Source organism: Clostridioides sp. ES-S-0048-02 (assembly GCF_020658495.1).
In the GTDB taxonomy this organism is placed as follows: domain Bacteria; phylum Bacillota; class Clostridia; order Peptostreptococcales; family Peptostreptococcaceae; genus Clostridioides.
The window spans coordinates 1-57,671 of sequence record NZ_JACVWH010000012.1; the positions used below are offsets into that span (position 1 = coordinate 1).

Consider the following 57,671-nt stretch of genomic DNA (forward strand, 5'->3'; position numbering starts at 1 on the left):
GCCAGGATCAAACTCTCAAATAAAAGTTTATCAGGCTCAGATACTATTGTTATCTAAATATCTGGCTTTATGGTTTGTTTCTTGTTTTTATAAATTAACCTACTGTTTAATTTTCAAAGTTCATTTTGTTCTCTTTCGAGTACAGTAATAATAATATCACCTTTCAAATAACAAGTCAATACATTTTTTTATGTTTTTTTACATTTTTTCTATTCTTTTGTATAAAACAAATTTATCTTGTTACACTTTCATGTAGAATTAATCCTTATTTTGTTTCCACTTTATTATCTATTAATTGTAAGTTATAGCTTCTAATAACCTCTATTAGTAGTTCTGCATATATACGATTCCCACTTTTATCTTCAGCTGTACTATATCCAGCATCTTCTAATGCTTGTGCCTGACTAATATAGTCTTTTGCTTCAAATAATCCATTTTTTCTATACCTTTTATTATTTACTAAAAATAAACCATGGTCTTTTACAGAGTCCTCTAATGAGCCATATGACCTAAAACTTGCTACAATTTTTTCATTATAATGTTCAGAAGTTGAAATTGCTACACTTTTTCCCTTCCACGCTTTATCTGCCTTTATACCAAATAAATTATTACTTTGCTTTGTAAGTTTAGAATTGCCCCACCCAGATTCTAATATTGCTTGTCCAATTGTTATAGATGGTAATATACCATAATCGATATACTCTCTTATAGCTGAGTCTTCTAATTTCTTTATAAACTTAATTTTTTCATCACTATCTTTTAGTTCCTTATTTCCAAGATATGTGTATTCTAAATCCTTCATGTATTTTTTTGCTCTACTTTTTTGAGAAGCGTCAAATTTCAATTCATTCAATACTTTCTTAAACTTTTTTACCTTGTATACTTTTTCTCCTTTATCATTTTTGTCTTCTACTATAAATTTTTCACCAACATTTAATGTATCTTTCTTTTTTATATTACTTAAATCTTCATCATAAATTACCATATCTATAGCAAGTAACTCCTTCCAGCTTAATTGAACTTTTCCGCCCCCTGCTTCATCAGCTACATCCATATAGTATTCAATTTTAGTAGTTTTTATATCTCTTACCTTATATAAGTCTTCAAAATATTTTGTTATATTAAAAACAGCTATTATACTTGCTATTATAAACACAGTAATAAGTATCTTCTTAAATACAAGCTTTAACCTTCTTACAGCTTTATTTTTGCCTAAATTTTTTATACATTTTCTAGCCATATTATTCCCCCTTGCTAATTGTATTCCTTATCTTATCATAATTTTTATATTAAGTCGTTATATTTTAATTCTGTCTTATATAAAATTTAAATTAAGCTAACAAAAGCTAATTTAAGTATCTTCAATTAAATTTTTTTACTATTATATCCACTATATACTTGCTTGCATTTCCATCCCCATATGGATTTGAAGCTTTACTCATTTGAATATAATTATTTCTATTTGTTAATAATTGTTTTACAGAATTATATATATTTTCTTCATTTGTACCTATTAATTTAAGTGTTTTTGCTTCAATTCCTTCTATTCTTTCTGTCTTTTTTCTTAACACAAGTACTGGTTTCCCTAGCGATGGAGCCTCTTCTTGTATTCCACCACTATCAGTCATTATCATATATGATTTGTTTAAAAAATTGTGAAAATCAACTACCTCCAAAGGCTCTATAATGTGAATTTTTTTAGTGTTTTTCCCAAATACTTCACTGGCTATACTACATATTTCAGGATTTAAATGTATAGGATATACTACCTGTACATCTTCAAATTCATCTACTATTCGCTTTACAGCTCTAAATATATTTCTCATAGGTTCTCCTAAGTTTTCCCTCCTATGAGAAGTCAATAAAATCATTCTGTCATCACCAAGCTTATCCATTATAGGGTGAGTATAATTTTCTCTTATTGTCATCTTTAATGCATCAATTGCAGTATTGCCTGTTACAAATATATTGTCTTCAGACTTTCCTTCTGAAATTAGGTTTTGTTTTGCCAAATTAGTAGGAGCAAAGTGTATATCAGCAATAATTCCTGTAAGTTGTCTATTTAGTTCTTCTGGAAATGGAGAATATTTATCATAAGTTCTAAGTCCTGCTTCTATATGACCTACTAGAACTTTACTATAAAATGCAGTTAAACTAGTAGCTAGAGTTGTCGTTGTATCTCCATGTACTAAGATTACGTCTGGCTTTTCTTTATCTATAATCATGGGAAGTTCATTTAAAACTTTACATGTTATATCATTTAAACTTTGCCCTTTTTTCATTATGTCTAAATCATAGTCTACATTTATATTGAAAGTTTCTATAACCTGGTCAAGCATTTCTCTATGTTGTGCTGTCACACACACAATACTTTTTATATGCTCTCTTTTTTCAAGTTCCTTAATTAAAGGAGCTACTTTGATAGCTTCAGGTCTAGTTCCAAATACAGTCATAACCTTGATGTCATCCATTTATATCTCTCCTAATCAACTATTTATATACTATAATTGTCTATTTATATAACAAATTTATTTATACCAAGATTTAATAATCTTTATACTCTCTTTTGATGGATAAAAGTTTTTTTCTTCATCAATTTTACCTACACAAAACACAGAAAAACCATTTATCCAATCCTCTTTTTCAAAAACTCTCCTATATGCTTCAAAGCATCTCGCTTGTTCTTCATCATTTATAATTTCTGAAGGAACATGATTCCATGGTTGAGAACTTGCATTTTCTCTATTTGAAAAGCCTAATTCTCCAAAAAATATCGGTTTATGATGAACCTTATAAAGATTATATAGTTCTTCTTTTATATTTTGTCCTCTATTATTCACAGTAGATGAATGTAAAGCAGAAACCAATTCATCAACTGTATTGACAGATTTATCACTTAACTCAAAATACGCTGCTATGGATATAAAGTCTAACTTATCAAAAAAATTATTATTTAGTTTTTGTTCATAAGATAATTTACTATTTAAATCACCTTTTCTTGTATACCACCAATTAGTTCTATATGTTACAAGACCATCAAATTTTGATTGTACAAAATCTATTATTTCACCCCAATTTTGTTGATATTCTTCTAGGTATACAAAATTAGAGCCTACATTTAAAACCTTTACATCCAATGGATTTGCTACATCTTCTATAAGTTCATTTAATACAGTATTTTGCCAGTTATAAAAAAATCTTTTTTTATTCATAGGATTCCAATCTGTCTCATACAACTCTCCATTTTTTATCCATGGATATGCTTCCAATATTGTGGAAATACCCTGCTTGTTTAATTTTTTTATTAGTTTGATTGCCTTTTTTTTGCTATTATTATCTATTGACATGATATCAGAATTAATATCATCTACAGTTATAACTATAGGTACATTTATTGTATTCAATCCTAGCTTATCTATATCCTTCATAACTTGATTTATTTCATAATCTATAGATAAATTGGCTGATTTAATCTTGCCCTCATACTGGCTATTTACTAAACTTCTATTTTTTAATTCAATATTTACAAAATAAATTATAAATACAAAAGTTAAAATAATTCCTAAGATTAAAATATTTTTCTTAAATTTAAATTTGTTTATGTTTTTATTCAAATCATATACCTCATTTTAAAATAATAAGTTTACTGTATTATCTTCTTTTATATTTCTTGATAAATAATATTGATAGAATTATAGCTACAGTTATAACAATAAAAGAAACAACAAAAAAAACTTTAGCTGTTTTACTTATATTCAATTCTCTACTTGAATCTTTTATTTCTTTATTTATTTTTGTATTGTAATTTAATTCTTTTACTTCTCCATATTCATCAATTGTTAGTGTATCTCCTTTTAAATCATTGCCTTGACTTTTATTTAATAAATAATCCATTCCTAAATATAAATTTTTTTCATCTATTGAGCTGATTACCATAATATTTCTTTGATTATTGTAAGGTGATTTTATCAATTGTATTGATGAAATATTTTTACCATAATCGTCAATAAAGCTTATCTTATCATTTGATAAAAAGTTAGAATAGTTTTTATTAAACTTTACATTTAAGTTGCTATTTATCATCTTTATAACAGAGTTGTTAAGTGGTACTCCAAAAACTATAATATTCGTATCTTTATATTTATTGATAAACTCTTTTCCTCTAATTACATTTATATTTCCTTCATGCGAACTAATATTTGCACCTAAATTAACACCTAGTCTGGACATCCATGTCATTGCTTGAGACCCAGAATAATCTGGCATTATTACAGTTAAATCATTAAACCTATCATTTTTAACAAATGGATATGGATAACTTTCAAAATTCAGTGACTGATTTTCTTTTGTCGATAATTCCAAATAAGAACTATTTGATACGTATGCCCAAGGATTATTACTTTCTCTTGTAACACAATTTAAATTTTTTATATTTAAATTAAACACCAGCTTAACTTGATAGTAGTTTTTATTATCTATATCTTTAGGTATTTTTAATTCTAGCTTGTCATTGTCTGAATATGCTCTATCTAATTTTTTACTTCCTACAACAACATCATTTATATATACTGTAACTAATGACTTGTCAAAATCCAAATTATCAGAATATCTTAAATTTAAAACAATCTTTGAACCATTATTTAACTTTCTACCTTTTGGTATTCTAACATCAAATAAAGCTTGTTGACTAAATGCACCTTCCAATAAAATATCTGCATATCCTAGTTCTTCTAAAGTCATATGTCCTAAATTTAATTCTTGTTCACCATCAGTCTTTATATTAGTATCTTTATTTACAAGTATTGATGATGATAGAATTTGATTAGAAAGTCTATTGTCTATCAATACTTTAGATGCTTTTATTAAATCTTCTTCATTACTACCTATTACCACCAGCATCTTCTTATTATTGTTATATGGAGAATTTATCTGCTTAATTATACAATTTGGAGATAATAAAGTTTGTTCCTTTGCACTTAGAATATTCAAAATTTCTTCTGCTGTATTTTCAGGTTTACCAATGTATATAATGTTATCATCTGACCAGTTCTTCATTTCTGAATATAATTTAACGTCAAACTGTAACTTATCGTTCTGTGTTATTTTTCCAAATTCTGATGCTAAATTAAACACAGCTGTAGATTCACCTCTACTCATATTATCTGGAACTACTAAAGTTGTATCTAATTTAAAATTTTCTTCAATTTCTATATATGGATATGGATACTCATTTATTGAATTGCCCAATTTTTTCTGCTTATATCTAATTGATGTATAAGATTCCTTATGAATAACCATCCAGTTTCCAGTGTTAGAATCATCCTGACATATTTTGTCAGATATTGTTTTATATGCTTTTACTTTTATTTCATTATATCCTTGTATTATATAATCTTTAGGTATTGATACTTTTAATGTATCTTTATAATCTTTTTTGGCATTTAGTTTAATCGATTTTATTGGTACATTATTTATTAAGATAGTTAAACTTGAAACATCTCCATTTAATATTTGACTCTTACTAAAATTAAGATTAAATAATACTTCCTCAACATCCCAATTTTTGTTTACTTCAAAAAAAGTACTATTGCTACCTATAACTCCATCAATAGTTACATCTCTTTCAAACTTATAATTTTTGACTTTGGTTTCATCAGCTTTTACTTCATCTACAAATGCGATATTTGAAAAAAACAATACTAAAGATACAATTAATACAACAAATTTTTTCATGTTAATACCTCCTGTACATGAATTAAAATCTTTCCGTTTTATACCATTTAACTTCTCTTTTAAAAATTATATCTTTTAAATACTCTACCATTCCTTTTATAGCAACAAATAGCCATAGTTGAGAATATGTAAAATACATAAGTGCTACTATAAATATATTCTCAATTGTAGCCTCACCTTTTTCTATAGTTAAGCTTATACTCACTTCTATGATAAATAAAATGTATGATAGTATCCATATTATAATAAAGTTGATTGGAATAGAAATCTCTATTAATTTAAATACACTTAAAACAAATAAAATATCTGAGATAATAACAGATGTTAAAAATAGAAAATATACAGAAAAAAAGTAGGCTATATCAAATACAATTTTATTTTTACCTTGTTTAAATATATTTTTTATATATTTCATTAAAACGTATATATTCCCTTTTGCCCATCTGGTCCTTTGCTTTATCCAAACTTTAATAGTTTCTGGTTCCTGTTCCCATGTTATCGACTGTGGCACAAGCTTTATTTTATATCCTAACTTATATATTCTAAAGCTAATTTCTGTATCTTCTGCAATTGCTTTGCTATCCCATCCCCCAATTTCTTCTATAATACTTTTTCTCAATATAAAGTTAGTTCCTGGTATTGTACATAAATTAAATAATTGCCATCTACCAGCTTGAGACATCCATTGAAAGCTTAAGGTTTCAATATTTATAAATTTCGTCAATAGATTTTTACTTTTATTTCTAGTTCTAAACTTTCCAATAACAGCACCTAATTCATCATCTAGAACTATTGTTTGTATTAAATACCTAAGTGCATCTCTATCTGGGGTGTTATCTGCATCATATACTGCTATAAACTCTCCTTTTGAAATTTTATATCCAATATTTAATGCATTTGATTTTCCCTTACCTCCAGTCATGCTATCTGTATTTATAATAGTAAAATTATAGTTTTTATATTTACTCTTTATGCTTTCTAAAATTTCTCTACTATTATCAGAAGAGTTGTCATTTATCACAATAAGTTCCATTTTATCTTTAGGATAATTAAGTAGTAATAAAGATTCCACAGTCCTACCTATCACCTTTGCTTCATTATGAGCAGGAACAAGTATTGATACCACTGGATATCTATCAATTTTTTTTATTTTTTTATCAAAGTTCTTAAAATAAAATAGATATCCCCCCATAGCTAAAACTATATTTATAAGTAGTAAAGACCATATACTAAATAAACTAAATATAAATAGATACTCTGATACATTTAATCCTCTCATAAAATTCACCTAAAATCTTTTTAAATATTAGCACTTCATCTAAACTTTTTTATTTTAAAAATTTCTTTTTATCTATTTTTTTAAAATATATAAATATAATTACAAAAACTAAAACACTTATAGATACTATTGATATTAAAATTTTGCTGATTTTAGATATAGATTTAAACCTAGTTTCATCTTCTTTATTTTTTTCTAAATTTCTATCATAGTTGACTTTAATTTCATTACCATTATTTCTTATTTGTATCTCATCAACCTTTACCCAATTATCAAAATCTCTTAAATCCAAAAACTCTATATTTTGTTTTTCTAGGTATTCTATTGTATCTTTCAAATATTTTATATCTAAATACGAATGAAAGAAAAAACCACCACTAAAACCTCTGACAATAGATAGTGTATCTAAATTTTCTTTTATGTTTTGAAAAGTAAGTTTATCTTCTGGGTCTATATATCCCAAATTTTCAGGAATGAATATGTTAAATTCTTCTGTATCCCTAATTACATATGGATACGTATTTGTGCTAAATTTTTTATCATTATTTTGATGTTGCCCTACATAAGTAGAAAAATATTTTTTTAATTCTTTATATCCTTCAGATTCTATTGCATAATGAGGAGCTTCAAATGCAAGAGGATAAATTCCATTTTCTATACATATTCTAAGCCCTTTTAAAACCCTATCTTTCACAAAAATTGTCATATTTTCTTTTAATGGCTCATCTTTTTCCCCATCCCAAAATTCATATCCTTCTCCAGAAACTTCTTCATTTTTATATTTATGTGTGTATCCATGTAATATCACTGTACCACCCTTATCTTGCATATATTTTACTGCTTTAACAATCTCAGGGCTTTCTGATAAAGTCGTTATCTTATGATTTTTAGGATTTACATAAGCTGGTATCAAAGCAATTGTAAATGGTATATTCTTATTGCTTAAATAATCAGCTATTTTTATTAATTCTTTTGGTTCTCTAAATGCATGTACATCTTCTATTCTTACGAATATACGACCTTTATTGAAAGTTTTAACATTAAACACATCATTTAGTGAATCACAAAATATATAAAATAAAACACCATCTAAATCCAACTTTGACACATAGAAAAGATTTTTATCATTTACAATATACGGATATTCATTTACTGTATCACTAATAGTTCCTATAATTTTATTGTTTTTATCTGTTGATTTTACAATATTAAATAAATAGTGTTCCTCCAAGTTATACTCTTTACCTTTATAGGTTACACTGTTTATATTATTTGTTTTTTTTACATATTCTAAGTTATATTTCTTATATTCCAACAGATTTTCTATACCATGCCCTAACCAGCAGATGACTCCTTTATAGGAATCTAATGAATTAATTAAGGTGTTAGTTTTTTCATCATTACTATATGAATTTTCATTTATTCCTATAATAAATATATGACTATAATAAGTTTCATTTATCTCATTATCATAGTTGCTTAATTTTAATAACTCTATATTTGAGCTAAATCTACCTAATAGAGTCCTCACAATTTTCAAGATATCTCGATTGTAAGATGTTTCTTTCTTAGAATCATAAATAACCAATACCTTATTTGTATTAGAATAAGTCTCTACCGCATATGAGCATATATTAAAATTTGACATTATCAATACTATTAAAAGCACAATTAACACTTTAGATAAATTTTTATTGTAAGTTTTAAACATCATACTGCAATTCCTCTTCAACCATATTCTTAAAATTTATACTGTCTCCAAAAGTATCTTTATACTCTAAAATTGCAATTTTCACATCTATATTTACATATCTTCCTTTATTATTTAAATCTAAGTTTAACTCTTTTATCCTCTTCTTTATTCTATCTCTAACAACTTTTGAGCCTTCTAATGCTGTGTTTGGCATCAGTATTCCTATCATATCTTTTTGTAAACTGTATATTATATCTTCATTTCTTGTACATTCCACAATATTTGAACTAATATATTTTACTATTTTGTTAGTTTTACTTTCACCAAATATAGTCTGTAGGTTTTCATAATATGGTAATTTTACTATCATAAGAGAAAAAGTAGTAGTATATCTGACTGACTTACTTATTTCCATATTTACATCATTATAAAAAATTTTTAAGTTTCTAAGCCCAGTTTCGTTATCTATAGTTACTAGTTCCTTATATTGTTCAGTTAATTTTATATTTGTAAGTTGTAATTCATTTATGTTTTTATTTATGTTCCCCATTATAATTGAAGATATTGGTATTGCTATTATCCATATATATGATATAAACTCAACATCTATATTGTGAGTAATATTGTTATATAAAATATAGGATGTATATATAAATATAGTTATTGAACTTGTTATTAAACCAACTACTGAGTTTGATAAATAAGTTAACATTATTATAAAAAAAATAACTGATAACATTATAAATACATTCAGTTTATTTTCTGTTCTAATAGATAGTATTACTATCCCAACAATTAAAAATATAAAAACAAACAAACTTAACATTAATAAATCTATCTTTTTATTTGTCCCATTCATTTTTTATAAATTTACACCTCCAATTATTTTATTAAGTTGCCCATTTTTTCTAATTATTATTAAAATCAATATGTAAATAATTTTTTAACTTAATAAAAATAAATTAAATTATATATATATAAATAATAAAAAAACAAGCAAATATTTAAGATTAATGCTATCTATTTGCTTATCTTTAAAATAATTATCATGTATGTATTTATAGTAAATAAATTATATATATCTATAACATACACATATTTATGTATAAGCAAAAAAATAAAACTGTTCAATAATTAGAAAATAATTTCTAAATAAGAACAGTTTTATTAAGTAAATATTATTAAATAAATAATACTCTATTTTGATTTTAACTCTATCCAAGCCTTATCGTATAACTTGATGTTTTCACCAATATCTTCAAAAGTTTCACATTTAGCAAGTACATCCTTAGATGGATATGCAACAGGATTGCTAGTTATTTCTGGGTCCAATAACTTTAGTGCTCCTGTATTAGGTGTTGAATATCCAATATACTCAGCATTTACTTTTGCATTTTCTGGGTCTAGCAAGAAGTTTATAAATAACTCAGCTTCTTTTTTATTTTGTGCTGTTGTAGGTACACACATAGCATCCACCCACTTGTTTGTACCTTCTTTAGGTATAGCATAATCAAGGTCAGGATTTTGATCCATCAATGTAACTGCATCTCCAGAATACAACATCCCCATTGCAACTTCTCCACCTAATAATCTATCTTTTCCTTCGTCGTTTACATATGCTAAGACCAAATCCTTTTGCTTTATTAAAAGATTTTTTGCTTCATTTATTTCTTTTGGATTTACACTATTCATACTGTATCCTAATTTTTTAAGGGTTATCCCTATAGTATCTCTAACAGAGTCAAACATCATCATGTTTCCTTTATATTTTGGATTCCAAAGTATATTCCAACTATCTATAGGCTCTTTAACTTCTTTTTTATTATATAAGATTCCAAGAGTACCCCACATATATGCAACACTATATTCATTAGTTTCATCATATACAGGATTTAAAAAACTCTTATCTAAATACTTCATATTAGGTATATTTTTAAAATCTATTTTTTCCAAAAGACCTTCATTTTTCATTTTTTCCACCATATAATCTGATGGAAAAACTAAATCATAATGAGTGCTACCACTCTTAACCTTTTGATACATCATTTCATTAGTATCATAAGTTGAATACTGAACTTCTATTCCTGTTTCTTTTTCAAACTTATCTATAAGAGATTCATCTATATAATCACCAACATTATATACATTTAGAACCTTTGTAGAATCTGTTGACTTATTACATCCTGTAAATAAAGTTGCTGTAATCATACCTACAGTTATAAGGGATATTATTTTCTTAAACTTAATCATTATTTAGTCCCCCTTACTATAGATTCTTTTTTATTAGCCAATAGAAGTAATCCTAAAACCACCGCAAACATTATCGTTGATAATGCATTTATTTCAGGCTTTATACCTCTTCGAGCCATTCCATAGATTTCTATAGAAAGATTACTTACACCATTTCCAGCATTAAAGAAACTTATTATAAAGTCGTCTATTGACATAGTAAATGCAATCAAAAATCCAGAAACTATACCTGGTTTTATTTGTGGTAAAATTACTTTTCTAAGAGCATACATAGGTGTTGCTCCTAAGTCCATAGCTGCATCTTCTATATTATCAGGTAATTGCTTCATTTTTGGTAAAACTGAAAGTATAACATATGGCAAACAAAACATTATATGTGCTAATAACATTGTTGTAATACCAAATTCCATTTTTACAAATACAAATAGACTCATAAGGGCTACTGCTGTAACTATTTCTGTATTTAAAATAGGAAGGTAGTTTACATTCAGTATTAATTTTTTACTCTTCCCTCTCATCTTATGTATTCCTATAGCACTTATAGTTCCTACTATTGTTGATATTACAGATGCTAATATAGCTATAACAACAGTGTAATATAAAGCACTCATTATACTTTCATTTTGAAGTAATTGACCATACCATTTCCACGTAAATCCATTCCATCTTGCCATTGATTTTGAATCATTAAAAGAAAATAGTACCAATGCAAATATGGGTGCATACAAAAATAAGAATACTAATGCTAAATATATATTAGAAGTTATTTTCTTTAATTTTAAAATAGTAACCCACCACCTTCTTTGTCAGATTCATCTCCAAATTTTGACATTATCGACATGGATATTAATATTACTATCATCATAAATATCGATATAGCTGAGCCAAAGTTCCAATCTCCAACAACTGTGAATTGTTGTTCAATTAAATCTCCAACTAACATTATTTTACCTCCACCTAGCAGTCTTGATATTGCAAAAGTAGTAACTGCTGGCATAAATACCATAGTTATTCCAGACATTACTCCAGGCAAACTCAAAGGAAATATAATTTTTCTAAATACTGTCATGTTATTTGCACCTAAATCATGAGCAGCATTTATTAAATCATTATCCATCTTTGAAAGTGCTGTATATATTGGAAGAACCATAAATGGTAAAAAGTTATATACCATACCTAAAAGTATAGCAACATTAGTATACAAAATTGCTAATGGCTGTATTCCAAACCATCCTAAAAACGTATTTAAAAGTCCATTTTTTCCTAATATAGCTACCCATGCATACGTTCTTAAAAGAAAATTCATCCACATAGGAAGAATAAACAACAGTATTAATGAACCTCTTCTACTTACATGAGCTTTTGAAATTATATATGCCACTGGATAACCAACTACAAGACATATCAATGTAGCTACTCCTGCTAAAAGAATAGAACGAGCAAATACTTTAATATATATAGGGTCTATTACTTCTTTATAATTCTCAAGTGTAAATGCATAACCTGTACTTGAGTCTTTTGTAAAACTGAAAAATACTACTAGTATTAAAGGAATTATTACAAATATCGCACTCCAAACTACATATGGATATGCTAAAAAAGATTTCTTCTTCATATTAGTTACTCTCTTTTCTCATTATATGGATGTCTTCTGGATATATGTCCATGCCTAGTTCTACTCCAACTTCAGCATTTTTAGTATTATGAAGTATCCACAATCTTCCATTTTCATTTAATTCTATTTCATAGTGCACTCCTTTAAATACTGTAGATGTAACTTTCCCCTTTAACATTCCTTCTTCTGGCTTTACCATTTTTATATCTTCTGGTCTTATTACTACTTCTATATTTTCATTTTTTTCAAATCCTTTATCTACGCACTCAAACTCTCTATTACAGAAATTTACTTTATAATCTTCCATCATAATTCCATCAAATATATTACTTTCACCTATAAACTTTGCTACAAATGAATTTTTAGGTTCATTGTATATATCTTGAGGTGTTCCCATTTGTTGTATTTTACCTTTATGCATTACAACAATAGTATCTGACATAGTAAGAGCCTCTTCTTGGTCATGAGTTACAAACACAAATGTTATTCCTAATTTTTTTTGAATTCTTTTTAATTCTATTTGCATTTCTTGTCTTAATTTTAAATCTAATGCTCCAAGTGGCTCGTCTAGTAACAATACTTTTGGTTCATTAACTAAAGCTCTTGCTATTGCAATCCTCTGTTGTTGTCCTCCACTTAATGAGTCAACTTGTCGTCTTTCAAAGCCTTCTAGTGCAACAAGTTTTAAAACCTCTTTCACTTTAGCATCTATTACATCTTTTGGAGTCTTTTTAATTTTTAGTCCAAAAGCTACATTTTCATATACATCCATATGTGGAAATAAAGCATATTTTTGAAACACTGTATTTACTTGTCTTTCATATGGTGGCAAATTATTTATCTCTTTACTTTCAAATAAAACTTTACCATCATCAGCATACTCAAAACCTGCTATTATTTTTAATGTAGTAGTTTTTCCACATCCACTTGGTCCAAGTAAAGTTAAAAACTCATTTTTCTTTATATCTAAATTGAAATTATCTAAAACAGTAAGTTCCTCATAATGCTTAGATATATCTCTTAATTCTATTATATTTTCTACCACTTATTAAACACCTCTATTCTAAAATGATGGTGGCGTACTTACCCAAATCACTTTTGCTGTCGTTTTACCTTCGTTTGATATATAGTGATTTGCTCTTGGTCTAAAGTAAAAGCTTTCTCCTTTTTTTACCTTATTTTTCTTTTCGCCTATATGAACATATATTGAACCTGCTAATACATATCCAAATTCTTCACCTTCATGTGGCTTTTCTTCTTTATATTGTCCACCTGGATACAATGTTATTATTATTGGCTCCATTTCATTTTTTTGTGAATTTGGAATTAACCACTTTAATTTATATTTTAAATCTTCATCTTCAGTTTCAAACATGTCTTCTTTTGTAAAACTAATTCTTTCGTCATCTATTTCATTAAAAAATTCCCTTAAATTTGTACCTAATATCTCAAGTATATCTATAAGGGTAGCTATGGATGGTGATGTTAAGTTATTTTCTAGTTGAGAAATAAATCCTTTTGACAATTCACATCTATTAGCTAACTCTTCCTGGGTCAGTTGTTTTTCTGTTCTTAATCTTTTTATCTTTTCACCTATATCCATGTTGCACCTCCTAATTTTTGTTTTATTTTACTAAACATTTTGTTTACTAAACATTGAGTTTAAAATTTGTAAACAACATAGGTAATTATATATAAAATTTAGATATAATACAAGACTTTTTTGCTAATTTTTTTATTTTTTTAGTTAGAATAAATACAAGTATTTTAAAGGCTTTGAAAATACACAATTTGAATGTGTTTATATTAATATCTATAAAGTTTAGTATCTCTAATTATAAATAAATCAATTCATATAACATATATAAAAGCTTTTAAAGTCTTAGAATATGTTAAGTAAATAAAAAATTGCTAAAAATCTATATTTTATAGTTTTTTAGCAATCCATATCTTTTAATATTTGAAATTTTATATATTTACAAGAAAATTTTTATTTATAATTACTATATACTTCTAATTAATTCTTTATAGAGCTATTTAGCCATATTTTGAGTAGCAGGTTTTTTATCTCCGCTCACATACAATTTTATAAATTTTATATCATCTATTATAAATCTATGTTTGATTTTACTACAATCTAATTTAAACAAATTGAATAATATTTGTGTAAGATATCCTAGACCAAATGCACTTATTACAGTTCCTATGCCAACTTTTCCACCTAAGAAAAATCCAACTATTAATGCACCAACTTCTATAGTTCCTCTTATTAAGTTAAGTGATTTTCCTGTTTTCTTTTGAAGAGCAACCATCAAACCATCTCTGGGTCCACTTCCTAGACCACTTCCCATGTAAAATACCATTCCAAGAGCTACAAGCCCCAAACCTAAAATTAACATAATTATTCCTATTAATACACTATCCGTCTTTGGAATTAAGTTAGTATATAGAAGTAAGTCCATAAAAAAGCCAATTAATAACATATTGAATACAGTTCCCCATCCTACATTTTCACCTAGAATAACATCAGCTATAACTACTATAGAGCCTACAATTATAGAGGCAGTCCCTATAGTTATTCCTACATGATTTGAAAGACCTTGATGAAACACATCCCAAGGAGATAAACCTAGGTTACAATTTATCGTCAATACTATACCAATTGAACATATAAATAGACCTAAAACCAGCTTTGAAAATTTCCATAATACTTTTTGTAACAAAATCTACCCCTCCTAAACATAATTTAACTACTCACCTTAAATACCAAAAGTCAGCAGTTTTCGTGCAAAAATCCTATCTTATAAATTTTATAATCTAACTCTATGATACATCATTTTATGCTAAATAACTACCATTTTATTACAATTTGGTTACAAATTTTCAGATTATTTTTTCGAAGAAATAATTTATGTTTTCTACAATTAAACACTATATTTTCAATTTTATTTATAATTAAATAATAAAAACTATTTAAACATATTTTATTATATTTAAATAGCTTTTATTTTATTATGTAATATTATTGTTAGTATGCAGTATTTAGTTTTTCTTCTATTTTCTTTTGAATAAATCCAAATACAAATAATATGAACCAATACACAAATCCTGCTACTAAGAAAGCTTCTAGATATTTATATTTACTACCGCCATTATAATTTGCTGTTGCCATTATTTCTATTACCCCTATAGTAAAAGCTAGTGATGAACCCTTAATTAAATCTACAAAGTGATTAGATAATGCAGGTATAGCTACTCTTATAGCCTGTGGCATAACTATTCTTCTAAATATTTGTACATTTGTAAGTCCTATAGAAGCCCCTGCTTCATATTGTCCCCTATCAACAGAGGAAATAGCTCCTCTTATAGTCTCTGACATATATGCTGACATATTTACTGACAAAGCAATTATTATTGCAGTAAATGGAGACATTTCTACAAGTGCTGGAATAGCTCTTGGCAATCCAAAATATAATGCATACAATTGAACTAGCAATGGTGTGCCTCTAAAAATTGATGTATACACTTTGACAATTTGATTTAATACTTTAACCTCATTATAGCTTATCAATGCCATTACAATTGCTATCGCTAGAGATAGCGCTAGAGATATTAAAGCAATTATTATTGTTTCTTTAGATGCTATAAATATTTCTGGTAAAATTTTAAACATGAATGATATATCTAAACTCATAAAAGTCACCTATCTCTCAATTGTTATATCTTCCCCAAACCATTTTTTAGAAATTTCAGTAAGAGTTCCATCTTTTCTCATAGCTGTTATTGCTTCGTCAACTTTAGCTTTTAATTCTTTTGATTTTTCATCTTTTTTAAATGGATATGCATTTATCTCTTCATAGATAGGTTCTCCAACAGCTATAAAGTTTGAGCCAGCTTTTTTATTTCTAGCTGCTGTAGCTGAAACAGAAATTATTCTTGCATCAGATCTTCCAAGTTCAAGGCCTTCATATGAATCTGCTCCATCATTAAATACTAATTCCATTGAATTGTCTTTATTTTTTTCTTCCATTATAGCTCTTTCAGATGAGTTTGCACCAACCTCAACTTTCTTACCTTTTAAATCTTCAAGACTTTTTATATTATCTTTATCTTCTGGTCTAATAGTTATCATTAAAGGATTATAAGCATATGGTACTGTGAAATCATATACTTCTTCCCTTTCTGGTGTTATACTTATTTGTTGAGCTGCTGTATCTGCTTTTCCACTATCTACCATACCAAGTAATCCACCTGTATCCCCATTGTTTACTTCATACTTAATTTCAGAATCTAATCTTTTCCCAATTTCATTCCATATATCAATTTCAAAACCTTGCATTTTCCCATCTTCTCTAAAATTAAATGGATAATACTTTGCTCCTGTAGCTACTGTAATAGTCTTCTTTTCTTCTTTTTCAGGCTCTTCTTTTGTTGAACAACCTATTGTTAATCCACAAATAACTAACCCTAATGTTAATAAGCTTAATGCTCTTTTCCAATACATTAAAATCCCTCCATACTTGATGATATTTTTATTTACATGAATTTAAACTTTATTTATATACCATAATTTAGCTTTATAATTTTTAAACTTACATATCACTCTTTACTTTAATATAAGTTAAATTTAAAACATTCATTTTTATGGATATTTCTACAAAATATAAATTTATTTTCCATTTACCTCAAAATAATCGTATTATACTTTTCATACTTTGTCTAATCGTTTTTTTCTATGTACTTTTTTAATAGAATCAAATTTTACTATATCATTGTAAAATTATAAATGTACGAAATTACAACGATTATTAATCTAACACTAATAAGAAAATACTTTTTATTAAAAACAAAGATATTAAAATAAAAAAAATACTGTTAAGTAGATATTTACTTAACAGTATCAATATTATTTGTATCTGAATCTATTTTGACTTTATAAATCTTCTTCGGTTTATCTTTGATACACCTACTAGCATAACTGACATGATTATCATTGAAACTCCACCTAAAATTAATTTAGAGTATGTTGTTGTTTTATTCATAGAGTCGCCTCCTTTATTACCAAAACCCCCAGCTTCCTTTGGATTACCTTGACTTCTATCTATATTCATATCTCCATTTTTACCATTCATATCACCCTTATCCATATTTCCCATTCCTGGTGGTGTTTTACCATCCATGCCTTCAGGTGGCTCTGGCATGCCACTCATCTTATCATCAGAATTTTCTGTGTCTTTACTTTCACTTGAACTATTATCATCAGAAGTTTCCTTAGTTGAAGAAGATTCTCCACTTAATTGAGTTTTTATAGTTTTACTCATATTTTCTGCAACTTCTAAAACTCCTGGTATTGACTTTCCACCTTTACCCATAGGCCCTCCTGACTTTTCATTAGTATCATCACCACTTTTATTGGTATTTGTATTATTCTCATTTTCACTATTATCTGTAGTGTTATTTTGAGTATCATTATCCGTATTAGTTTTGGCTTTGCTTAATGTTAATTCAGCATTAACTTCTTTTTCATTACTTTTGTTTTCAAAACTCTTATTTTCATTGTTAGAATCTTTATTATTAGATTCTTTATCACCAAATCCCTTATTATCACTAGAGTCTTCAATTGAAGATGTTATATTTTTTTCAAATTCTTCATAAGTATAAAATGCTGTTGGGTCTTCTTTTACATATGATGCTATCAAGTCATGTAATTTTGTTGTCATATTTTCCAGATAATCTGAATCCAAGTACTTGGTTACTATTTCTTCTAGATATTCATGATACTTAGCTTTATATGTATCATTTTTTAATAATGCAGATATTAAAGGTCTATCTTCCAAATTACCTGTTGTAGGTTCATCAATAGCTATAGATTGACTACCTCCACCAAAACCACTAAATCCACCAAATGACATATTAAAGTCCCATGGCAACATAGAAAACACTCCATCTTGTTCATATAAATAGTAATTATGAGCGAAACTACCTTGATAACTATCAAGATTTAATAAAGCTGTACTTATTGCTATATTTTTGAGGACAGAATCTACATCAAGATATTTTTCAACATCCTCACCTGTATCTAAAGATTTTAGTAGTTTTGTAACTTTAGACCAATCAGCAGTTTTCTTGTCACTTTCAACGATTAGATTTGAGTAACTATCTGGGTCATCACCCTCATATTGTAATGAGGCTCCTTCATCTGATTTGTATAAGTCTCCAGTTACATCTCCAAAATTATTTTCAAGATAAGATTCTTTTAACCCTTCTACTGCCAAATATAATCCATGATATTCACCATTTATAGAAACTTTAGCATATGCAAATTCTGGAGTAGCTAATCCCATCTCCTCACAGACACTATAAGTTAAAAATTCTCTCATATAAGATGGGTCAGAATAACAGTTATTAAGGTTTAATTGAGTAAGACCTTCCATACTTTGACTAGTATTATATTTATCGAAATTAATCTTATAGCTATATCTATCACTATCACTATTTGCTACAGATGTAAGACTTGAATTTCCTTTAGTTCTTATACCAACGTTTCCATATGTGTCTCCATTTACAGTTACTTTTGCAACTTTAAATTCTTCTTTTATAGCATTTTCATTTATATCTTCCAAGTCACTTTCATCTATTTCTATATTAACTTCCATAACCTTGTCTCTGTCAAAATATTTTTCAATATATACATTGCTATATAAATCAACATTTTTATTACCATATGTACTGTAAACTCCAACTACTGCACATAAAAATATAACCATAATTGAGATAAGAAGGGTAAATTTTTTATCTTTCATAAAAGATTACTCCTCTCTATGCTACATAGTCACCATTATAACTTACAAGAACTGCATTAGTAACTCCATCGACTTGGCTTAAGTCATTTATAAGACTTGTTTCTCCGTCTTTCATTCTTACTTCAAATACCAATTCTATACCTTTTTCTGGTGTAACACTTTTTGATTTTATTTGATATTTAGAAAATACTTTTTTAATTTTGTCAGTTGCAATATCTTCTGAATTCTCATTATTACAATTTACCATCAATATATATGGTGTTTCAGATATTGTTTTGTTTGAAAAGAATATTAGAATCAATCCCATGATTACTGAGCCCATAACAGCTAATGGAATCAAACCTGCACCTAAAACTATACCTGAGCCTAATGACCAAAATAGAAATACCAAATCCATTGGGTCTTTAATTGCTGTTCTAAATCTTACTATAGATAAAGCACCAACCATACCTAGAGATAAAACTACATTTGATGTAACTGCCAATATTACGAAAGTTGTAAGCATTGTAAGTGCTACAAGTGACACATTAAATGGTCGAGAATACATAATACCCATATAGGTTTTTTTGTAAATCATATATATAAACAAACCTACTAAAAATGCTGAACCTAGAGCTAAAGCACTATCTACAAATGAAAAACCTGATACATTTTCTATGAAACTTGATTTAAAAATATCGTTAAACGTCATAACTAAAATCATCCTTCCTATTTTTTAATTTTTTATTTTATTTGGACGCTCTTTACCTAAAATTTGAATTTAAATCCTATATATACAATCTACTTGATGCATACTTTGAAACTGCTGTAGAAGTAGTTTTATTAATCTGAACCAAATCTTTTATAAAATCTGGTATAAACTCATCATATTTAACTTCTAATACAGTCATATTTTCATCAATAACTGATACTGTTGGCAATTCTTTATTGAATAAATTGACTGAATTTACAGAAGTCTTAATATTGCTATCGATTGTAACTCTTACATTTCCAAGTGGATAGACAAAAGCTTCTCTATCATAATCAACTATACTTTTTGCCTCCAATCTTTCACATTTTATTTTTAAATAAAACTCTCTTAATAAGCAGTTTGTCGATTCTTTTAAAAACTCAATGTCATTTTTTAATATCTTCTCTACTTCTTTTTTAGTTAAACTAGCTGACAGTTTTGATGTCATATTATAATGTTTTATTTTCTTCTCCAATTTTATATAAGAAAGGTCATTATTATAAAATCTTATTCTAAACTTTTCTCTCATTGCAACTCCATTTAACTTATCTAAAAGTGCTTTATCTTCAGGAGTGTCAAAATATAAACTTCTGATAAGATACTTTCCATCTTTTGATGCATTTCTATCTTTTTTCATTATTGGATAAAGTCTTGATTTTAAAGCTAGGACATCAGCTTCAGTTATTTTGTGTTTCATCTCAAATCTATAGTTTAACTTCTTATCCATTATTATCACCTCTCAATTCATTTAACTATGTTTGATTTATTTTATATTTAGAGTATACTTCACTTGACTTTGTTAAATCTCCGTAAAATAAGTGCATCTTTATGGCATATATGTGGCAAACAAGATTAAGCTGATGAGATTTCTATAAATTTATTAAATTTTATATGGTATTAGATTCTGTATAGTCAATGAATAGTTGTTTTAGAGGTAAAAAAAAGAAGATGTTATTTATAGATAAATTAAATATTTCAAATAAAAAATCAAGTTTCTTATTCAAAATGATATAATCCATAATTCCATCTTCTAAATTTATAATACTAAATAATTAAATTTATATGCTTAATTATGTTAAAATTAGTTTTACTGCACTCCAAACAAGTACTAGTGCCATAATAATATTAATTACTTTATAATGCTTGTTTATATATTTTTGTAAAATACCTCCTGCTAGAGCCCATGTCAAAGTCCCAGATATGCCTACAATACTATTACAAACTGCTGCTGATAATAAATATTCAACTGACTGTGACACAGGTATTACATACCCTGTATATACAGTAATAGCAAATATTATAATTTTTACATTGACAAACTGCAGAATAAATCCAGTCCAAAAGGATTCTTTCTTCACATCACTATCATTGTTTGGCTTGCTCTTAGCTACTTGTATTGCTAACCAAATAATATAAAGTGCTCCTATGTACTTCATAATACCAGTAATCATTGGTATAAACTTTGATAATTCAAGGCATCCAAGAGCACATATAAACATAATACATATAAATCCCATACTAATTCCTATAACCACTGACTTTCCTTTTTTCCATCCATTATTACTAATTGTGTTTAATGCAAGAATATTATTAGGTCCTGGTGTAAAACCTGTAACAAATGCGTATGGTAAAAAAGACAATAAAACTTCACTCAACACTTGTAATCACTCTCCTTTTATATTATAATACTATAAATCAAACAATAAAAAAAATCGAAATATTTAAATCTATACTTCAATTATATTGAATGAAATGAGGATGAGCATGTATTTTAAATACCTACAAACTTTTAAAACCATAATAGAAGAAGGTAGTTTTTCTAAAGCAGCAAATAAACTCAATTACACACAATCAACAATAACATTCCAAGTGCAACAGTTAGAACAAGAGCTATCTACACACTTATTTGAAAAGATAGGAAGAAAAATGGTTCTAACTAAAGCTGGCAAAAATCTAATACCTTATGTGGATGACGTTCTATGTTCTGTTGATAAAATGAAGAATTTTGGTACTGACTTGTCTGAGTTACGTGGTGATTTACATATCGCAATGGGAGAAACTCTTATTTGTTATAAAATACCTCCTATTTTAAAACGTTTTCATGAAATGGCACCAAATGCAAGGCTATTTCTTCGCTCAATGAATTGCTATGATATTAGAAATTCTTTGCTTGCAGGAAGCATTGATTTAGGAATATTTTATAAAGATATTGGAGGCTTGGGAAATTCTATTTCTACCTATACTGTTGGAGAATCACCTTTGACACTAGTTGCATCTCCAAAAGTAAAAAAACAATTCCCTGATTTTATTACTCCAAACCAAGAATTAGATATACCTTTCATAATAGATGAGCCAGCATGTATTTTTAGACAAATGTTTGAATCATATTTAAATGAAAAAAATATTACTCTAGACCATACGATTGAACTCTGGAGTATACCTACTATTAAAAATTTAGTAAAAAATGATATGGGAGTGTCATACCTTCCTACGTTTGCAGTAGAAGATGATTTGAAGACAGGAGAACTATGTGCAATAGATACAGAGTTAGATGATAGAAGCATTGTAGCAGTATGTGGCCATCATAAAAATAAGTGGATTAGTCCCCTTATGCAATTATTTATTGATTTAGTTGTTTCAAATGAAAAATAGATAGACTTATTTAAAATAAGTCTATCTATTTGTTATCATATTAATTATTTTAATTACACAACTTCTTCGTCATATTCACTTGAAAATTGGCTATTATAAAGTTCTTCATAAAATCCTTTATTTTCAATAAGTTCTTTGTGATTTCCTTGTTCAATAATAGTACCTTCTTTCATTACTAATATTAAATCCGCATCACGAATAGTGGATAATCTATGTGCAATAACGAAGCTAGTTCTTCCCTTCATTAAGTTATTCATTGCCTTTTGAATCTCAACCTCTGTTCTAGTATCTACGCTAGAGGTTGCCTCATCAAGAATTAACACTGATGGGTCTGAAAGTATTGCCCTGGCAATTGTTAAAAGTTGTTTCTGACCTTGAGATAGATTAGAAGCATCCTCAGTCAATACGGTATCATAACCTTTAGGTAAAGTTCTTATAAAGTGGTCTACTCTTGCTGATTTTGCTGCATTTACAATCTCATCCATTGTAGCATCTGACTTACTATAAGCAATATTTTCTTTTATACTACCATTAAATAGCCATGTATCTTGTAGAACCATTCCAAACATAGTTCTAAGTTCTCCACGTTTTAAGTCTTTTATATTAACTCCATCAATAGTAATTCTTCCACCTTGTATCTCATAAAACCTCATAAGTAAATTTACAAGAGTTGTCTTCCCAGCTCCTGTAGGTCCAACAATTGCAATCTTATCTCCTGCATTCAATTTAATATTAATGTCTTTCATAAGAATAGAATCATCACTATATCCAAATTTAACATGTTCAAATTCCACTTTACCTTTAGGCATGTTGATAACTTTTGAATCTTCTTTGTCCTTTATTTCTTCAACTTCATCCATAACTTTAAAAACTCTCTCTGCAGATGCAATTGCAGCTTGAAGCATATTTACAATATAAGATATCTCTGTAGTAGGCTCTGATGCTTGATTTACATATTGTATAAACGCCTGTATACTACCAAGAGTCATTGCTCCAGTTGATGCAAATACACCTCCCACAACTGCTATAATAACATACCCAATTTGATTTATAAATCTAATAATTGGAGATATAGCATATGATGAGAATTGAGCTTTTCTACTAGCATTATAAAGATTTTGATTTAATTCTTTGAAGTTTTTTATAGTATCTTTTTCTTTACTAAATGCCTTGACTACTATTTGACCAGTAAACATCTCTTCTATATTGCTATTTAATTCTCCCAATGCTTTTTGATTTTCTGAAAATCTATTTTGTGATTTTCTTGCAATTATAACAGTAATACCTAAGGAAACAAGCAATGTTACAGCTGATACTATTGTAAGTGGTATACTTATGCTTATCATCATTACAATAGAACCAATCACTGTGACCACTGCCGTAATAAGTTGCATTAACCCTTCTTGTAAACTATCTGCTACCTTCTCTAAATCATTTGTGACGATACTAAGTGTTTCCCCTTTTTTGTGGGAATCATAGTACTTAAGAGGAAGCTTATTTAATTTATCACTTAAATCTTTTCTCATGTTAAGAACTAAATTTTGTGCAACCCCTGACATAATATATTGTTGTATATATATGAATACTGCACTAATCAAATATAACCCTAGAAGTATTGATATTATACCTCCCATAGTACTAAAATTCACACTGAACTTTGTACCTGTTTGAACTGCAGTTTTAATCCCATTAAATAATTGGTCAATAGCTTTTCCCATAACCATTGGTGCTAAAACTGTAAGAGTTGAACTTACTAATACTGAAATAAAAATCATTAATAACTTAAATTTTTGTTTCTTCATATATTTCAATAATCTTTTAGTAGTCTTTTTTGCATTTTTAGCTTTTTCTGCTGACATACCATCCTCAAAACTAAGTACATCTACATCTTGTTTTTCTGTTATTTTTTCACTCATATTACACCTCCAAATACACAGATTGATTCTTCACTCTATGCAAGTTCTTCTTTACTAAGCTGTGAATCTGCGATTTGCTTATAAACTTCACAATTTTCAAGTAACTCTTTATGTTTTCCTATACCTACAATTTCTCCATCATTCAAAACTATAATCTGATTAGCATCCATAATTGTACTTATACGCTGTGCTATAATTATGGCTGATGAATCTTTAATTTCATTCTTCAATGCTTTTCTAAGCCTTTTATCTGTATTGAAATCTAATGCAGAAAAGCTATCATCAAAAACATATACTTCTGGTTTTCTAACTAATGCCCTTGCAATAGATATTCTCTGTTTCTGGCCGCCAGATAAGTTATTTCCTCCTTGTGCTACGAACGAATCATACTTATCTTCCATATCAGAAATAAATTCATCAGCTTGGGCTACATTTGCAGCATATTTTACTTCTTCAATACTTGCATCTTCTTTTCCATATCTTATATTTTCTTCTATTGTCCCACTAAATAAAAAGGCTTTTTGTGGTACAAATCCAATCTTGTCTCTAAGCTCTTTTTGAGGCATGTTCTTAATATCTTGACCATTTATAGATATTTCTCCAGATTGAATTTCAAAAAAACGTGGTATTATATTTGCAATAGTAGATTTACCAGAACCAGTGCTTCCTATAATTGCAGTTACTTCTCCAGATTTTGCTTCAAATGTTATATTGTTTAAAACAGGTTCCTCCGACTGTGAATATGAAAAAGTTACATTTTTAAATACTAAATGGCCTCTTTCTGAAGTAATATCTTTATATCCATTTCCATCTACAATTTCAGGTTCTATGTCTAAGATTTGGTTTACTCTATCTGCACAAGCTCCTGCTCTAGGTATGTACATAAATACCATTACTCCCATAATTAAATAAAATAATATTAAGATACAATACTCAACCAGTGCCATTATATGACCTATCTCCATATTTCCATTACTTACTCTCATACCACCAAACCAAATTATACTCACTATACCTAAGTTCATTATTAACATTACAACAGGCATAAGTACTGCAAATATTTTATTTATTGAAATTGCTGTTTCAGAATAATCTATTGCAGTTCTATCAAATCTCTTTTTTTCAAAACGACTTCTATCAAAAGCTCTTATAACTCTTACTCCAGTTACTACTTCACGTAATACTCTATTCATATTATCCATCTTTATTTGCATCATTTTAAACAATCTGATAACTTTTTTACCAACCAAAAACGCAGATAACATGAATAGAAACATTACTGTAACAATAATAATTGTCATTACTTTATCTATAGAATATGCTAAGAATAAACCACAAACTGTTATGATTGGTGCTGGTAATACCAACTGAATAAACATAAACAAAGATTGACCTATTAAAGTAATATCACTAGTACTCCTAGTAATCATTGAAGCTGTTCCTATTTTATTAAAATCATTTATTGATAAATCTTGTGATTTTATAAATACTGCTTCTCTAATATCTCTACAAAATCCAGATGAGAGATTTGATGATACTTTGCAAACTAAAACAGCTGATAAAGCTGTTATACCTGCTGCTATCAACATAATTAAACCTGTCTTTACAATATAATCTACATCCCCCTTTACTACACCATTATTTACTATACTTGCTGTAAGTGTTGGTATATATAAAGTTCCAAGAGTTTGTAAAAATGTAAACATCAGCACTGTAACAATTAAAACTCTATATGGTTTTAAAAAACGAATTAATTTTTTCATACAATCACACTCCTTTATAGAATATTATGATAAACTATACTGTAACAGGATAGTCAAGGAGGAATTTTAATTATGAGTCAAATTTCGAAAAATTATTTCACAACTGGAGAATTTGCAAAGATTTGTGGAGTCAATAAAAAGACGCTTTTTCATTATGATGATATAGGTCTTTTCTCTCCAGAGTTAAAGAAGGAAAACGGATATAGATACTACTCATACCATCAACTCAGTATTTTTGGTATAATTTCTTCTCTTAAGGAAATTAAAATGCCTTTAAAAGAAATTAAAGCTTATATAGATAAACGAACTCCGAATTTACTAATTGAACTTTTAGAAAAGAAAACTCTTGATATTAACAATGAAATTGAAAAATTGAATAATATTAAGGCTTTAATGGAGTCTACTATTTCATTTACTAAAAAAGCATGTAATATAGATGCAAATACGATTACTTTAGAAGAACATGAGGAAGAGTATTTAGTCAAAACGCCTCTTACTTATAAAGAACCCTTTCTTGGAGATGATGATGAAAACTTTTTATATGAATGTATTAACTTTATGGATAACTATGATTTAGGTGATGATGGTATGATTGGTTCAATCATTAAAGGCGAAGATATAATGAATAGAGATTTTGAGTCATATTCATATTTATTTACAAAAGTTAATAAAGACTATAAGAAATATCCTACATCAATCAAACCAAAAGGGCTTTATGTAACTGCTTATCATAAAGGAAGTTATGAAACTATTAATAAAACTTATGAAAAACTATTAGAATTTTTCAATCAAAATAATTTATATATGGGAGATTTTGTTTATGAAGAATATCTTCTATATGATATAAGTGTAAGAGATTCTAATGAATATCTAACTCAAATATCAGCAGAAGTTAAAATGTAAAAGGAGATACTAAAGAATACAAAAATGAATGTAAAGATTAATAATGAGTATAGCAAATTAAATAAATTTTATAATAGTATTATCTAAAGCATACAGAAGTTTATTTAAAAAGATGTAAGTGATTTTATATAAAATCACCTACATCTTTATTTATATTTAAACTAATTTCTAGAGTTATCTAATAGCCATTTTTCTGCATCTTTATAAAGTCTATCAACCTTCTCTGGTCTATCTATTCCGGGGAGTTCTTGATTTATTTTATATCCATCTGTACTAAGCATATAAGAAAGACTTGCATATGAAGGTCTATAATCCTTTATATCTTCCTTAGAAATTTTGACATCCCCATCCTGATAAACAGGTAAAATTATATCTTTTTCATATATAGCATCCATAGATATTATATACCACATATCGTCTATCTTTTGAGTCTTATACAGAAACTTGACATCTGACTGAAGTTCAACTAAATTTCCATCTATTTCATTTCTAATATGGATAGCTCCCATTGTAATTGATACTGCCTTATCTTTATTTACCCAAACTAATGTATCACAAATTTTATGTGGCGCATAAGATTTCATCTTACTTGATTCTTCTACGAACCCCTCTCCACTACCTTGATACCAAGATATTGAAACAGTAGATTCCTTTGCAAAACATTTTTTCATTTCATCCCATAACGCATTATCTCTACAAAACCTTTCAAATTCTATAAGCTCTTTTACACTATTTTTATCCACTATATCTTCTATAGAATTTTTTCCTGGTCTACTTAATAACATGTTCTCAATCTCCTTTAACATAAACTTCTTTTATTTTTAACAATACTCAATTCATTATCTTACTTTATTACCCTTTATCCATACACCTTTTATATTTCTAGTTGCTGCTATATCTTTAATTGGGTCACCTTCAACCATTACTAAATCAGCTCTTTTTCCCTCTTTTATTACTCCACGGTCATTAAGACCTAATAATTTTGCTGGTAAACTTGTTGCACTCTCAAGTACTTCAATTGTATTAAGACCTGCCTTAACTAATAATTCAAATTCACGATGAAGAGATTCCCCATGTTTCACTATACTAATAGAATTTTCATCATTATTTGCATCAGTTCCAGCTAATATCATCACTCTAGCTTTTTTCAATGTAGCTGTATTTTCTATTGCTGTTTCTAACCTAACATCTTCTCTTCCTGTAGCTTTTTTTATATTTGATACTATACTTTCCATCATAACTATAGTTGGAATTGATATAAGATTTTTCTCTTTTATCCTTTTGGCTACATCATCAGATAATTTACCTATAAAAGGAATATGATTTATTACATCAACATTTGCTTTTTCTGCATATTCATAAGCTATAGTTGTAGGTGCATGAGCAAATACTTTTTTACCATGTTCATGAGATATTTCAACTACTCTTTTTATTGTCTCAAAATCAAAAGCCGTTTTAGATGTTTTAGGGTCTTCTATTATGATTTTTACAAAATCTGCTCCTTGTTTAATTTGTTTCTTAGCAAAATTTTCAGCATCTTCAATAGTGTGTATTTTACTATCTTTAAACCCCATTCCCATAAGATGAGGGTGCGATTCTGGTGCAACAGGTTCATATACACTACGAATATCAGTTAATCCGTCTAAATTTCTTAAAGATTCTACTACATCTTTACTATTAGTTGCCATATCAAGCATAGTAGTTATACCCCAATCAGTTGCGTCCTCCAAGTTTTTTAAACTATCCAAATGTATATGAGAATCAATAAATCCTGGAAGTAAAGTGCATCCTTCTCCATCTATAGTAATATCAGATATTGTTTTTGATGATATCACACCATCTTCTATTACAACACTCCTTTGTTCTGAAAGTTTTTCTCCATCAAATATTTTAACATTAGTAATTTTAGTTATTGCCATACTTCACCCTCCCTTTATTTTTATTTATTAAAAATTTAATTCTTATTTAATTAAAAATTTCTTACTTTGATATTTTCTTAATTTATATAACTAATTATATATAAATTAATTTACCTAAACTATGTGTTATAATCTAAACTTTAATGTAAAATATACTATATTGATTGTGCTATAGTACAATCAAGTATAATTAGAGAAGGTTTAGCATGAAATTAACAGATTTAATGAAAGATATATCTCAATATATCTCAGTATTAAAGCCATTTCCAGATGAATATATAGACATTACTAGCTTGAATATTTATAAGAATAATCAAACTGAATTTACTACTGGATGTTTATATTTAGGAAATATATCAGATATTACTGTGGATTTGAACAATATAAATTTTTTAGGTATATTTATACAAAATGAAGTTAACATTGATTTAGAAAGATATAATTTAAACTCAGATATTTGTATCATAAAATCAAAAAAAGAGAAATATGACCTTTTTAGTGAATTGTTAAATATTATGAATCAAGAAATACGTCTTAGTTTATGTTCTCAAAGGTTTTTTGATGTGGTTTCTGAGAATAAAGGCATACAATATTTAATTGATATAGCACATGAAGAATTTGGCTATCCCATGATAATTCGTGACTCTACCTTCAAAATTTTAGCTCATTCTTATGATGTTAGTGATATATTGCAACTTACTGAAGATTCTAATGGAGATAAATATTTAGACGAAGAAACTATAAATTACATAAAATATCAAAATATACATAAAAAAATACATTATAATAAATCTATTAAAGAAGAAAATAAACCAGACAACTGGATTGGTACATTAATCTCATCCGTGTGTGTAGAAGAAATTGAAATAGCTCATATAGCTATCTGTGAATGGAAAATTCCATTTAATAAATTTCACTTCAAATTATTAGAATCGCTTAATAAAGCTTTATCTCTAGAACTGCAAAAAAATAATCTGTTTAATATAGATAAAAAACTTATTCCTAATTATATACTTTCTGATTTGTTGGAAAAAAAGTATCTAGATGATGATACTATAAGCAGAAGATTTCATTATCTAAATTGGACTAAGTCAAATTCATTAAACATAATGGTAATAGTAAACAAAGATAATAATTACTTTGACAGTAAAGTTCCTTTTATTATGCAGTCTTTAAGTGCATTTATACCATCTAATAATTGTGTAGTATACAAGTCTACTTTAGTTGTTTTTATTAATGATTCTTTAATTCATAATTTAATTGAGCATGAAAATAAAGACTTTATTAATTACTTAAAACTAAATTCACTTTATGCTGGAATAAGCCCAAGATTTTCAAAGCTATCTGATAGTTGGAAGTATTATATTCAAGCCAAAAAAGCTAGTGAAATTGCTCAAAAATATGACATAAACTTTTCTCCATTTGGGAAAAGCATACCATATATCCTCTACGAGCTACTTAGTACCAACTATGATTTATATGACCTCAATCATCCTGCTGTAACCAAACTAATTGAAGAAGATAAAAAAAATGGTTCTAATTTTTTAGAGACCTTAAAGCAATATATCTACTTTAATAATTCACCAAGCAAAGCAGCTGAAGTTTTAAATATCCATAGAAATACTCTGTTTTATAGAATTAATAAAATAAAAGAAATTACAGGTATTACACTAGATTATGCTGATGAAATACTTCAGATTTATATTTCTATAAAAATGATTGAAATTAACTCAAGAAATAAGACCTGTTTCAACACATATACAGGCATGTAAAAATATTTTGACACACTTAAATCACTATTGTAAAAGATATTTGATAGATTTTATCCTCTCAATATGACAAAATAATTATAAAAGGAGCGATAGCTACATGGAAATTGGAAAGAAACTGAAAAATGCTCGTATAAATTCTGGATTGACACAGGAAAAAGTTGCAGAAAAAATTAATGTATCACGACAAACAATTTCAAATTGGGAAAATGAGAAATCTTATCCAGATATTATAAGCGTCATCAAACTAAGTGATTTGTATTCAATTAGCTTAGATGAATTATTGAAAGGAGATAATAAAATGATTGAACATTTAAAAGAAAGTACAAATCTAGTTAATAGTAATAAAAAGTTAATAACTGCAATTATTATCAATATTATATTACTTATTTTATTTGTGCTATTTAATAGCTTTATACCAGACAACTACTACTTTATGGTTAGTGTATTTTGTACAGCAATAATAAGTTCATCAGCATTGTTCTACCAAATTATAAGAAAATTTTAGGAGGTGTACTCATTATGGAAGTGAATAAAACTATGCTTATTTTGATATGTTTTGCTGTAGCTCTTGTGGGTTCAGTTGGTGTTGTATATCAAATTTATCATATGACTGTGATTGATGCAAAAGCTCGTGGATTAAAACATCCTAAATTGTGGGGATTATTTGCTATGAATGGTAATAATTCGAGTGGTTTAATAATATACTTAATAGGTAGACGAAAATACCCTATTATAGATATGTCTAAAGAAGATTGTAAAGAAATTGAATCTAGAAAAAAATCAGTTGGAGTTGGATTGATTTTTTTGGCTATCAGCGCTATAGGTTTGGTAATATGTATTACATTATTTTGAGTTAAGAAAATGCTAATTGCTTTTGGAGATACAGATACACAAGAGTATATTGATAATCCTAAAAACATGACAATTGTAGATTTTAATACTCTTGTTAATATTGAACCAACTACTTTAAATATTTTTTATATGCCTATAGGAACAGACCTAGAATTTCGCTCTGATAAAAGTGGAAAATATTTTATTGACACAAACACAAGGAAAGAAATTAGAGAACTAGTTAAACATCCTGCACAAATAGCATTTGAAAAGAATCTAAAATTTTTAAATCAGGAAAATTATCCAGTAGAATTCTTTCAAAACTTGTTTCAGAAAAGCCACAAACTTGAACCCTTCATTGTGGGAGAGACAGATTTTCCAAGTGGAGAAGTCACAGAACTTACAATACCATTTATGAATCCTACATATTTTTAAACTATAAAACTTATTGACAATTTGGTTTTAATAAATAGAATTCTTTTAAAATACATAGTGCTTAATTAGACATGAAAATAAGGCTATGCTTTTTATGGTCATAGCCTTTAACAAATACTTACAAATTCACTACATGAGTCAATTTTTTTAATAATTTAACTATATACTCAAACTATATCTTCTAAATTCACTGTATATATAATTCTTCTTCAAATAAACAGTAAGAATTTTTTCCAGAGGCCTTTACATTATAAAGAGCTCTATCTGCATTTTTAAACAATTCTAAAAATGAATTTCCATTTTGAGGATGTCTTGCAATACCTATACTAACAGAAGCCTCAAAGCTAAAACTTAAATCATTGTAGTTCTCATAAAGTACTCTATTTAATTCTTTAGCTTTTTTATGCAAATTTACTTCTGAATGATAATCTTGCATATATACTACAAATTCATCTCCACCAATTCTTCCAACTAAATCTTCATTCCCAAAACTATCTTGTATCTTCTCAGCAAAAGTTTTTAATACAAAATCACCAAATGGATGCCCAAAATTATCATTTATTTCCTTAAAATCGTCCAAATCAATAATGAATAATGCATCTTTTTTATTGCTTTTATTTGTAGATATAACTTCTTCTACTAATTTTTCAAAGGTACCTTTATTGTATATATTTGTCAATGAGTCACTTTCTGCTCTAGTTTTCAACTCTTCGTATTTTTTTATATCACTATCTACATCTACAATTACGCCTACAACCTTCAAAAGTTCATTTTCATCATTAAAAATCTTTGTTACTGATGTTCTACACCAAAGGTATTCGCCATTAGATTTTTTTAAACGATAGATTACCTGATTATGTTTGTTATTTTCTTTAATACACTTAAGAAACTCTTCAAATCCACTATAATCTTCCTGATGAACTAATTCTTTATCCATAATCTCTTTTAAAAGATTGTCACATTTACTACTATATCCAAATTTTTCATTCCATGCTTGAGATACAAATGATTTATTTTCTTTAGCATTCCATTCAAAGACAACAGAGTCAGTCTGTTCAACAATAATTTTATAACGTTCATTACTGAGCCTTAATTCTTCCTTATGAATTATTTCTTGCTCAAGTATTTCATACTTCATAGATAATTTAGTTTTATCTATAATAGATTTAAATAGATAAAACACGATAAAATTAATATATAAAATACCAACACTTGATATTAAGTTTAGAAATTTTAAACTTTCAGAACTAAAAAAATTATTTACATCAAAGATAGAAATAGTCAGAAATAAGCTGAACAAAGGTATTGCAAGTAAAATAACCCAATACTTTATTGGCATATCTGAATGTACATCTTTTTTAAATAAACAAACTATCTTGCATATAAATAAAAAAACTATCTTAGATAAAATTGTGGCTGGTACTCTTATAGTATTGTTTTCAAACATTATTTCGAAGCCTTCTTTTATAAATAAAACAAAAATACTTGTTACCACAATTTCTGATAATATAAAGAATACATTTAATAAAACAGTCGCAAACAATCGTGTCTTTGTATTTCCTTCATATAAAAATGATGATGAAAAAATAAGGATGAAAATTAAAGGTGTTGTGATTACAGGATTTAAAGTTATTAAATTACAGACTCCTAAACATATTATAAAACCCAATCTAGCATATCTTACAGCTCTTGTATATCCTTCTTTCTGACCTAAAAAATCTGATAAAAACATATGGACAACAAAAGCTTCAAAGATAACTGTTACTAAATTTGTAATATCAAAAAGCAGTTGTTCTTTCATACATATTTTTTATAAAATAAGAAGCTTACTTAAGCTAAATACACTTCAGATTTTACTTTTCCTTTCTGCATATATATTTAAGCACCTACTTTAATTGTCAACCATTATAATATATGTCAGCTTAATATTGTTCTTTTTTCAACAGTATACAATAGATATATGTAAAAAACAACTTCAAATATTGACATATTTCTTTAATATATATCAATATTATCTTTATAACTTAAATACTATAGTAAACTTAGCTCCTTTTTTACCATTTTCCGCATATATACGTCCACCATGTTTATTTACAATAGATTTAACTATTGATAATCCAATTCCATGATTTCCCCCAACTCCCTTATAAAATCGTTCAAAAATATGAGGTAAATCATCTTTATTAATCCCAATCCCATCATCTTCAACTACAACAACTATATTTTTTTGATTATATTTACATACTATTTTAATTTCACTCTTAGCATACCTTAAAGCATTTTCTATAAGATTCATAAATGCTTTGGATACATTTTTTTCATCACATTCAAATAGAACCATTTCTTCATCAAACTCATAAATAAATTTTATACCTTTATTTGCCGCTCTTACATTTTGTCTAGAACCACAGTTTGAAAGTACTTCCCTTAAATCACATTCTACAAGGTCATAATCTTTAGTTATATTATCAATTTTAGAAATATATAACAAATCTTCAACCATATCACTCAACCTATCACTTTCTTCAAGTATTATATCACTTGCATGTTTGCTATCTATTACATTATACTTTATGGCTTCTGCATAACCTTTAATGGACATAAGTGGAGTCCTAAGTTCATGAGAAGCATTTTGAAAAAATATTTTTTGTTCATTATCATACTTATCAAGATATTCAGCACTCTTATTCATAATATTTGAAAGTTCTACTAATTCCTTATCTGAAAAGTCAAAGTAAGTTCTTTTAAAATCTCCTTGACCCATTTTTTTTGCAAAACCACATAACTCTTTTATCGGCTTAGCAATTTTTTCAGATAAAACTACTGCTGTAAATATTGCTAATATCCCAGCAAAACACATTACAAATATCAATACAATATTTATCTTTTGAACTAGATTTAAAGTCTTTGATATATCTATAAAAAGAATCAAATATTTATCTTGTTCTCCATATATACTAGTAATTTTTACAGTCGAAATATAATAATCTTTACTTCCAGTGGATATACGTGTGTTTTCATCTGAGTTTAAGTCGAGTTTTTCATTTTGGATACACTTTTTAATCGATTCCATCTCATCAATATTCTTTAAGAAATCATCCTCTCTTGTTGGAAATATCAAGTTATACTTTGAATCAACCACCATAGCATCAGCATCTGATTGTGTTTCTGCCATCCTAACTTTATCTTGTACATTTCTCATAAAATTAGATAATGCTTTTGGAGGAAGCTTTCCATCATCTTGAGGAGGCTTAATAGGTCTAAAATTGCTATCCATATGTTCTACTATTTCTGTAGATTTTGTTAGTTCTTCATTTGCAGTCGTTTTTATGTACGTATCAAGCAATATATTAAAAGATACTAATATTATCATAAAGACTACAATTATTAAACACAATATGCTCAATAAAATTCTAGTTTTTATGCTTATATTTTTCTTTGAAAATTTTAATTTAAATATGGATTTAATCTTATTTCCTCTCTTTTTATCATTTTTATTTTCCATCTGAATTTTTCTCCTTTAATCTAAACCCAAAACCCCAGACAGTTTCTATCAAAATATTTGTATCTAAAATTTTTTTACGTAGTCTCTTTACCGTATCGTCAGCAGCTCTTGTCTCAACTTCTATATCATATCCCCATATTTTATTTAATAATTCATCTCTAGAAACTGCTCTGTCTCTATTTTCAAACAAATAAGTTAATAAGTTGTATTCATTTGGTGTTAAGTCTATATTGTCACTTTTATTTGTAACGATTTTATTTTTTTTATTTATTGTTATATCACCAAATTTCAATTCCATATCTACAGAATCACCATACTTATCATAAATTTGTTTCTTTTCAAATTCTATCCTTCTAAATATCGACTTTACTCTCATAACTAAAGACATTGGGCTAAATGGCTTTGTAAAATAATCATCACTACCCAAAGTTATCCCTGTAATATAATCTATATCTGTATCTCTTGCAGTAAGCATTATTATTGGAACAGTACTCTTCTCACGAAGTTTCGTACATACATCAAAACCACTTAAACCAGGCATCATTATATCTAGGATTACTAAGTCACACTCTTTTTTATTAAATTGCTCTAAAAGTTCGTCACCTGTTTTAAAATCCATAACATCATGGCCTTCATTTTTTAAGAATGTCTTTACCAAATTTCTTATATTATCTTCGTCATCTGCTATATAAATTAACTTATTCATACACTCACTCCTTAATAAACTCTTAATTTAAATTAAATAGTATAAATACATTGATTAAACAATAAAACCCCAATCTATAAGATAAATAATATTTTTTACTATATTTAAATTATATCAGCTTTTTATGGTACATTAGTTTTAAAATTGTTTAGATTTTAAGGCAATTTTAAGGCAAAAACAAATTATTATAGAATTTATCAGACTCAATACAAAATGTTATAAAATAATAATCCAACTTCTAACTATATTTATTCATTTTCTACCAAAACTGATATTTCTCAGACTTTTTATTGAATATTCAAACAATTAATATTATAGTTATATTAAGTAATACAGTTTACTTCAAGCATAAAAAACATTTATTCATATATCATACTTATTCCATTCTCAATTAATTTTATGGATTTCTTAAACTCATTGACAAAATTATATTTCAACAAAATAAAACTAGGTAAAGTATCTCTGAAGGGAGAATTTAAAATGAAAAAAACGCTTAGATATCTTTTATTTTTAATTATTCTATTAAGTATGTATTTTTTAGCTGTTAAATTGAATTTTGACTTCTATCGTAAATTTGGCACTGGTTTTATGCAAGACTTTAAAAAATTTATTTTTATTAATTTAATCTCCTCTGGTGGCATTGGTTTATTGTTAGGAACTGAATTATTTATTAATGAGTATAAAAAAAATGGCAATTGGTATATTGATATTCCAAGATTAATCCTTCTCTGTCTTCCATCTTTTTTACTAACATTAATGCCTGTATTAATATTTATGTTTCCAGTTGGCAAAATTCCAATTATAGGTAGTTTTATTATGCTTGACCGAATACCACTTAATATAATAATTTTTAATATATTATTTGGATACTTCTTGATAACGAGTTTTCGTAAAAAATAATAACTAAATAACTTAAATAAAAATAGCTATCTTTAAATAAATTTTATTATTTAAAGATAGCTATTTTTTACTTAAACCCAATTATATTCTTATACTAATTTATAATCTTTTGGATTCAGTTTACTTACTGCTGCTTCATCTACTATAACTATAGTATCTTTGTGAAGTTGAAGTATAGAACCAGGAACTTCTGGAGTTATATCCCCATAAACAGTTTTATATACTGCATCAGCTTTTTCTTCTCCTGAAGCTAAAAGTAATATTTTTTTAGATTTTAAAATTGAACCAATTCCCATACTTACAGCTTTTTTAGGAACATCTTCTCTTGATTCAAAGAATCTTGCATTAGCTTCTATTGTAGATTCTGTTAATTCAACTACATGAGTTCTTTTTGCAAATTTATTATCAGGTTCATTAAAACCTATATGAGCATTACGACCTATTCCAAGTACTTGTACATCTATACCACCTGCTCTATCAATAGAAGCTTCGTAATTTATACATTCTTTTTCAATATCATCAGCCATTCCATTTGGTAAATGAGTATTTTCTGACTTAATGTTTACATGATTAAACAGATTTTCTTTCATAAAATAATCATAACTTTGGTCATTAGATATTGGCAACTTATAGTATTCATCTAAATTAAAGCTTATTACATCTGAAAAATCTACTATATTTTCATTATATTTCTTAACTAAATCTCTATACATACCTATTGGCGTACTTCCCGTAGCTAATCCTAATATTGAATTTGGCTTTAAAACTATTTGAGCTGCTATCATTTCAGCTGCTTTTTTACTCATTCCATCATAATCTTTACATACTAATACTCTCATTTTGTTCCTCCTAAATTTTAGCTAATACTTTAATTGATATAAGTTTAATTTATTACTATTTTTATATAACTTTTATTTTATTTAAAGCTTATTTTTTACATTCTACATATTTTTGTATACTACTTCACCCAAGCATAGAGTCATCTTGCAGTCCAAGTTTTCATCAAACACAGCTATATCTGCATCTTTACCTATATCTAGACTTCCTTTTTTATCATTTATGCCTAAAGATGTTGCTGGGTTTAAGGATGCTAAATTAATTGCTTCATTTACTCTAAGGTTTGTATTATTTAAAAAGTTAAGTACCATTTTATTTAAAGATAATACACTACCAGCTAATGCACCATTTTCAAGTCTTGCTTCATTGCCTTTTACTATAACTTTTTGACCTCCAAGAGCATAATTTCCATCTTCAAGCCCACCCGCTTCAATAGAATCCGTTATTAAAATCAATTTTTCTCTACCTTTGTTGTTCAATATAAATTGAAATAAATCTTTATTTATATGGATTGTATCTGCTATTAATTCACTATATACATCAGTTGTAAGTGCTGCACCAACAACACCAGGGTCTCTATGGTTTAATCCAGTCATTGCATTAAACATATGAGTTATATTTGTTACACCTAAGTTTATAGCTTCTTTAGCTTGCTCATAACTTGCATTACTGTGACCTATAGATAAAACTATATTTGTACATCTTTTGATTTCCCTAGTAAAGTCAAAGTCTATATCCTTTTCTGGAGCATAAGTTATTACCTTGATAACATTCTTGTATTGTTTGATAAATTCATATTTTGAATTTATTATAAATTTTTCATTTTGTGCCCCCTTATAATTTTCATTTATAAAAGGTCCTTCTAAATGTGCTCCTAATACTTGAGCTCCTCCAAGTTTTCTACTTTTAGCTTTTTTGATAACTTCAAGTGCATCATAAACATGCTCTTTATCCATTGTCATTGTAGTTGGAAGAAAAGATGTTACACCATGTCTCATTATTGATTTTGAAATTGTCTCTATAGATTCATCAGTTGAATCCATTGTGTCTTTTCCCATGTTTCCATGTATATGAATATCAATAAGACCTGGAGAGATATATTTACCACCAACATCTATAACTTCACAATCATTTGGTATCTCATCAGATATATCAATTATTTTTTCATCAAATACTAGTACTTTGTTTTCTAAAATTTGATTCTTTAATATTATTTTCCCATTAATTAAACATTTCACCTTATTCACCTACTCACTCAATACTATTTCATATTGATATTTATCTGTTCTAAATACCGATATGGTATACTCTATAGGATTACCTTCTTTATTATAAGAATTCCTATGAAGTTTAAGGGCTAAAGAACCTTCTTCTGTTTCAAGTAGCTTACTTTCTTCATCTGAAAGTATAATTGGCTCCATTACTTGCTCAGCTTTTTGTATCTTATAGCCATATTTCTCATTCAAAACTCTATATAATGAAGAATTATCTAATATTCCTTTTGTAAGACCTTTACACATTTCTTCTGATAGATACACTATTTCTAATCCAAATGGCTCTCCATCTGTATATCTAAGTCTAATAATTTTATATATATTTGTTGTATTATCACTTATTCCAAGCTTTCTTTTTACTAAATCGTCTGGTAGTTCCATCTCAAAGGATAATATATCAGTTCTTATGTTTACTCCTTTTTCTTTCATTACATCAGTAAAACCTTTTACATTTGAAAACTGATACTTCTTTTTTTGCTTTGCGACGAATGTACCCTTTCCTTGTACCCTATAAAGAAGACCTTCTGTAACTAAGCCAACAATAGTTTTATTCACTGTCATGCGACTTACATTTTGTATATTACAAAGTTCTCTTTCTGGTATTATTGCATCACCTTCTTTAAGTTCACCAGTTTCTATCATCTCTCTTATTATGGCACTTAGTTGAGTATGCAATGGTATATTACTAGATTTATCCACTATTTTCATAAAATCACCACTTTTCAATATGGTATATACCAATTTTGGTATATACCAATTATACTTTAAAAGAAAATTTATTTCAATACTTTTAACTTATTTTGTAAAAATTTTAGGGAAATCTAAAGACAAAAAAGAAATTGGAGTTTATACTATATAAGAAGCTAAATAATTGAAAATGCATGAATAATTACATTATTTATTATAAATTTCACTAATACTAATATATATACTGTGAAACACTACTACATAAGAGTAGTATAACTAAATTGTAAATATAAAATGAGAGGATGATTTTAATTTGATAAAAATAGGTGATTTTAATAAACTTATAGTAAAAAGAAAAACAGAATTTGGATATTTCCTAGATGGACAAACTAATAACACCAAGGATGATGTGCTTCTTCACAATAGATTAATAGGAAAAAATGAAATAAATATAGGCGATGAAGTAGATGCTTTCATATTTAAAGATTCTGATGACAGAACTGCTGCAACTTTAATACCTCCTTTAGCTAAAGTTGGAGATGTTGCTTATCTAAAAGTGGTTGATAACACTGACATTGGTACTTTTATAGATATGGGGCTTACAAAAGACATACTAGTTCCTTTTAAATCTAAGACCTATCCATTGTTTAGAGATGAAAAATATTTATTTTATATATATTTGGATAAAAGCGGAAGAATCGCTGCTACTACAGACATAGATTCATATTTAGAAACAGACCATACTTACAATGTAGGAGATATGGTAAATGGAGTTGTATATGGGTTCCAAACCAATAACTCTGCTATGATATGTGTTGACAATAAATATGCTGGTGTAATCCTTCATAATGAATACTTTACAGAATTAAAAGCTGGAGATGTTCTTGAAAATTTACATGTTATAAAAATATATGATGATGGTAAATTAGGGCTTTCTCCTAGAGGAAACAGAAAAGATGAACTTGATACCTTAGAAAATAAAATTTTAAGCTATTTAGAAGGTTCAGATGGATATATGAGATTTAATGATAAATCTGACCCTAAAGATATTTCTATCTTATTTAATTCAAGTAAGAAAAATTTCAAACGTGCTCTTGGAGTACTTATGAAGAAAGATTTAATTTATCAAGATGAAGATGGAACTTATTTAAAATAAATTATATAACACAAAAATCGAAGTAAAAATGAAAGATATTTTCTATTTCATATTTACTTCGATTTTTTATTTAGGTTACTACCTATATTTATTGTGCATTTACTACATCTATTATGTCTAGTTCACAAATCTTTTTAATTGGTTTTCTTACTGAAAGTAAAGTTATTATTATCATAGTTACCACAATGATAAACAGCAAATCAAAAGGTATTTGCCACTCTATATGAAACTTTAATGTTACTAAAGATACAAATATATACCTATGTAATATTAATCCAAGTACACTCCCCAGTAAACAACCACTTAAAGCATATGTACTTGACTCTACTATTACCATTTTTCTTAATTGCTTATTGGACATGCCTATTGCACGCATAATACCATAGTAATTTATTCTACTTGTAACACTTATATTCATACTGTTTATGATATTAAACATACTTATAATGGCAATTATAAATACAAACCCATATACAAAAATTGCCATAGTGTAAAATGAATTTCTAGCTTCTAAGTTACCTTGTCGCTTATCTCGAACCTCTAAATTATCATCTAGTACACTTCTTATATTTTGAATTAAATTTCCAGGAGCATCTTCATCAACTTGAGTATCAATTATTACATAGTCTTTCATACCTGTTACATTTGTAAAAGTATTTTCAGATGTTATAATATTTCCAATATATTTGTCTTTAACATCAAATGGAATTGAAGAAAGTATACCCGCTACCTCTATCTCTTTCTTAGAATTTCCATTTTTAATATATATTTTGTCTCCAATATTAAACCCATGACCTTCCTCTACCAATCCAAGATTTTCTGACTCTAATTTATCTTCATTAATTTTCCCTTTTACTAGATACTTTTTAGCCCAGTCGAATTGATTTTTTTCATAAGAAATTAGCTGAGACTTTGCCATTTTATTATTATATGTAGCCTCTACATCTGTCATCATTCTACTGTATACTTTTTTTATTCCTTTGATACTGCTTATTTCATTAATATCTTCTTTAGTAAGAACAGATTTAAAGTCAGGGTCAACAATAGATATATGAGCAGCTTCTGGTTTTATAGGTTTAAGTGCTTGATACATAAAGTCTATAAATACACTAAAACCTAAAAATAATACAACACTGATAGCAAATGAAGAAGTCATAAGTATAAAAGATTTTTTTCTTGAAAAAGCATGATTTATTCCCATAGAAGTATCAATTTTAGAACTTTCTGCATTAGCAATTTTACTTGCTTTTCCATTGGTTAAAATTTCTTTAAACATTAGATTTCCACGTATAGCACTTAGTGGCGATACTCGAGAAGCTTTTTTTGCTGGAACAACAGCTGATAGTATTACTGTTAAAAATCCTACTATTATTCCAAACACAATCCCAATAAAGCTAACTTTTAAAATAGGCATAGAGCCAAATAATTCTGTATTCACATATTTGAGAAATATAGAGGATATAATGGTTACAATACTTCCTAATAACAATCCTATTGGAATAGCCTTTACACTTAGAATTAAACTTTCTAAAATAACAAATTTTTTGACTTGAAGTTTTGACGCTCCCAAGCAACGTAATAGTCCAAAAAATTTTATTCTCTCTATTACACCCATATTAAAACTATTATATATCATGATAATACTTGATATTAACACAAGTACAAAAAGTACTCCTGCTGTCAAGTAAAGTGGTTTAGAGTAATCAGAGTCACCTTGACCTATAATAGAAAGTAATTTTTCATTTTTACCAACTTGTTTATCACTTAAGTTTAAGATGTTTTTAATATCAGAGGTTGCTTTTCTAATATTAACTCTGTCTTTAAATGTAATATAATAATTATCATATGTTTCTGATTTTTCAATAGCTTGTATGCCTAGTATTGAAAGCATCAATCCATGTTTATCTGAGGCTTTTAATACTGATATTGATGAATATACACCTACTATCTTATAATTTTTATCTCTCCCATCTGCCAACCTTACTTTTATAAAGTCTCCTACTTTTAAATTAAATTCCTTAACTGCATCTATATCTATTAAAGTTTCATTGTCTCCAACAGGATAACGCCCTTTTATTATTTCTAGACCTAGTTGTTTTGCTAAATCTTCATCTAAACCTTGTATCAAAACCTCCTTTGATTTAAATTCTCCATTTTTAGCTACTTGCCCTCTCCCATGGTGAGCTATATCTACTCTACTACTTATTTCTGATATAGCTTCTTCATTAATATTTTTAATTACTATGTGCCAATTTCCATTATCTTTAATGAATTGTACTTTTTGACATTGTATAGCCATATCTGCTAGTCCAAAAATAGCAGTAACCAAACATACTGCAATGACAATACATAAAATTGTAGTTCTATTTTTTTTCTTGTGTACCTTTGCATATTGTGGTACTAGTTCTAAGTAGCTTCTCATTCTCTATTCACCCCCAGGTCTTTAAGTACTCCATCAGAAACCTGTAGAATCCTATCTGCTGTAGAAGCTATATTTGTATTATGAGTTATCATAATAATAGTTTGATTATATTTTTCTGCTGTCACTTTTAAAAGTGAAATTACATCACTACTATTTTTACTGTCAAGATTTCCCGTTGGCTCATCTGCCAATATAATTGATGGCTTTGTAATCAATGCTCTTCCAATTGCAACCCTTTGTTGCTGACCACCAGATAATTGATTTGGAAGATGATTTTTCCTATCTTTAAGACCTAAGATAGTCAATACTTCATCTAAGTAAATAGTATCTGGCTTTTTATAATCCAATAACAATGGAAATATTATATTTTGTTCCACAGTTAATTCTGGTATAAGATTATATGACTGAAAGATAAATCCTATATTACGACGTCTAAAAATAGTCTGTTTCTCCTCTTTCATTGAACATATTTCTTTTCCCTCAATAAATATTTTCCCTGATGTTGGAGTATCAAGACCTCCTAATAGATTTAATAATGTACTCTTCCCTGAGCCAGATTCTCCAACTACAGTCACAAATTCTCCCTTAGAAACTGTAAATGATACATCTTTTAATGCCTCTACTTTTGTGTATCCACTTCCATATGTTTTACATAAATTATTAACCACAAGAATATCCATTATCTCTCTCACCTTTCTAATTGATTAATATCATAATAACTCATACACCTTACTGTAAGATGTATCCTATCTTACATATTAGTAAGCTTAAAAAAACTTAGAGTAAATGTACTTCCTTGTGAAAAATTACTTTCTACAGTGATAGTTCCATTATGTTGTTCTATGATAGATTTAACTAGTGGCAAACCTAATCCAAGACCTTGATTCCTTTTTGAAAACTTACTTCTATAAAATCTTTTAAATATATGATGTATATCTTCAATATGAATTCCATTTCCAGTATCACTTACTGAAATAATAGTTGTTATAGGTGTTTCAATCCACTTTATCATTATTTTATCGTTCTCTTTTGTATTATCTAATGCATTTTTTATAAGGTTGCTTAAAGCTTCTGACATCCATTCATAATCACAAAACAAAGTCGTATTTTCTAGGCCTTTTATAGAGATACTCTTTCCTTCTTTTTCTGCTCTAGTTTCAAAACTATATAAAATTTTAGTAATTAACTTTTTTATGTTAACACTATCTTTGTTAAGAATTATTGTCTTTGAATCTATCTTTGTAATCTTTAATAAATTTTGTATCAATGATTCTATACGCTCTAATTCATTTTGACTCTTCTGCACAAAATTTTCAACAACATCACTATTATGACTCTCTTCTTGCAATATCTGATTATACATCATCAATGCTGTAAGTGGAGTTTTTAGCTGATGCGATATATCTGAAATTGTATTTTTAAGAAATTCTTTATTCTGTTTTTCTTTCAATATATGTGTGTTTAGAGATGTTGACATAGCATCTATTGAACTGAATAACTTTGATAAGCTACCTTCTTCATAAGTATTTAACCGTACATTTATATTTCCATTCATAAATGAATCAATTTTATAACTAGCTTCTTCTATCTTATTTTGTTGCCTAAAAAAATGCACATACAGTATAAAAATAATCAAAGTAAAAAACACAAATAAATACAGAGACATAGTTTTCATATATTTACTTTGAAACAATTTCACACTTGGCATAAAACTATCATTTGTATTAAAGTCATATCCAGCTGTATTTAAGATTTCTTTTCCTTTTAAAATATACTTATCTTCATTAGTAGTGAATACTACTGGTATTTTTGATTTATCAACACCCATACTATGTAAGTATCCAGCTATATTATAATCATGTTCTACCAATGCTCTTTTATAATCATTGGTTATATTTACAACTACTATTTGACCTACTACTATAAACATTAATAAAACGGATATAATCACCAAAAAAAATATTTTTATGTCTTTATTAGAAAATATCTTCATATTTAACACCCTCACTTTATAACATTCCATTTGTAACCCATTCTTCTAACTGTTAATAGAAATTTTGGATTTTCAGGATTATCTTCAATCTTATTTCTAAGCCTTCTTACATATACTGACAGAGTGTTATCATCTACAAAACTACCATTTCCATCCCATAACTTGTCCAATATATTTTTTCTTGTAAGTATGATATTTTTATTTTTCATAAATAGGCACAATAATTTATATTCTGCTGTAGTAAGCTCCAGCTCAATTTCATTTTTAAAAACACGATTTTCAAGTAATTTAACAGTAATACTATTTGACTTTAGTTCAGTTACATTTTCATTTGTAAAATTATAACGCCTAAGTAAAGCTTTTATTCTTGAAATTAACTCATTTAATTTAAAAGGTTTTGTTATGTAATCATCTCCACCCATATCAAGCCCCATCACTACATTTACTTCTTCATCAGAAGCAGTTAAAAATATAATTGGCACATTAGAAACTTCTCTTACCTTTTTACAAATATCAAAACCATTACCATCAGGTAAGGATACATCCAAAATCAGTAAATCATAATTTTTTTCTTTGTACATTCGCAATGCTTCTTTTACTGTTCTTGCTATATCAACACTAAAGCCACTCTTTTGTATAGAAAATTCTAATCCATATATCAAGCTTAAATCATCTTCAACCAACAATATACTACTCATCTCAATCACTTCCATTTTATTTATTTTTATTTTTCATTTATTATATACTTAACTTATTATATTTTTACTCTTTTAAAAATACAATACCTTGAAATCAATGATTTAAATATTTTAAAATTATTTTTATATAATTTTATATCATTAATCTAATACTTTGAAATCCTAATAATTAAAAAAGCTTAAAATACACTAAGTATTCTAAGCTTTTTTTAATCACATTTTATATATTTGTATTATTTATTTTTTAAAATACTATTTTCAATACTGACTTTATCAAACATTTCACTATCTTTACTATTATCTATAAAAATATCACTTATATTTCTAATATTTGTTGAATAGTTGCCACTAATTCCCATCTTATCGAAATTCATATTCCCTAGCTTTTGTATCACAAATCCCATTGATGCAAGTAAAATAGCAAATATTATATACTGACTAAAGTTACTCATATAATAATTCATAATAGTATATTCATTTCCTGTGAATGCCAACTGTTTTGTAGATAGCATAGTATATATGTATTCAGTACAATTTATAAATACATATATACCATAAATAACCAACATGACAGACAAACAATACATTGTAATTGAAACCTTTGATATTTTTTTTAATTGTTTAACTCTAAAAGCTTTTTTCAACTTCTCAATAAAATTTTTCATTTTAACTCCTCCAATACATTATTTAATAAAATATAATAATATTAGTATATAGAGTTAATGTGTTTATAGTATTAAGTTTTCATGAAGTTTATATGAGTTATTGATTTTGTATAAGCTTATTTCCAGCGTTTTAATTTTGGAAAGAAATTATTCATCATACTTCTTGCTTCATCTTCAGTCATACCTTTATTACTTTGAACCATAGGAGGTATACAGATTTCTATCATCTCTTCCATACTTATATCAGCAGTAAATTCACCATCTTTAAAACAATAACTACAGTAATCATCACTTTTACTTCCATCTTTATTTGTTCCATACAATTCATTAGTACATCCCATTGGCATGCCACAACATTGACAAAATCTAGTTTCTTCCATATATAATCACTCCTTGTATATTTTTCTTTGGCTCTTGACCATATTTAAATTATAGCAATATTAATATGACATGATTATGTCATATTAACAATAAAAAGACTAATAAAATTATATATTAATATATAAATTCTATTAGTCTATATTTTATTTACTCACTTAAGTTTTGGATTCTTAAATAAAAATTATATTCTATTTACTTTAGTCTTTATTGCTGCTTCTTTAACTGCTTCAGCAACATTTTTTACTACATTTTTGTTAAATACATCTGGTAATATATACTCTGGACATATTTCTTCATCAGTTATTGTATTAGCAATTGCATATGCAGCCGCTATTTTCATTTCTTCATTTATTTCTTTAGCTTTCACATCAAGTGCCCCTCTAAATATTCCTGGAAATGCTAAAACATTATTAACTTGATTAGGGAAATCTGAACGACCAGTTCCCATTATAAACGCTCCACCTAGTTTTGCTTCCTCTGGCATTATTTCTGGAGTAGGATTTGCCATTGCTAATATTATTGGTTTTTCAGACATACTTTCAACCATTTCTTTTGTTACAGTTTTTGGACCTGAAACACCTATGAATACATCTTTACCTTTTATAACATCTTTCAAAGAACCTTTTTCATTTCTTATATTAGTTACATCTAACATTTCTTTTTGAACCAAATTTAATCTTTCCATGTTTGCTTCCAGTGCACCACTTCTGTTACATAATACTATATTTTTAACATTCATTTTAAGTAATATTTTTGCTATTGCTATACCTGCAGCACCTGCTCCATTTATAACTATTTCTAAATCTTCTATTTTTTTGTTTTCAATTAACTTTATTGCATTTATTATTGCTGCTGCCACTACTATTGCGGTACCGTGTTGGTCATCATGAAAAACAGGTATACTCAAAGATTTTTTTAATCTATCCTCTATTTCAAAACATCTTGGAGAAGATATATCCTCTAAATTTATTCCACCAAATACTGGTTCCATTAATTCCACAGACTTAACTATTTCATCTACATCATTAGTCTTTAAACATATTGGAAAGGCATCTACATCTCCAAATTGCTTAAATAATATAGATTTACCTTCCATAACAGGTATAGCTGCTTCAGCACCAATATTGCCTAATCCAAGTACAGCACTTCCATCACTAACTACTGCTACTAAATTACCTTTAGAAGTATATCTATAAACATCCTCTTGATTTTCATGTATTTTTAGACAAGGCTCTGCAACACCTGGCGTATATGCTGTTGATAAATCATCCTTAGTTTTAACTTCTACCTTACTTTCTACATTTATTTTCCCTTTATTAATTTCATGCATTTCTAATGCCAATTTTGCATAATCCTTAGACATCAATCTTCCTCCTTAAAATGTTTACAATTAAATTGTTTTGTATATTTAGTATTTATATAAATTTTCAAAATTTATTTACATTCATAAATTGCTCTTCCTTGTTCATAGATATTATTTCCATAACTATCTATAGCTACTGTAAGTTTAAGGTCTTCTACTACAATCTTTCTTATAGCTTCAGGTCCTAAGTCTTCATATGCAATAATTTCACATGATTTTATAGAATTTGAAATGTATGCACCAGCTCCTCCTATTGCTGCAAGGTAAACTGCTCCATACTTCTCCATACCTTGTATAACTTCTTCACTTCTTTTTCCTTTACCTATCATCAATCTAAGACCTCTCTCTAAAAGAGGTATCGTCAAATCATCCATTCTATAACTCGTCGTTGGACCTGCTGCTCCTATAACTTCTTCTGGTTTTGTTGGAGTAGGACCTACATAGTATATACCTTGACCATTTACATCGAATGGTAACTCTTCACCTTTATTTATACAATCTATCAATCTTTTATGAGCTGCATCTCTTGCTGTATAAAGTATACCACTTAGACTAATTGTATCTCCACAATTTAACTTAGCTATATCAATCTCACTTACAGGTGTAGTTATCTTTATCATTTTATTTTTCCTCCTAAATTACTACCTTTTTATGTCTTGATGCATGGCAGTTTATATTTACAACAACAGGAAGACCTGCTATATGTGTAGGAAAAGTCTCTATATTTAAACCTAAAGCTGTTGTAGTTCCTCCTAACCCCTGAGGTCCTATCCCCAATTTATTAATAGAGGCTAATAATTCACTTTCTAATTTTGCAATATTTTCATCTTCATTAAATTCGCCTAGTTCTCTAAAAAGTGCTTTTTTAGCTATTTGAGCACATTTATCTACAGTTCCACCTATACCAACTCCAATTACCATAGGAGGGCATGGATTAGGTCCAGCTTCTGAAACTGTATCAATAATAAATTTTTTAATTCCTTCTAATCCATCTGATGGCTTTAACATCTTCATTTTACTCATATTTTCGCTTCCAAATCCCTTAGCAGCAAACTCTATTTTAATTTCATCGCCTTTTACCATTTCATAATGAATAATGGCAGGAGTATTATCCTTTGTATTTATTCTACTAATTGGACTTACAACAGATTTTCTCAAATATCCTTCCTCGTACCCTTGTCTTACTCCCTCATTTATAGCATCAGTAATTGTATCTCCTTCAACTAAAACCTCTTGTCCTATTTCAACAAAAAATACAGCCATACCAGTATCTTGGCATATTGGTATATTTTTTCCCTTTGCTATTTCAGCATTTTCAACTAATATATTTAATATATTTTTTCCAACTTCACTTTTTTCAGTTTTAGCTTTCTCTTTTATACAGCTTAAGACATCATCTCCTAAGTATAAACTAGCTTCTATGCAAAGTTTTTTTACTTGTTCAACAATTTGTTCAGATTTTATCTTCCTCAAGCGAACATCCCTCCATTACTTTATAAAAAATATTCGTAATCATATTTACACTTTACCATCATTTTTAAAATTTCTCAATATTTTTATATCAATTACATAATAGTAGTTAAATGTTTATTTTTAAGTCATTATTTATTTTATTAATCATATAATTTTTTGTCATCAATTTTTTATCTGAAATATCTATTTTTTTATTACATCTGTAAACTCTACTTTTATAAGTTTCTGTAAATCAAGTGGTGATAATTCTATTTGGTATCCTATTTTTCCAGCACTTACTATAATTGTATCTAATTGTTTTGCACTTTCATTTACAAAAGTCTTATAAAGCTTCTTCATCCCTACAGGAGAACAACCACCTCTAATATATCCTGTAAGCTTATTTATATCTTTTACATGAATCATATCCACACTTTTTTCTTTAGCTACTTTTGCAGCTTTTTTTAAGTCTAAATTTTCATGTACTGGTATTACATATACATAAATACTCTTACTAACTCCTTGAGTTACTAGAGTCTTATATACTTCATTTACATCTCTTCCTATATCATGTGCTACCTCTACACCATCTACATGTTCACTTTTGACTTCATAAGATAGTACCTTATAATCAATTTTGTTTGAATCTAAAATTCTCATAGCATTAGTTTTTACTTTAATCATACATTCACTTCCTTTTTATAAAATACGAACATTATCCATGTTTTCGAATATTCTGTACTATTTTAATAGAGTATTATAGTTAAAATAATTATATTTTAAAACAACAATATTATTATAACTCTATATTAACTTCAAAACTTCATTTTTTTCCAATTCACTAGAATTTTTTAGTTCTTTTTTTATTCTCATAGGAGAATCTCCTAAAATAAAGATATTATCTGCTAAAAATAATGCTTCTTCAATATCATGAGTTACAAATAAAACAGTTCTTTTTTCTTTTTTAAGTATGTCTTTAAAATTATCCATTATTATTTGTTTATTCTTTGCATCAATAGATTTAAAAGGTTCATCCATTATAATAGTCTTTGATGGATAGATAAATGCTCTAGCAATATTGACTCTTTGCCTAAGCCCTCCACTAAGCATCTGAGGATAAAAATTTTTATATTTAATAATTCCAACCAAATCTAAATATTCATCACAAATTTTATCTAATTGAGTTTTACTGTAGTATTTATTTACAACTATCTTTATATTTTCTTCTACAGTTAGCCAATCTATTAGCCTATCTTCTTGAAATATGTAACTTACATCTAGCTTACTCCCAATTTTATTTGAACTTTCTTTAATATTTAAATTACAAGTATCATTTTCTATAATACCACTTATTATATTTAAGAGAGTAGTTTTTCCACATCCAGATTTCCCAAGTATACAGTTAACATTATCTATATAAAAATCAATATTAAAATTTTTAAATATAATATGATTATCATATTTTTTATTTATATTCTCAATACTTAACCTTATCTTTTCCATAAAAAAGCTCTCCTTGACAAAAATTTTTGAGCTACTTGTAAAATGACTGATATTAAAACTATTATAATTATCCATGCAAATATCCCAGATGTATTAAAATTAATTTTTTCAGTTTGTATCATAGTCCCAATACCATATGTAGGTTGACTATATACCTCTCCTGCTATAGCGACTTTTAAGCTTAATGAAAATGTCGATACTAATATAGATATAATTTGAAATTTTATAGCTGGTAAATAGATTTTCAACACCTTATCTATAAACCTTATCTTATACACGCTTGCCATTTCTAATAAATTTTTATCAATATTCAATATTGCTCCTAAAACACTCTCGTATAAGATTGGAAAAACTATAGTAAACCCAACTATAAAAGGTGTAGTATCTTTTTTAAACCAAATTAGTGCAAGTATTACTAATATCATCGTTGGTATTGAACGTGCTAGAGCATTAATTGGCTTTAATAAATTTCTAAAAATCCTGCTTAAATATGCTACTATAGACAATATGATAGCAAAAATCAAAGCAAATAAAAAACTAAAAAAACATCTACCTATTGAGTAAAGTATGTCTATATAGAAATTAGAATTCAATGCTATTTCTTTGATACTACTATAGACTTGATTTATAGTTGGCAAGAATATATCATTGTTAATTTTTAAAGCAATAATTTGCCACAAAAATAAGAGGATAACACAAGAAAGTGTTACCTCTAATTTGTCTATAAATTGTTCTTTAATTTTCTTATTTTTCAACAAAGTATATTGCTTCATCTGGCACTTTGCCTCCTACTGTCTTATCATCAAAATTAGCTAATTTTTCATAGTAGTTTTTGTAATCATTAATCATATCTTTAACTGGAATATACTTTAAATTAGCTCTTTCAAGAGCTTTGCCTATTATTTTAGGTTCAGTAGATATTTCTATCTCCTCAGAATATTTACCTAATTCCTCAGGATTTTTATTTGCCCAATCTACACTATTTGATAATTGTCCTAAGAAAGAATCTACAAATTCTTTATTATCTCTTAAAAAATCAGATTTGATAATTAATGTAGATTGAGGATATCCATCCTTTGAACCACTTACTTCTTTCCATGAATCATTTAAACTTTTTATAATTTTTATATTTGGATTTTTGGACATTAAAGCACTAAGTGCAGGTTCTGGAACAATCCCTGTTGTAATTTTTCCTGTAGCCAATAATGGTACTAATTCACTTGCAGAGTTTACATAATTAAAATTTATATCTGCTGGATTTATATCCTTTTGTGATAAAAGACTTCTTATTGTTATATCTGGAGTAAGACCTTTCCCTGTACATCCAACTTCTTTCCCAATTAAATCAGAATAATCCTTTATATCATCTGTTGATACTAAATAAAGAGACCCCATACCTACAGTACCAACTATATTATAACTTGAAGTTTTATTATATGCTATTGCAGCCATATTTGATGGAACTATAGCTATATCTACATCTTTTTTCATTACTCTAGTAGAAATTGCCTCTGGTGTTTTCTCAATGCTATAAATTGTTTCATATCCATCTTTAATTGCTGGATTTTCATTTGCTAATTTCGCTACTGCTACCGCTGGCAATCCATCTGGAACAGCTACCTTTACTTCTTTAACAACTGCTGGTTCTTCTTTTGGCTTTTCATTTTGTCCTTGTGAACACCCCACTAAAAAAATTACACTTAATGCTGCTGATAACATTATATAAATATACTTTTTCATCTCTTCCTCCCGAAACTAACTTTTTATAAAATAATTATATTTATTTATATTAATTTCTGTTAATTTATCGAATAATCCTTCTTATTTAAATAATTTTATTTACTATTTACCTACACTCTATTTTAATATTTTTTCTTTCTCTTACTTGGACTTTTTTGTTGTTTTTTATTGTTTCTATTATTTGCATTATATTTTTTATTTTCAGTAGAAGACTTAGACTTATTTTTATTAGAATTATTTCTATTAAAATAAGGTTTCTCATCCTTTGGTTTTATTAGACATCTATGTCCAAAACCTATCAAATCCTCTCTTCCAGCTTCAACTAGTGCAGAATATACCAAGTCATAGTTTCTAGGTGCTCTATACTGTAATAAAGCTCTTTGCATTGCTTTGTCTCGTTTTGATTTTGGGACATAAACTGGCTTCATTGTAAGTGGGTCTATTCCTGTATAAAACATTGTAGTTGATAGTGTCCCAGGAGTTGGATAAAAATCTTGAACTTGCTCTGGTTGATAATGAGTATCCCTCAAATATTCAGCTAACTCTATGGCACTATTTAGTGTAGACCCTGGATGACTAGACATTAAATATGGTATCAAATATTGTTTTTTACCTAATTCTTCATTTATAGCAAAAAATTTCTGTCTAAACTTATCATAAGTTTTTCCTGCTGGCTTTTGCATATATTCTAAAACTTCTTCTGATATATGTTCTGGAGCCACCTTCAATTGACCACTTACATGATGTTCTATTAGCTCTCTAAGAAACTTATTATTTTTATCTGCCATTACATAATCATACCTAATACCAGAGCGTACAAAAACCTTTTTTATGTTAGGTAATTTTCTTACAGCTCTAAGTAAATGTAGATACTCGCTATGGTCTGCATCTAAGTTTTTACATGGTGATGGTGATAAACATTGTCTATTTTTACATGCACCTTTAGTAATTTGTTTGTTACATGCTGGTCTTCTAAAATTAGCTGTTGGACCTCCAACATCATGTATATATCCTTTAAAATCATTTAATTTTGTTATTCCTACTGCTTCATCAATAATTGATTTCTCACTTCTACTTTGAACAGCTCTTCCCTGATGAAAGGTTATTGCACAAAATGAACAACTACCAAAACACCCTCTTGAACTTACTATGCTAAATTTCACTTCTTCTATAGCTGGTATACCACCAGATTTCTCATATACAGGATGATATGTTTTTTGATATGGTAATCCATAAACTTCATCCAATTCTTCTCTATTTAGAGGTTTCTCTGGCTTATTTTGAACTAAATACTTACTTCCATGAGGTTGAACAATTATATTTCCTCTAAATGGGTCTTGTTCATCATATTGAATTCTAAAAGCCTCTACATATTTCATTTTATCTTCACATATTTCTTTATATGATGGAATCAATATATAGTTATCGTATATTTCTTCTAGTGTATCTGCAACATAACATGTCCCATCAATATGTCTAATATATTTGGGGTCATATCCATCATTAAGTGCATTAGCTACATCCACAATCTGCTTTTCACTCATTCCATAAACTAATAAATCTGCTCCACTATCTATCAACATTGACTTTCTAACCTTATCACTCCAATAATCATAATGGGCAAATCTTCTTAAACTAGCTTCAATTCCTCCTATTACTATTGCAACATCGCTATATGCTTCTCTTATTTTATTACAATAGACTATTGTGGCTCTATCTGGTCTATAACCCATTTTTCCACCAGGAGAATACATATCCTTATCTCTATGCTTCTTACTCACTGAATAGTGATTCACCATTGAATCCATATTCCCTGCATTAACCAAAAATCCAAGTCTAGGCTTTCCTAATTTCATAAAATCATCTGTCGTCTTCCAATTTGGTTGTGCTATTATACCTACCTTATATCCAGCATTTTCTAAAACTCTAGATATTATTGCTGTACCAAAACTATGATGGTCTACATATGCATCACCTGTAACCAACACAAAGTCTAGCTCTTCCCATCCTCTATCTATCATATCTTGTTTACTTATTGGTAAAAACCTATTTTCCATATCATCACCTGCTCAATGTATATTTAACAAATACTTTCTTAAAATTAAAAGTATCTTTTAATTTTGTTCTTAACGCTTAATTATAACACAAAAAATACTTAAAACCACAACTTAAATAATTTATATGAACGTTTTAGGTTCAATAAATCAAAATTGTGATTTTAAGTAAATCTATAATACAGTAGTTTAAACGTTTTATTCAATTAGTTAGGAAATCTTTACAAGAAGCTCATTTAAATATTTGCTTCAGACTCAACACTATTTACTTCACTACCAAATATTAAACATGCATCTTTACCATCAAACCATTTTAAAGCTGTTGCCGTTATATTTACATTTACACCAAACTTTTTGTTACGCATAAATGATTTACAAGTATCAGTTCCATCTTTTAAACAACTCATAGGGCATTTTCTACATTGTTTATTCTGATTGTTCCATAGTACTTTATAACATAAATCACCTACATGTGTATCTGGGGCTGACTCAAGCATCTTTTTATTGATAAATAACAGTTCATATGTGTTTCTGTCAACAACATAAGCCCATATGTCCATGTTATCCATTACAGACTTTTGAACTTCTAAAGATTCTTCTAGCTTACTTTGGATACGCATTTTTAATAAAAACACACTAAGCGTCTTGGAAATAAATGTCAGTGTATCCACTTCATCACTGGTCCACATACGATTATATGAACATTCATCAAATCCTACAAATCCTCTAAATTCATTACCTTCTAAAATTTTACATTGTAATATTGAACATATCCCTTGTGCTTTAAGCAAATTTTTTAAATCGCTATTGAGATTATCAACATCATTACAATAAAATAATCCATCTGCATTAAAATTTAAAAGATAATTGCCTAAATGACCATAGTAAATATTCTTAAGATTATCAATTTCTGCTGTTATTCCTTCATTACACCATTCAAATGTATTTTTACAGTAGAGGTTATCATCTGAGTTTTCAAATATATAGACACGACTCACATTAAAATGTTTACCCACAATATCAAGAATCAAATTTACAGCCATTTCTATATTATTTGATTCATACAATATATCAAATATATAATTTGTAATATGTTCCTTAAAAGACCTTGCTACATTGGTATTTTCATCTGTATTTCTTGTATTTGCTATATATTGTACTTTATCAATTTTTTTATCATACAAGGCATAACGATTCTTTCCTTTACCCTTAGCTGAATAAAGAGCTATGTCCGCATTTCTAAATAACTGCATGTAATCTGTTCCATCTTTTGGAAATCTAGCAATCCCTACACTCAAAGATATTTTATAATTATATCCTTTACCTACAAAAGACCTCTCAAACGTTTTGACCAATTCCTCTGCTTTGTTCATAATATCTTTTGTTTCAGAAATATCTTTCATAAAAACAATGAACTCATCTCCACCAATTCTTCCTACTATATCAGATGCTCTAAATAAATTTATTAAATCACTTGCAATTTCACTTAATACAGCATCACCATATAAATGACCTAAATTATCATTTATACCTTTAAAGTCATCAATATCAATAATCATTAAAGTACCTTGTCTGTTTTTATCCAATGTTATATATTCTTCTATAAGTGCTTGTGATGCTTTTTTATTATATAAACCTGTTAGTGGGTCTTTTTCCGCTCTCTCTTTTAATTTTTCAGCTTCTCGTTTTGATTCATCAATATCAGTTAAACTACCTACAACTTTATAAGGTATCCCATTATCATCAAACAGTGTCGTTGCTTTTATACTAAACCATGCATAAGTGGTATCTCTAACTCTAAGTCTAATCTCACACTCCTCATACTCACTTCCTGATGAAGTGAGCTTAGTTAATAAAATAAACTTATCTATATCATCATGATATATATCAACTGATTTAATTATATTTTTCGTTGCATTTTCAGTTATAGGGTCATAACCAAATTTATTATACCAATTAGGAGAAATACTCATTTGGTCTTTTTCTATATTCCATTCAACTATAATATTTTGTGTCTGCTTTATAATAATCTCATGACGTT

General features: G+C 27.6%; 52 protein-coding genes (1 of these 52 running past the window's edge). 8 read left to right on the forward strand and 44 right to left on the reverse strand.

Going from position 1 to position 57,671, the window contains the following annotated elements; translation table 11 throughout:
• Positions 1 to 265: 265 nt before the first annotated feature.
• The 19 genes from IC173_RS14535 to IC173_RS14625 all read right to left on the reverse strand — a co-directional run bounded on the left by IC173_RS14535 (position 266) and on the right by IC173_RS14625 (position 21,761).
• Positions 266 to 1,240, reverse strand: a complete 975-nt coding sequence (locus tag IC173_RS14535) for a glycoside hydrolase family 73 protein (RefSeq protein ID WP_227482915.1) — start codon at positions 1,238 to 1,240, stop codon at positions 266 to 268.
• Between the two features lie 121 nt (positions 1,241 to 1,361).
• Positions 1,362 to 2,471, reverse strand: a complete 1,110-nt coding sequence (gene wecB, locus IC173_RS14540; protein WP_227855760.1) for a non-hydrolyzing UDP-N-acetylglucosamine 2-epimerase — start codon at positions 2,469 to 2,471, stop codon at positions 1,362 to 1,364.
• Positions 2,472 to 2,528: 57 nt separating this feature from the next.
• Complete coding sequence (locus IC173_RS14545; protein WP_227855761.1) at positions 2,529 to 3,614, reverse strand: glycoside hydrolase family 113; 1,086 nt, start codon at positions 3,612 to 3,614, stop codon at positions 2,529 to 2,531.
• A gap of 37 nt (positions 3,615 to 3,651) precedes the next feature.
• Positions 3,652 to 5,733 (reverse strand): cellulose biosynthesis cyclic di-GMP-binding regulatory protein BcsB, encoded by a 2,082-nt coding sequence (locus IC173_RS14550; protein WP_227855762.1) that lies wholly within the window; start codon positions 5,731 to 5,733, stop codon positions 3,652 to 3,654.
• Positions 5,734 to 5,755: 22 nt separating this feature from the next.
• Entirely contained in the window at positions 5,756 to 7,012 is a 1,257-nt protein-coding gene (locus IC173_RS14555; protein ID WP_227436615.1) for a glycosyltransferase, read from the reverse strand.
• Positions 7,013 to 7,061: 49 nt separating this feature from the next.
• Complete coding sequence (locus IC173_RS14560) at positions 7,062 to 8,726, reverse strand: DUF2334 domain-containing protein (RefSeq protein ID WP_227482918.1); 1,665 nt, start codon at positions 8,724 to 8,726, stop codon at positions 7,062 to 7,064.
• The gene (locus tag IC173_RS14565) at positions 8,716 to 9,564 is read right to left on the reverse strand and encodes a GGDEF domain-containing protein (protein WP_227834695.1); all 849 of its coding nucleotides are present in this window, start codon (positions 9,562 to 9,564) and stop codon (positions 8,716 to 8,718) included. The genes IC173_RS14560 and IC173_RS14565 overlap by 11 nt, the downstream gene beginning before the upstream one ends.
• A 338-nt stretch (positions 9,565 to 9,902) precedes the next feature.
• Positions 9,903 to 10,955 carry an ABC transporter substrate-binding protein gene (locus IC173_RS14570; RefSeq protein ID WP_227482919.1) on the reverse strand — a complete coding sequence of 351 codons (1,053 nt, stop codon included), beginning with the start codon at positions 10,953 to 10,955 and terminating at the stop codon, positions 9,903 to 9,905.
• Positions 10,955 to 11,629: an ABC transporter permease gene (locus tag IC173_RS14575; protein WP_227855763.1), complete on the reverse strand. Its 675-nt coding sequence runs from the start codon at positions 11,627 to 11,629 to the stop codon at positions 10,955 to 10,957. The genes IC173_RS14570 and IC173_RS14575 overlap by 1 nt, the downstream gene beginning before the upstream one ends.
• Before the next feature lie 104 nt (positions 11,630 to 11,733).
• Positions 11,734 to 12,570 (reverse strand): ABC transporter permease, encoded by an 837-nt coding sequence (locus IC173_RS14580; protein ID WP_227436623.1) that lies wholly within the window; start codon positions 12,568 to 12,570, stop codon positions 11,734 to 11,736.
• A 1-nt stretch (position 12,571) separates the two neighbouring features.
• Positions 12,572 to 13,615 carry a spermidine/putrescine ABC transporter ATP-binding protein gene (potA, locus tag IC173_RS14585; RefSeq protein ID WP_227855764.1) on the reverse strand — a complete coding sequence of 348 codons (1,044 nt, stop codon included), beginning with the start codon at positions 13,613 to 13,615 and terminating at the stop codon, positions 12,572 to 12,574.
• Between the two features lie 18 nt (positions 13,616 to 13,633).
• Complete coding sequence (locus IC173_RS14590; protein WP_021383760.1) at positions 13,634 to 14,173, reverse strand: helix-turn-helix domain-containing protein; 540 nt, start codon at positions 14,171 to 14,173, stop codon at positions 13,634 to 13,636.
• Between the two features lie 430 nt (positions 14,174 to 14,603).
• Positions 14,604 to 15,293: a hypothetical protein gene (locus IC173_RS14595; protein WP_227855765.1), complete on the reverse strand. Its 690-nt coding sequence runs from the start codon at positions 15,291 to 15,293 to the stop codon at positions 14,604 to 14,606.
• A gap of 305 nt (positions 15,294 to 15,598) precedes the next feature.
• Complete coding sequence (locus tag IC173_RS14600; protein ID WP_227855766.1) at positions 15,599 to 16,264, reverse strand: amino acid ABC transporter permease; 666 nt, start codon at positions 16,262 to 16,264, stop codon at positions 15,599 to 15,601.
• A 9-nt stretch (positions 16,265 to 16,273) separates the two neighbouring features.
• Positions 16,274 to 17,074 carry a transporter substrate-binding domain-containing protein gene (locus IC173_RS14605; RefSeq protein ID WP_227855767.1) on the reverse strand — a complete coding sequence of 267 codons (801 nt, stop codon included), beginning with the start codon at positions 17,072 to 17,074 and terminating at the stop codon, positions 16,274 to 16,276.
• Between the two features lie 418 nt (positions 17,075 to 17,492).
• A complete protein-coding gene (locus IC173_RS14610) occupies positions 17,493 to 19,373 on the reverse strand; it encodes a CotH kinase family protein (protein WP_227855768.1) in 1,881 nt (626 codons plus the stop codon).
• A gap of 16 nt (positions 19,374 to 19,389) precedes the next feature.
• Entirely contained in the window at positions 19,390 to 20,064 is a 675-nt protein-coding gene (locus IC173_RS14615) for a DUF4956 domain-containing protein (RefSeq protein ID WP_413927135.1), read from the reverse strand.
• Positions 20,065 to 20,140: 76 nt separating this feature from the next.
• Positions 20,141 to 20,830 carry a polyphosphate polymerase domain-containing protein gene (locus tag IC173_RS14620; RefSeq protein ID WP_227436630.1) on the reverse strand — a complete coding sequence of 230 codons (690 nt, stop codon included), beginning with the start codon at positions 20,828 to 20,830 and terminating at the stop codon, positions 20,141 to 20,143.
• Positions 20,831 to 21,173: 343 nt separating this feature from the next.
• A complete protein-coding gene (locus IC173_RS14625; protein ID WP_227436633.1) occupies positions 21,174 to 21,761 on the reverse strand; it encodes a LysE family transporter in 588 nt (195 codons plus the stop codon).
• A 106-nt stretch (positions 21,762 to 21,867) separates the two neighbouring features.
• On the opposite strand from IC173_RS14625, the gene IC173_RS14630 reads away from it, so the two are divergent.
• A complete protein-coding gene (locus IC173_RS14630; RefSeq protein WP_227436635.1) occupies positions 21,868 to 22,755 on the forward strand; it encodes a LysR family transcriptional regulator in 888 nt (295 codons plus the stop codon).
• Positions 22,756 to 22,808: 53 nt separating this feature from the next.
• Here the strand turns inward: IC173_RS14630 and IC173_RS14635 are convergent, their stop codons facing one another.
• Together IC173_RS14635 and IC173_RS14640 are read right to left on the reverse strand one after the other, a co-directional pair.
• Positions 22,809 to 24,671 carry an ABC transporter ATP-binding protein gene (locus IC173_RS14635; protein ID WP_227482924.1) on the reverse strand — a complete coding sequence of 621 codons (1,863 nt, stop codon included), beginning with the start codon at positions 24,669 to 24,671 and terminating at the stop codon, positions 22,809 to 22,811.
• Positions 24,672 to 24,706: 35 nt separating this feature from the next.
• Positions 24,707 to 26,434, reverse strand: coding sequence for an ABC transporter ATP-binding protein (locus tag IC173_RS14640; RefSeq protein ID WP_227482925.1), 1,728 nt, complete (start codon positions 26,432 to 26,434; stop codon positions 24,707 to 24,709).
• A 72-nt stretch (positions 26,435 to 26,506) separates the two neighbouring features.
• Between IC173_RS14640 and IC173_RS14645 the strand changes: the two genes are divergently transcribed.
• Positions 26,507 to 27,337, forward strand: coding sequence for a MerR family transcriptional regulator (locus IC173_RS14645; RefSeq protein WP_227482926.1), 831 nt, complete (start codon positions 26,507 to 26,509; stop codon positions 27,335 to 27,337).
• A gap of 161 nt (positions 27,338 to 27,498) precedes the next feature.
• Here the strand turns inward: IC173_RS14645 and IC173_RS14650 are convergent, their stop codons facing one another.
• Together IC173_RS14650 and IC173_RS14655 are read right to left on the reverse strand one after the other, a co-directional pair.
• Positions 27,499 to 28,122: a hypothetical protein gene (locus tag IC173_RS14650; protein ID WP_227482927.1), complete on the reverse strand. Its 624-nt coding sequence runs from the start codon at positions 28,120 to 28,122 to the stop codon at positions 27,499 to 27,501.
• Positions 28,123 to 28,176: 54 nt separating this feature from the next.
• The gene (locus IC173_RS14655; protein WP_227482928.1) at positions 28,177 to 29,256 is read right to left on the reverse strand and encodes an amidohydrolase family protein; all 1,080 of its coding nucleotides are present in this window, start codon (positions 29,254 to 29,256) and stop codon (positions 28,177 to 28,179) included.
• Positions 29,257 to 29,462: 206 nt separating this feature from the next.
• On the opposite strand from IC173_RS14655, the gene IC173_RS14660 reads away from it, so the two are divergent.
• From IC173_RS14660 to IC173_RS14675, 4 genes are all read left to right on the forward strand, one after another.
• Positions 29,463 to 31,028, forward strand: a complete 1,566-nt coding sequence (locus tag IC173_RS14660; protein WP_227482929.1) for a helix-turn-helix domain-containing protein — start codon at positions 29,463 to 29,465, stop codon at positions 31,026 to 31,028.
• Between the two features lie 97 nt (positions 31,029 to 31,125).
• A complete protein-coding gene (locus tag IC173_RS14665) occupies positions 31,126 to 31,533 on the forward strand; it encodes a helix-turn-helix domain-containing protein (protein ID WP_227436649.1) in 408 nt (135 codons plus the stop codon).
• Between the two features lie 14 nt (positions 31,534 to 31,547).
• Complete coding sequence (locus IC173_RS14670) at positions 31,548 to 31,880, forward strand: hypothetical protein (RefSeq protein ID WP_227436650.1); 333 nt, start codon at positions 31,548 to 31,550, stop codon at positions 31,878 to 31,880.
• A gap of 9 nt (positions 31,881 to 31,889) precedes the next feature.
• Entirely contained in the window at positions 31,890 to 32,294 is a 405-nt protein-coding gene (locus tag IC173_RS14675) for a DUF2185 domain-containing protein (protein ID WP_227482930.1), read from the forward strand.
• A gap of 187 nt (positions 32,295 to 32,481) precedes the next feature.
• Here the strand turns inward: IC173_RS14675 and IC173_RS14680 are convergent, their stop codons facing one another.
• From IC173_RS14680 to IC173_RS14690, 3 genes are all read right to left on the reverse strand, one after another.
• The gene (locus IC173_RS14680) at positions 32,482 to 34,095 is read right to left on the reverse strand and encodes a sensor domain-containing diguanylate cyclase (protein WP_227482931.1); all 1,614 of its coding nucleotides are present in this window, start codon (positions 34,093 to 34,095) and stop codon (positions 32,482 to 32,484) included.
• Positions 34,096 to 34,311: 216 nt separating this feature from the next.
• Complete coding sequence (locus IC173_RS14685) at positions 34,312 to 35,799, reverse strand: sensor histidine kinase (RefSeq protein ID WP_227855769.1); 1,488 nt, start codon at positions 35,797 to 35,799, stop codon at positions 34,312 to 34,314.
• Positions 35,789 to 36,505, reverse strand: a complete 717-nt coding sequence (locus IC173_RS14690; protein WP_054269556.1) for a response regulator transcription factor — start codon at positions 36,503 to 36,505, stop codon at positions 35,789 to 35,791. Before IC173_RS14690 ends, IC173_RS14685 begins: the two co-directional genes overlap by 11 nt.
• A gap of 480 nt (positions 36,506 to 36,985) precedes the next feature.
• Here IC173_RS14690 and IC173_RS14695 point away from each other — a divergent pair, with 480 nt between their 5' ends.
• Complete coding sequence (locus IC173_RS14695; RefSeq protein WP_227855770.1) at positions 36,986 to 37,405, forward strand: hypothetical protein; 420 nt, start codon at positions 36,986 to 36,988, stop codon at positions 37,403 to 37,405.
• Positions 37,406 to 37,494: 89 nt separating this feature from the next.
• Here IC173_RS14695 and nagB read toward each other — a convergent pair whose 3' ends face one another.
• The 3 genes from nagB to IC173_RS14710 all read right to left on the reverse strand — a co-directional run bounded on the left by nagB (position 37,495) and on the right by IC173_RS14710 (position 40,224).
• Positions 37,495 to 38,244 carry a glucosamine-6-phosphate deaminase gene (gene nagB, locus IC173_RS14700; RefSeq protein ID WP_227855771.1) on the reverse strand — a complete coding sequence of 250 codons (750 nt, stop codon included), beginning with the start codon at positions 38,242 to 38,244 and terminating at the stop codon, positions 37,495 to 37,497.
• A 102-nt stretch (positions 38,245 to 38,346) separates the two neighbouring features.
• On the reverse strand, positions 38,347 to 39,480 hold the full coding sequence (gene nagA, locus IC173_RS14705) for an N-acetylglucosamine-6-phosphate deacetylase (protein ID WP_227855772.1): 1,134 nt from the start codon (positions 39,478 to 39,480) through the stop codon (positions 38,347 to 38,349).
• A 9-nt stretch (positions 39,481 to 39,489) separates the two neighbouring features.
• Positions 39,490 to 40,224 carry a GntR family transcriptional regulator gene (locus IC173_RS14710; RefSeq protein WP_227851466.1) on the reverse strand — a complete coding sequence of 245 codons (735 nt, stop codon included), beginning with the start codon at positions 40,222 to 40,224 and terminating at the stop codon, positions 39,490 to 39,492.
• A gap of 292 nt (positions 40,225 to 40,516) precedes the next feature.
• Between IC173_RS14710 and IC173_RS14715 the strand changes: the two genes are divergently transcribed.
• A complete protein-coding gene (locus IC173_RS14715) occupies positions 40,517 to 41,359 on the forward strand; it encodes a S1 RNA-binding domain-containing protein (protein ID WP_227482934.1) in 843 nt (280 codons plus the stop codon).
• A gap of 88 nt (positions 41,360 to 41,447) precedes the next feature.
• Here IC173_RS14715 and IC173_RS14720 read toward each other — a convergent pair whose 3' ends face one another.
• From IC173_RS14720 to IC173_RS14790, 15 genes are all read right to left on the reverse strand, one after another.
• Positions 41,448 to 43,781, reverse strand: coding sequence for an FtsX-like permease family protein (locus IC173_RS14720; protein ID WP_227855773.1), 2,334 nt, complete (start codon positions 43,779 to 43,781; stop codon positions 41,448 to 41,450).
• Positions 43,778 to 44,461, reverse strand: coding sequence for an ABC transporter ATP-binding protein (locus IC173_RS14725; RefSeq protein WP_227855774.1), 684 nt, complete (start codon positions 44,459 to 44,461; stop codon positions 43,778 to 43,780). The genes IC173_RS14720 and IC173_RS14725 overlap by 4 nt, the downstream gene beginning before the upstream one ends.
• 71 nt (positions 44,462 to 44,532) lie before the next feature.
• Entirely contained in the window at positions 44,533 to 45,774 is a 1,242-nt protein-coding gene (locus IC173_RS14730; RefSeq protein WP_227855775.1) for a sensor histidine kinase, read from the reverse strand.
• A gap of 11 nt (positions 45,775 to 45,785) precedes the next feature.
• A complete protein-coding gene (locus IC173_RS14735) occupies positions 45,786 to 46,472 on the reverse strand; it encodes a response regulator transcription factor (RefSeq protein WP_227436672.1) in 687 nt (228 codons plus the stop codon).
• A 233-nt stretch (positions 46,473 to 46,705) separates the two neighbouring features.
• Entirely contained in the window at positions 46,706 to 47,137 is a 432-nt protein-coding gene (locus tag IC173_RS14740; protein WP_227855776.1) for a hypothetical protein, read from the reverse strand.
• Between the two features lie 116 nt (positions 47,138 to 47,253).
• Complete coding sequence (locus IC173_RS14745) at positions 47,254 to 47,517, reverse strand: zinc ribbon domain-containing protein (protein ID WP_227436676.1); 264 nt, start codon at positions 47,515 to 47,517, stop codon at positions 47,254 to 47,256.
• 182 nt (positions 47,518 to 47,699) lie between these two features.
• Positions 47,700 to 48,881 carry an NADP-dependent malic enzyme gene (locus IC173_RS14750; RefSeq protein WP_227436677.1) on the reverse strand — a complete coding sequence of 394 codons (1,182 nt, stop codon included), beginning with the start codon at positions 48,879 to 48,881 and terminating at the stop codon, positions 47,700 to 47,702.
• Between the two features lie 71 nt (positions 48,882 to 48,952).
• Positions 48,953 to 49,501, reverse strand: a complete 549-nt coding sequence (locus IC173_RS14755) for a Fe-S-containing hydro-lyase (protein ID WP_227855777.1) — start codon at positions 49,499 to 49,501, stop codon at positions 48,953 to 48,955.
• Between the two features lie 13 nt (positions 49,502 to 49,514).
• Complete coding sequence (locus IC173_RS14760) at positions 49,515 to 50,354, reverse strand: fumarate hydratase (protein ID WP_227855778.1); 840 nt, start codon at positions 50,352 to 50,354, stop codon at positions 49,515 to 49,517.
• Between the two features lie 183 nt (positions 50,355 to 50,537).
• The gene (gene ybaK / locus IC173_RS14765) at positions 50,538 to 51,017 is read right to left on the reverse strand and encodes a Cys-tRNA(Pro) deacylase (RefSeq protein WP_227436683.1); all 480 of its coding nucleotides are present in this window, start codon (positions 51,015 to 51,017) and stop codon (positions 50,538 to 50,540) included.
• Between the two features lie 120 nt (positions 51,018 to 51,137).
• Positions 51,138 to 51,836, reverse strand: a complete 699-nt coding sequence (locus tag IC173_RS14770; RefSeq protein WP_227436685.1) for an ABC transporter ATP-binding protein — start codon at positions 51,834 to 51,836, stop codon at positions 51,138 to 51,140.
• Positions 51,824 to 52,609, reverse strand: a complete 786-nt coding sequence (locus IC173_RS14775) for an ABC transporter permease subunit (RefSeq protein WP_227851463.1) — start codon at positions 52,607 to 52,609, stop codon at positions 51,824 to 51,826. The genes IC173_RS14770 and IC173_RS14775 overlap by 13 nt, the downstream gene beginning before the upstream one ends.
• Entirely contained in the window at positions 52,581 to 53,576 is a 996-nt protein-coding gene (locus tag IC173_RS14780; protein WP_227436690.1) for an ABC transporter substrate-binding protein, read from the reverse strand. Before IC173_RS14780 ends, IC173_RS14775 begins: the two co-directional genes overlap by 29 nt.
• 122 nt (positions 53,577 to 53,698) lie before the next feature.
• Entirely contained in the window at positions 53,699 to 55,633 is a 1,935-nt protein-coding gene (locus tag IC173_RS14785) for a YgiQ family radical SAM protein (protein ID WP_227855779.1), read from the reverse strand.
• Positions 55,634 to 55,866: 233 nt separating this feature from the next.
• Positions 55,867 to 57,671, reverse strand: partial view of a diguanylate cyclase domain-containing protein gene (locus IC173_RS14790; RefSeq protein ID WP_227855780.1) — the 3' portion only. The gene runs 1,744 nt beyond the window's last position; only the last 1,805 of its 3,549 coding nucleotides appear in the window; its start codon lies beyond the right edge, outside the window; it ends in the stop codon at positions 55,867 to 55,869.

What these genes read in the sequence shown, in the direction of transcription:
- IC173_RS14535 (WP_227482915.1), bottom strand. Translation starts at nt 1,240, where the DNA reads ATGGCTAGAAAATGTATAAAAAATTTAGGCAAAAATAAAGCTGTAAGA.
- wecB (WP_227855760.1), bottom strand. Translation starts at nt 2,471, where the DNA reads ATGGATGACATCAAGGTTATGACTGTATTTGGAACTAGACCTGAAGCT.
- IC173_RS14550 (WP_227855762.1), bottom strand. Translation starts at nt 5,733, where the DNA reads ATGAAAAAATTTGTTGTATTAATTGTATCTTTAGTATTGTTTTTTTCA.
- IC173_RS14555 (WP_227436615.1), bottom strand. Translation starts at nt 7,012, where the DNA reads ATGAGAGGATTAAATGTATCAGAGTATCTATTTATATTTAGTTTATTT.
- IC173_RS14560 (WP_227482918.1), bottom strand. Translation starts at nt 8,726, where the DNA reads ATGATGTTTAAAACTTACAATAAAAATTTATCTAAAGTGTTAATTGTG.
- IC173_RS14565 (WP_227834695.1), bottom strand. Translation starts at nt 9,564, where the DNA reads ATGAATGGGACAAATAAAAAGATAGATTTATTAATGTTAAGTTTGTTT.
- IC173_RS14570 (WP_227482919.1), bottom strand. Translation starts at nt 10,955, where the DNA reads ATGATTAAGTTTAAGAAAATAATATCCCTTATAACTGTAGGTATGATT.
- IC173_RS14575 (WP_227855763.1), bottom strand. Translation starts at nt 11,629, where the DNA reads ATGGCAAGATGGAATGGATTTACGTGGAAATGGTATGGTCAATTACTT.
- IC173_RS14580 (WP_227436623.1), bottom strand. Translation starts at nt 12,570, where the DNA reads ATGAAGAAGAAATCTTTTTTAGCATATCCATATGTAGTTTGGAGTGCG.
- IC173_RS14590 (WP_021383760.1), bottom strand. Translation starts at nt 14,173, where the DNA reads ATGGATATAGGTGAAAAGATAAAAAGATTAAGAACAGAAAAACAACTG.
- IC173_RS14600 (WP_227855766.1), bottom strand. Translation starts at nt 16,264, where the DNA reads ATGAGTTTAGATATATCATTCATGTTTAAAATTTTACCAGAAATATTT.
- IC173_RS14605 (WP_227855767.1), bottom strand. Translation starts at nt 17,074, where the DNA reads ATGTATTGGAAAAGAGCATTAAGCTTATTAACATTAGGGTTAGTTATT.
- IC173_RS14610 (WP_227855768.1), bottom strand. Translation starts at nt 19,373, where the DNA reads ATGAAAGATAAAAAATTTACCCTTCTTATCTCAATTATGGTTATATTT.
- IC173_RS14615 (WP_413927135.1), bottom strand. Translation starts at nt 20,064, where the DNA reads ATGACGTTTAACGATATTTTTAAATCAAGTTTCATAGAAAATGTATCA.
- IC173_RS14620 (WP_227436630.1), bottom strand. Translation starts at nt 20,830, where the DNA reads ATGGATAAGAAGTTAAACTATAGATTTGAGATGAAACACAAAATAACT.
- IC173_RS14630 (WP_227436635.1), top strand. Translation starts at nt 21,868, where the DNA reads ATGTATTTTAAATACCTACAAACTTTTAAAACCATAATAGAAGAAGGT.
- IC173_RS14635 (WP_227482924.1), bottom strand. Translation starts at nt 24,671, where the DNA reads ATGAGTGAAAAAATAACAGAAAAACAAGATGTAGATGTACTTAGTTTT.
- IC173_RS14640 (WP_227482925.1), bottom strand. Translation starts at nt 26,434, where the DNA reads ATGAAAAAATTAATTCGTTTTTTAAAACCATATAGAGTTTTAATTGTT.
- IC173_RS14645 (WP_227482926.1), top strand. Translation starts at nt 26,507, where the DNA reads ATGAGTCAAATTTCGAAAAATTATTTCACAACTGGAGAATTTGCAAAG.
- IC173_RS14650 (WP_227482927.1), bottom strand. Translation starts at nt 28,122, where the DNA reads ATGTTATTAAGTAGACCAGGAAAAAATTCTATAGAAGATATAGTGGAT.
- IC173_RS14655 (WP_227482928.1), bottom strand. Translation starts at nt 29,256, where the DNA reads ATGGCAATAACTAAAATTACTAATGTTAAAATATTTGATGGAGAAAAA.
- IC173_RS14660 (WP_227482929.1), top strand. Translation starts at nt 29,463, where the DNA reads ATGAAATTAACAGATTTAATGAAAGATATATCTCAATATATCTCAGTA.
- IC173_RS14665 (WP_227436649.1), top strand. Translation starts at nt 31,126, where the DNA reads ATGGAAATTGGAAAGAAACTGAAAAATGCTCGTATAAATTCTGGATTG.
- IC173_RS14670 (WP_227436650.1), top strand. Translation starts at nt 31,548, where the DNA reads ATGGAAGTGAATAAAACTATGCTTATTTTGATATGTTTTGCTGTAGCT.
- IC173_RS14675 (WP_227482930.1), top strand. Translation starts at nt 31,890, where the DNA reads ATGCTAATTGCTTTTGGAGATACAGATACACAAGAGTATATTGATAAT.
- IC173_RS14680 (WP_227482931.1), bottom strand. Translation starts at nt 34,095, where the DNA reads ATGAAAGAACAACTGCTTTTTGATATTACAAATTTAGTAACAGTTATC.
- IC173_RS14685 (WP_227855769.1), bottom strand. Translation starts at nt 35,799, where the DNA reads ATGGAAAATAAAAATGATAAAAAGAGAGGAAATAAGATTAAATCCATA.
- IC173_RS14690 (WP_054269556.1), bottom strand. Translation starts at nt 36,505, where the DNA reads ATGAATAAGTTAATTTATATAGCAGATGACGAAGATAATATAAGAAAT.
- IC173_RS14695 (WP_227855770.1), top strand. Translation starts at nt 36,986, where the DNA reads ATGAAAAAAACGCTTAGATATCTTTTATTTTTAATTATTCTATTAAGT.
- nagB (WP_227855771.1), bottom strand. Translation starts at nt 38,244, where the DNA reads ATGAGAGTATTAGTATGTAAAGATTATGATGGAATGAGTAAAAAAGCA.
- IC173_RS14710 (WP_227851466.1), bottom strand. Translation starts at nt 40,224, where the DNA reads ATGAAAATAGTGGATAAATCTAGTAATATACCATTGCATACTCAACTA.
- IC173_RS14720 (WP_227855773.1), bottom strand. Translation starts at nt 43,781, where the DNA reads ATGAGAAGCTACTTAGAACTAGTACCACAATATGCAAAGGTACACAAG.
- IC173_RS14725 (WP_227855774.1), bottom strand. Translation starts at nt 44,461, where the DNA reads ATGGATATTCTTGTGGTTAATAATTTATGTAAAACATATGGAAGTGGA.
- IC173_RS14730 (WP_227855775.1), bottom strand. Translation starts at nt 45,774, where the DNA reads ATGAAGATATTTTCTAATAAAGACATAAAAATATTTTTTTTGGTGATT.
- IC173_RS14735 (WP_227436672.1), bottom strand. Translation starts at nt 46,472, where the DNA reads ATGAGTAGTATATTGTTGGTTGAAGATGATTTAAGCTTGATATATGGA.
- IC173_RS14740 (WP_227855776.1), bottom strand. Translation starts at nt 47,137, where the DNA reads ATGAAAAATTTTATTGAGAAGTTGAAAAAAGCTTTTAGAGTTAAACAA.
- IC173_RS14745 (WP_227436676.1), bottom strand. Translation starts at nt 47,517, where the DNA reads ATGGAAGAAACTAGATTTTGTCAATGTTGTGGCATGCCAATGGGATGT.
- IC173_RS14750 (WP_227436677.1), bottom strand. Translation starts at nt 48,881, where the DNA reads ATGTCTAAGGATTATGCAAAATTGGCATTAGAAATGCATGAAATTAAT.
- IC173_RS14755 (WP_227855777.1), bottom strand. Translation starts at nt 49,501, where the DNA reads ATGATAAAGATAACTACACCTGTAAGTGAGATTGATATAGCTAAGTTA.
- ybaK (WP_227436683.1), bottom strand. Translation starts at nt 51,017, where the DNA reads ATGATTAAAGTAAAAACTAATGCTATGAGAATTTTAGATTCAAACAAA.
- IC173_RS14770 (WP_227436685.1), bottom strand. Translation starts at nt 51,836, where the DNA reads ATGGAAAAGATAAGGTTAAGTATTGAGAATATAAATAAAAAATATGAT.
- IC173_RS14775 (WP_227851463.1), bottom strand. Translation starts at nt 52,609, where the DNA reads ATGAAGCAATATACTTTGTTGAAAAATAAGAAAATTAAAGAACAATTT.
- IC173_RS14780 (WP_227436690.1), bottom strand. Translation starts at nt 53,576, where the DNA reads ATGAAAAAGTATATTTATATAATGTTATCAGCAGCATTAAGTGTAATT.
- IC173_RS14785 (WP_227855779.1), bottom strand. Translation starts at nt 55,633, where the DNA reads ATGGAAAATAGGTTTTTACCAATAAGTAAACAAGATATGATAGATAGA.